Source organism: Mycobacterium sp. NPDC048908 (assembly GCF_043197955.1).
Classification (GTDB): Bacteria; Actinomycetota; Actinomycetes; order Mycobacteriales; family Mycobacteriaceae; genus Mycobacterium.
In genome coordinates, this window is record NZ_JBICUE010000006.1 from 338,725 (window position 1) to 396,395 (window position 57,671).

General features: G+C 64.7%; 50 protein-coding genes and 1 pseudogene (2 of these 51 only partly in view). 25 read left to right on the top strand and 26 right to left on the bottom strand.

Translation table 11 applies throughout. The features are described 5' to 3' along the window. Window positions 1–88 carry the end of a LuxR C-terminal-related transcriptional regulator gene (locus ACGFK1_RS18680; RefSeq protein ID WP_393432389.1) on the top strand. 2,174 nt of this gene lie to the left of the window's left edge, so 88 of the gene's 2,262 nt are visible here — the last part of the coding sequence; the start codon falls outside the window, past its left edge; it ends in the stop codon at window positions 86–88. A 17-nt stretch (window positions 89–105) separates the two neighbouring features. Here the strand turns inward: ACGFK1_RS18680 and ACGFK1_RS18685 are convergent, their stop codons facing one another. Further along, the gene (locus ACGFK1_RS18685) at window positions 106–1,875 is read right to left on the bottom strand and encodes a sigma-54-dependent Fis family transcriptional regulator (protein WP_393432149.1); all 1,770 of its coding nucleotides are present in this window, start codon (window positions 1,873–1,875) and stop codon (window positions 106–108) included. A 249-nt stretch (window positions 1,876–2,124) separates the two neighbouring features. Here ACGFK1_RS18685 and ACGFK1_RS18690 point away from each other — a divergent pair, with 249 nt between their 5' ends. Then, window positions 2,125–2,337: a hypothetical protein gene (locus ACGFK1_RS18690; RefSeq protein ID WP_393432152.1), complete on the top strand. Its 213-nt coding sequence runs from the start codon at window positions 2,125–2,127 to the stop codon at window positions 2,335–2,337. 52 nt (window positions 2,338–2,389) lie between these two features. Here the strand turns inward: ACGFK1_RS18690 and ACGFK1_RS18695 are convergent, their stop codons facing one another. The 4 genes from ACGFK1_RS18695 to ACGFK1_RS18710 all read right to left on the bottom strand — a co-directional run bounded on the left by ACGFK1_RS18695 (window position 2,390) and on the right by ACGFK1_RS18710 (window position 6,803). Continuing rightward, the gene (locus tag ACGFK1_RS18695; protein ID WP_393432154.1) at window positions 2,390–3,310 is read right to left on the bottom strand and encodes an NADP-dependent oxidoreductase; all 921 of its coding nucleotides are present in this window, start codon (window positions 3,308–3,310) and stop codon (window positions 2,390–2,392) included. A gap of 56 nt (window positions 3,311–3,366) precedes the next feature. Continuing rightward, on the bottom strand, window positions 3,367–3,873 hold the full coding sequence (locus ACGFK1_RS18700) for a hydrogenase (protein ID WP_393432157.1): 507 nt from the start codon (window positions 3,871–3,873) through the stop codon (window positions 3,367–3,369). Window positions 3,874–3,971: 98 nt separating this feature from the next. Then, window positions 3,972–4,730: an SDR family oxidoreductase gene (locus ACGFK1_RS18705; RefSeq protein ID WP_393432160.1), complete on the bottom strand. Its 759-nt coding sequence runs from the start codon at window positions 4,728–4,730 to the stop codon at window positions 3,972–3,974. A gap of 342 nt (window positions 4,731–5,072) precedes the next feature. Further along, a complete protein-coding gene (locus ACGFK1_RS18710) occupies window positions 5,073–6,803 on the bottom strand; it encodes a sigma-54-dependent Fis family transcriptional regulator (protein ID WP_393432163.1) in 1,731 nt (576 codons plus the stop codon). Between the two features lie 680 nt (window positions 6,804–7,483). Here ACGFK1_RS18710 and ACGFK1_RS18715 point away from each other — a divergent pair. From ACGFK1_RS18715 to trxA, 4 genes are all read left to right on the top strand, one after another. Beyond that, a complete protein-coding gene (locus tag ACGFK1_RS18715) occupies window positions 7,484–9,946 on the top strand; it encodes a LuxR C-terminal-related transcriptional regulator (RefSeq protein WP_393432166.1) in 2,463 nt (820 codons plus the stop codon). Window positions 9,947–10,627: 681 nt separating this feature from the next. Beyond that, window positions 10,628–11,068 carry a tryptophanase gene (locus ACGFK1_RS18720; RefSeq protein WP_393432169.1) on the top strand — a complete coding sequence of 147 codons (441 nt, stop codon included), beginning with the start codon at window positions 10,628–10,630 and terminating at the stop codon, window positions 11,066–11,068. An 83-nt stretch (window positions 11,069–11,151) separates the two neighbouring features. Further along, window positions 11,152–12,117 carry an NAD(P)/FAD-dependent oxidoreductase gene (locus ACGFK1_RS18725; RefSeq protein WP_393432172.1) on the top strand — a complete coding sequence of 322 codons (966 nt, stop codon included), beginning with the start codon at window positions 11,152–11,154 and terminating at the stop codon, window positions 12,115–12,117. 5 nt (window positions 12,118–12,122) lie between these two features. Beyond that, window positions 12,123–12,452: a thioredoxin gene (gene trxA / locus ACGFK1_RS18730; protein WP_393432175.1), complete on the top strand. Its 330-nt coding sequence runs from the start codon at window positions 12,123–12,125 to the stop codon at window positions 12,450–12,452. A 90-nt stretch (window positions 12,453–12,542) separates the two neighbouring features. On the opposite strand, the gene ACGFK1_RS18735 is transcribed toward trxA, so the two are convergent. The 10 genes from ACGFK1_RS18735 to ACGFK1_RS18780 form a co-directional block, all read right to left on the bottom strand. Then, window positions 12,543–13,973 carry a hypothetical protein gene (locus tag ACGFK1_RS18735; RefSeq protein WP_393432178.1) on the bottom strand — a complete coding sequence of 477 codons (1,431 nt, stop codon included), beginning with the start codon at window positions 13,971–13,973 and terminating at the stop codon, window positions 12,543–12,545. A gap of 1 nt (window position 13,974) precedes the next feature. Continuing rightward, complete coding sequence (locus ACGFK1_RS18740; RefSeq protein ID WP_393432181.1) at window positions 13,975–15,654, bottom strand: hypothetical protein; 1,680 nt, start codon at window positions 15,652–15,654, stop codon at window positions 13,975–13,977. 9 nt (window positions 15,655–15,663) lie between these two features. Next, window positions 15,664–20,298, bottom strand: a complete 4,635-nt coding sequence (locus ACGFK1_RS18745) for a hypothetical protein (RefSeq protein ID WP_393432184.1) — start codon at window positions 20,296–20,298, stop codon at window positions 15,664–15,666. Continuing rightward, window positions 20,295–23,111 (bottom strand): hypothetical protein, encoded by a 2,817-nt coding sequence (locus ACGFK1_RS18750; RefSeq protein WP_393432187.1) that lies wholly within the window; start codon window positions 23,109–23,111, stop codon window positions 20,295–20,297. The genes ACGFK1_RS18745 and ACGFK1_RS18750 overlap by 4 nt, the downstream gene beginning before the upstream one ends. Continuing rightward, window positions 23,108–26,056: a DUF6603 domain-containing protein gene (locus ACGFK1_RS18755; protein ID WP_393432189.1), complete on the bottom strand. Its 2,949-nt coding sequence runs from the start codon at window positions 26,054–26,056 to the stop codon at window positions 23,108–23,110. Before ACGFK1_RS18755 ends, ACGFK1_RS18750 begins: the two co-directional genes overlap by 4 nt. 47 nt (window positions 26,057–26,103) lie before the next feature. Beyond that, window positions 26,104–26,649 carry a peptidoglycan DD-metalloendopeptidase family protein gene (locus ACGFK1_RS18760; protein ID WP_393432192.1) on the bottom strand — a complete coding sequence of 182 codons (546 nt, stop codon included), beginning with the start codon at window positions 26,647–26,649 and terminating at the stop codon, window positions 26,104–26,106. Between the two features lie 10 nt (window positions 26,650–26,659). Further along, window positions 26,660–28,012, bottom strand: a complete 1,353-nt coding sequence (locus ACGFK1_RS18765) for a hemopexin repeat-containing protein (RefSeq protein ID WP_393432195.1) — start codon at window positions 28,010–28,012, stop codon at window positions 26,660–26,662. A gap of 408 nt (window positions 28,013–28,420) precedes the next feature. Beyond that, complete coding sequence (locus tag ACGFK1_RS18770) at window positions 28,421–29,692, bottom strand: serine/threonine protein kinase (RefSeq protein ID WP_393432198.1); 1,272 nt, start codon at window positions 29,690–29,692, stop codon at window positions 28,421–28,423. Between the two features lie 17 nt (window positions 29,693–29,709). Next, window positions 29,710–31,242: a S8 family peptidase gene (locus ACGFK1_RS18775; RefSeq protein WP_393432201.1), complete on the bottom strand. Its 1,533-nt coding sequence runs from the start codon at window positions 31,240–31,242 to the stop codon at window positions 29,710–29,712. Window positions 31,243–31,456: 214 nt separating this feature from the next. Then, window positions 31,457–32,218, bottom strand: a complete 762-nt coding sequence (locus ACGFK1_RS18780) for a hypothetical protein (protein WP_393432204.1) — start codon at window positions 32,216–32,218, stop codon at window positions 31,457–31,459. Window positions 32,219–32,730: 512 nt separating this feature from the next. Between ACGFK1_RS18780 and ACGFK1_RS18785 the strand changes: the two genes are divergently transcribed. From ACGFK1_RS18785 to ACGFK1_RS18835, 11 genes are all read left to right on the top strand, one after another. Continuing rightward, window positions 32,731–33,078: a hypothetical protein gene (locus tag ACGFK1_RS18785; RefSeq protein ID WP_393432207.1), complete on the top strand. Its 348-nt coding sequence runs from the start codon at window positions 32,731–32,733 to the stop codon at window positions 33,076–33,078. A 364-nt stretch (window positions 33,079–33,442) separates the two neighbouring features. Beyond that, window positions 33,443–34,219: an SDR family NAD(P)-dependent oxidoreductase gene (locus ACGFK1_RS18790; protein WP_393432210.1), complete on the top strand. Its 777-nt coding sequence runs from the start codon at window positions 33,443–33,445 to the stop codon at window positions 34,217–34,219. Between the two features lie 57 nt (window positions 34,220–34,276). Further along, window positions 34,277–34,771 (top strand): peptide-methionine (R)-S-oxide reductase MsrB, encoded by a 495-nt coding sequence (msrB, locus tag ACGFK1_RS18795; RefSeq protein ID WP_393432213.1) that lies wholly within the window; start codon window positions 34,277–34,279, stop codon window positions 34,769–34,771. Beyond that, window positions 34,768–35,295, top strand: a complete 528-nt coding sequence (gene msrA, locus ACGFK1_RS18800; protein WP_393432216.1) for a peptide-methionine (S)-S-oxide reductase MsrA — start codon at window positions 34,768–34,770, stop codon at window positions 35,293–35,295. Before msrB ends, msrA begins: the two co-directional genes overlap by 4 nt. A gap of 169 nt (window positions 35,296–35,464) precedes the next feature. Beyond that, window positions 35,465–36,601: a transaldolase gene (gene tal, locus ACGFK1_RS18805; RefSeq protein WP_393432219.1), complete on the top strand. Its 1,137-nt coding sequence runs from the start codon at window positions 35,465–35,467 to the stop codon at window positions 36,599–36,601. Continuing rightward, a complete protein-coding gene (ctaD, locus tag ACGFK1_RS18810; protein ID WP_393432222.1) occupies window positions 36,598–38,313 on the top strand; it encodes a cytochrome c oxidase subunit I in 1,716 nt (571 codons plus the stop codon). Before tal ends, ctaD begins: the two co-directional genes overlap by 4 nt. Then, window positions 38,310–38,867, top strand: a complete 558-nt coding sequence (locus ACGFK1_RS18815; RefSeq protein WP_393432225.1) for a DUF421 domain-containing protein — start codon at window positions 38,310–38,312, stop codon at window positions 38,865–38,867. Before ctaD ends, ACGFK1_RS18815 begins: the two co-directional genes overlap by 4 nt. A 320-nt stretch (window positions 38,868–39,187) precedes the next feature. Beyond that, window positions 39,188–39,787 (top strand): sulfite oxidase-like oxidoreductase, encoded by a 600-nt coding sequence (locus ACGFK1_RS18820; RefSeq protein WP_393432228.1) that lies wholly within the window; start codon window positions 39,188–39,190, stop codon window positions 39,785–39,787. A gap of 3 nt (window positions 39,788–39,790) precedes the next feature. Next, the gene (locus tag ACGFK1_RS18825) at window positions 39,791–40,531 is read left to right on the top strand and encodes a ferredoxin reductase (protein WP_393432231.1); all 741 of its coding nucleotides are present in this window, start codon (window positions 39,791–39,793) and stop codon (window positions 40,529–40,531) included. Between the two features lie 17 nt (window positions 40,532–40,548). Beyond that, window positions 40,549–40,821 carry a DUF6510 family protein gene (locus tag ACGFK1_RS18830; RefSeq protein ID WP_393432234.1) on the top strand — a complete coding sequence of 91 codons (273 nt, stop codon included), beginning with the start codon at window positions 40,549–40,551 and terminating at the stop codon, window positions 40,819–40,821. Continuing rightward, window positions 40,794–41,471: an RraA family protein gene (locus ACGFK1_RS18835; RefSeq protein ID WP_393432237.1), complete on the top strand. Its 678-nt coding sequence runs from the start codon at window positions 40,794–40,796 to the stop codon at window positions 41,469–41,471. The genes ACGFK1_RS18830 and ACGFK1_RS18835 overlap by 28 nt, the downstream gene beginning before the upstream one ends. An 8-nt stretch (window positions 41,472–41,479) precedes the next feature. Here ACGFK1_RS18835 and ACGFK1_RS18840 read toward each other — a convergent pair whose 3' ends face one another. Next, the gene (locus tag ACGFK1_RS18840) at window positions 41,480–42,868 is read right to left on the bottom strand and encodes an NAD(P)/FAD-dependent oxidoreductase (RefSeq protein WP_393432392.1); all 1,389 of its coding nucleotides are present in this window, start codon (window positions 42,866–42,868) and stop codon (window positions 41,480–41,482) included. Between the two features lie 449 nt (window positions 42,869–43,317). On the opposite strand from ACGFK1_RS18840, the gene ACGFK1_RS18845 reads away from it, so the two are divergent. From ACGFK1_RS18845 to ACGFK1_RS18860, 4 genes are all read left to right on the top strand, one after another. After that, window positions 43,318–45,234 (top strand): transketolase, encoded by a 1,917-nt coding sequence (locus tag ACGFK1_RS18845; RefSeq protein ID WP_393432240.1) that lies wholly within the window; start codon window positions 43,318–43,320, stop codon window positions 45,232–45,234. 179 nt (window positions 45,235–45,413) lie between these two features. Next, window positions 45,414–46,652 (top strand): thiolase family protein, encoded by a 1,239-nt coding sequence (locus ACGFK1_RS18850; RefSeq protein ID WP_393432243.1) that lies wholly within the window; start codon window positions 45,414–45,416, stop codon window positions 46,650–46,652. Between the two features lie 67 nt (window positions 46,653–46,719). Then, window positions 46,720–48,189, top strand: coding sequence for an ATP-binding protein (locus ACGFK1_RS18855; RefSeq protein ID WP_393432246.1), 1,470 nt, complete (start codon window positions 46,720–46,722; stop codon window positions 48,187–48,189). A gap of 34 nt (window positions 48,190–48,223) precedes the next feature. Then, entirely contained in the window at window positions 48,224–48,775 is a 552-nt protein-coding gene (locus ACGFK1_RS18860) for a carboxymuconolactone decarboxylase family protein (RefSeq protein WP_393432249.1), read from the top strand. A 29-nt stretch (window positions 48,776–48,804) separates the two neighbouring features. Here ACGFK1_RS18860 and usfY read toward each other — a convergent pair whose 3' ends face one another. The 4 genes from usfY to ACGFK1_RS18880 all read right to left on the bottom strand — a co-directional run bounded on the left by usfY (window position 48,805) and on the right by ACGFK1_RS18880 (window position 51,011). Further along, on the bottom strand, window positions 48,805–49,107 hold the full coding sequence (usfY, locus tag ACGFK1_RS18865; protein ID WP_393432251.1) for a protein UsfY: 303 nt from the start codon (window positions 49,105–49,107) through the stop codon (window positions 48,805–48,807). After that, window positions 49,091–49,591, bottom strand: coding sequence for a hypothetical protein (locus tag ACGFK1_RS18870; RefSeq protein WP_393432254.1), 501 nt, complete (start codon window positions 49,589–49,591; stop codon window positions 49,091–49,093). Before ACGFK1_RS18870 ends, usfY begins: the two co-directional genes overlap by 17 nt. Further along, the gene (locus ACGFK1_RS18875) at window positions 49,552–49,962 is read right to left on the bottom strand and encodes a sigma factor (RefSeq protein ID WP_393432256.1); all 411 of its coding nucleotides are present in this window, start codon (window positions 49,960–49,962) and stop codon (window positions 49,552–49,554) included. The genes ACGFK1_RS18870 and ACGFK1_RS18875 overlap by 40 nt, the downstream gene beginning before the upstream one ends. Window positions 49,963–50,090: 128 nt before the next feature. Further along, window positions 50,091–51,011 carry an NADP-dependent oxidoreductase gene (locus ACGFK1_RS18880; protein WP_393432259.1) on the bottom strand — a complete coding sequence of 307 codons (921 nt, stop codon included), beginning with the start codon at window positions 51,009–51,011 and terminating at the stop codon, window positions 50,091–50,093. A 360-nt stretch (window positions 51,012–51,371) separates the two neighbouring features. On the opposite strand from ACGFK1_RS18880, the gene ACGFK1_RS18885 reads away from it, so the two are divergent. Together ACGFK1_RS18885 and ACGFK1_RS18890 are read left to right on the top strand one after the other, a co-directional pair. Further along, entirely contained in the window at window positions 51,372–51,800 is a 429-nt protein-coding gene (locus ACGFK1_RS18885) for a TetR family transcriptional regulator C-terminal domain-containing protein (RefSeq protein ID WP_393432262.1), read from the top strand. Window positions 51,801–51,938: 138 nt separating this feature from the next. Beyond that, the gene (locus ACGFK1_RS18890; RefSeq protein ID WP_393432265.1) at window positions 51,939–52,271 is read left to right on the top strand and encodes a hypothetical protein; all 333 of its coding nucleotides are present in this window, start codon (window positions 51,939–51,941) and stop codon (window positions 52,269–52,271) included. 24 nt (window positions 52,272–52,295) lie between these two features. On the opposite strand, the gene trpC is transcribed toward ACGFK1_RS18890, so the two are convergent. The 4 genes from trpC to ACGFK1_RS18910 form a co-directional block, all read right to left on the bottom strand. Then, window positions 52,296–53,090 (bottom strand): indole-3-glycerol phosphate synthase TrpC, encoded by a 795-nt coding sequence (trpC, locus tag ACGFK1_RS18895; protein ID WP_393432267.1) that lies wholly within the window; start codon window positions 53,088–53,090, stop codon window positions 52,296–52,298. Window positions 53,091–53,318: 228 nt separating this feature from the next. Then, window positions 53,319–53,996: a hypothetical protein gene (locus ACGFK1_RS18900; RefSeq protein ID WP_393432270.1), complete on the bottom strand. Its 678-nt coding sequence runs from the start codon at window positions 53,994–53,996 to the stop codon at window positions 53,319–53,321. A gap of 8 nt (window positions 53,997–54,004) precedes the next feature. Further along, window positions 54,005–54,661: an MspA family porin gene (locus ACGFK1_RS18905; protein WP_393432394.1), complete on the bottom strand. Its 657-nt coding sequence runs from the start codon at window positions 54,659–54,661 to the stop codon at window positions 54,005–54,007. Between the two features lie 28 nt (window positions 54,662–54,689). Next, the gene (locus tag ACGFK1_RS18910; RefSeq protein ID WP_393432273.1) at window positions 54,690–55,376 is read right to left on the bottom strand and encodes an MspA family porin; all 687 of its coding nucleotides are present in this window, start codon (window positions 55,374–55,376) and stop codon (window positions 54,690–54,692) included. Between the two features lie 417 nt (window positions 55,377–55,793). Here ACGFK1_RS18910 and ACGFK1_RS18915 point away from each other — a divergent pair, with 417 nt between their 5' ends. Together ACGFK1_RS18915 and ACGFK1_RS18920 are read left to right on the top strand one after the other, a co-directional pair. Further along, complete coding sequence (locus tag ACGFK1_RS18915) at window positions 55,794–56,309, top strand: hypothetical protein (protein ID WP_393432276.1); 516 nt, start codon at window positions 55,794–55,796, stop codon at window positions 56,307–56,309. Between the two features lie 46 nt (window positions 56,310–56,355). After that, window positions 56,356–57,000 carry a sensor domain-containing protein gene (locus ACGFK1_RS18920; protein ID WP_393432278.1) on the top strand — a complete coding sequence of 215 codons (645 nt, stop codon included), beginning with the start codon at window positions 56,356–56,358 and terminating at the stop codon, window positions 56,998–57,000. A gap of 243 nt (window positions 57,001–57,243) precedes the next feature. Here ACGFK1_RS18920 and ACGFK1_RS18925 read toward each other — a convergent pair. Both ACGFK1_RS18925 and ACGFK1_RS18930 read right to left on the bottom strand, forming a co-directional pair. Beyond that, window positions 57,244–57,452 (bottom strand): annotated as a pseudogene (locus ACGFK1_RS18925) (hypothetical protein); the annotation flags it as partial. A 23-nt stretch (window positions 57,453–57,475) separates the two neighbouring features. Further along, on the bottom strand, window positions 57,476–57,671 hold the final stretch of the coding sequence (locus ACGFK1_RS18930; RefSeq protein ID WP_393432281.1) for a PE-PPE domain-containing protein. 1,094 nt of this gene lie beyond the right edge of the window; only the last 196 of its 1,290 coding nucleotides appear in the window; its start codon lies beyond the right edge, outside the window; its stop codon occupies window positions 57,476–57,478.

Sequence of the window (57,671 nt, forward strand, 5' to 3'; positions counted from 1 at the left end):
GACTCACCAGCGCGCCCTGTATCGGAAACTGTGCGTCGAGAACCGCAACGCGGCGATCACCCGTGCCCGCGAACTCGGCCTGCTCTGACCCTCGCACGAGGCGGATCAGGCGATGCCGTAGTCCCGCATTTTGCGGTAGATCGTTGCGCGCGACATCCCCAACGCTATCGCCGCCTGTAGCTTGTTATTGGAGTTCTCCGCCAAGCTTCGGACGATGGCGTCTCGCTCGAGCGCCTCGATCTGGGTGAGTATGCGCTTGGTCAGCGATCGGCACTCGGGCGGCAGCTTGTCGGCACCGATGACGCCTGAACGTTGTCGCCCAACGGTTTCGGCGAGGACTCGCCGCAACTGCGCAACGTTACCGGGCCATGGCAGCTTACTCAGTTGCCGCATCGCATCCGCGTCGAAACGCACGTCAGCACCGGAAGTCAACTCGCGCAACAGGAACGGCACCAGGGCCTCGATGTCTTCGATTCGGTGCCGCAGCGCGGGCACTGTCACAGTGTGGGTGAACGTTGACAGCAGCATGTCGATCGCCGGAGAAGGGGTCGAGGAACTCATCGTAGCGGCGATCCAGCCGTGACTCGCGCGCAGATGCAACACCGAAATGACCGCCGCGAGCGTCCGTTGGTCGATGCAGTCCACATCAGCTAGAACGAGCGCAAAGTCATCGGTGTCCGCTTGGGCCACCACTTCGGCGACGAAAAGCGCTGGAGTAGAAAATGTTTCTGCACGCAGTACCCGCACCGTCTTGCCCGGGTGCACGTACTGGGCGACCGCCTGCGCAAGCTTGGCCCGTCCGGAGCCCTTCTCGCCTTCGACCAGTATCCATTGTCTGTCCCGGCAACATCGCTCTACTTCTGCACAGCTGCGCCGCCATGAGCTGCTACGTCCGACGAGGCCCGGAACGTGGGGCGGCGCGACCGATTGTCGCAGCACCGCACGGCGCGGTGGCACTTCGAGCGACAGTTGCACGTGGAAAACGACATTCGTCCTGCCACCGCGAATCTCGGCATGGTCGGCGACGGAGACGTTGGCGGTCGTTCCGCTCGGGAGCACCGTCGGCGGATGTCGCGACGCGGTGATGTGGAGCAGATCTGAGGCGTGTTCCAACAGGGCGATTTGATCATTGGTGTCGAGTGCTTGGCGCAGGTAACGATTCATCAGCAACACGTCACCGCCCATAGCCAGTACACCGAGCGGGAACCGGCGCGCGTGGTGTTGGTAGGCCTGAAGAAGCGCGATCTCGCTTGCGTGGGCCGACTCTCTCATCCGGTCCTCGATCTGGCTTCCCAGGCTCTTGACCAACGGCAACAGGACTGGATTCGATCGGCTGGCCCAGCAAGTGAGATCCACAATGCCGACAAGCTGCTGAGTTATCGGGTCACAAATCGGCGCTCCGGCACAGGCGAGATCACCCAGCGGTTCGACGAAATGCTCGCCACCGCGAATGAACACGGGCCGCCCGGTCTGGAGGGCGGTACCGATGCCGTTGGTGCCGGCAAATTCCTCCGAGTAGCTGTACCCGGGGGCAAGGCTCACCGAGTCCAGTGCGTTCATCAAACCCGGTTCGGAGGCCGAGCGCTCTATCACTACACCGTCGGCCGACGTGAGTATGACCGTCATCGCCTCGGTCGTCACATCCTGCGTGGCCTCGAGTAGCACGGGCTCCGCGGCGTGAGCTAATCGCGACTCGGTGTCCGGCTGCCTGACATAGGGCGAATCGAGCCGGTCGGGATGAACCCGCATGGCCTGGGACCGACGCCAGGAGTCCAGCACGTTTGGCGACAATGTCTCCGGCTCCAGGGACCCCTCGGACAAGAACCGTTCGCGAATCCGGCGAACGTCAGTGTGGACGTCGGCCCGCAAGCTCATCGACGCATGCACCTCGTTCCCGATCGAGCGGTGCAGCCGCCCCTCAATGCCGGTGTCTCAGTTTGAGACCAGTAACCCTCCCCGAATTGAGACGTTCAGCATACGCCCGCGGCGGTGTGATGGATCACGCCGGCTAATGCATCGGATCGGATCTCCACAGTGACCGATTACGGCGTCGGCCCACCTCAGCGCGGATTCCCGATGCAACCGGCAACAACAACGACGTGATCCAGCGAAAGGCGTGCGACAGTGACCATCTATCAGTTGACCGATCGCTTGCACGGCCGTACCGTGCGCGTCCAGGCAGATCACATCGCGACCACTGTGGCCGCATGGCTGGCCGAATTAGACGCGTGCAGTCCGTTGGTCGAGTTGCTCAGCCGAGCGGTGCGCGATCGCGACTGGCCGGCAATACACGGCATAGCGGACTACCTGTCGGTGGAGATCCAGCAATCAGCATGACGTCGGGTTGTCGACCAAGCGTTTGATACCGCGGATGCTCCCGCCGCACGTCCTAGTCTTCGATCACCCGCAGGATGGTTTTGCCCGGGGTGCGTTTGTCCGGCGCGAACGCCGCCGCGGCTTGCGCCAGTGGCAGCACGGCGCCAACCACCGGCTTGAGACGTCCATCACGTACCCGCGCGGCGAGGTCGGCGAGACGAGCGCGATCGGCTTCGACAACGAAGAACACGGCGCGCCCCTCGCGCGGTTGCGTCTTCGGCGGCTCGACAACCGTCACGAGGGTGCCGCCGGCGCGCACCATTGCGGTCGAACGGGCCAGGATGTCACCGCCGATCACGTCGAACACGACATCGACTTCACCTGCGTCCTCTAGTTTTTCGGTGTCCAGATCGAGGAAGGTGTGCACACCCAACGTGAGCGCCCTGTCACGGTCTGCGGTACGGCCGGTGCCGATGACGCGCGCACCCGCCTCTCGCGCGAGCTGTACCGCGATCGACCCGACCGCACCCGCCGCGCCGTGGATCAAAACCGTTTCTCCGGCGCTCAGGTGGCCGTGGTCGAACAAGCCCTGCCAGGCGGTCAAACCGGAGATGGGCAGTGCGGCGGCGACCGTGTGGTCGATGTCCATGGGCAGGGGCGCGAGGTTGCGGGCTTCGACCGCGATGTACTCGGCCAGCGAGCCGTTGCGGGACCAGTCGGTCAATCCGAAAACGCGTTGTCCACTACTCAATCCTGTTGTGCCGTAGCCCAACTCGACGACGACCCCGGACACGTCGTGGCCAGGCACACTCGGGGTGCGGTCACGGCCGGCGCGATCGGTCCAGGTGTCCGGCCAGTTGAGCTCGGTTGGTATGAAACCCGCCGCGTGTACCCGCACGATGACATCGTTAGTGGCTGCCTCGGGCTCCGGCAGGTCGGTCAGCGACATGCCGGCGACACCGGCGTCACGATCTGAAACAGTGATGGCTTGCATGAGGTTCCTCCTGATGTGCGTGGTTGTCGGACGGTGTTCCGGTGCGCTCTTCGCGGTTAATTCGTGGTCAGCTGATGCTCATCGGCTGTCGTCGATTTGGTCGTCGACACCGATGTTCGCGTCGCGGCGTCGGTGGCCGGTGTTGACCGCCGCCGCCCAAGCCCCCACAGCATCAGCACCACGGCGAGGAGGATCGAGTACGAAACACTGCGAAAGCCCGCCGCCGCAACCCTTTCCTGCCATGGTCTCCCGTGATGGCCTTGCGACAAGATCGGGTTGGCCGCAGCGGTACCCGCCGCGGCGCCGAACGTGGTGAACAGCCAGTTGCCATAGGTGCCGTATAGCGCCGACCAGCGCGCCACCTTCTCCACGCGTGGCGGCAATTCGACGTGGCCCCAAATCGCAGCGACGGCGATCAGGAAGGTTCCGTTCATCACGCCCTCCAGATGCGCGGAAAGCGCCATGCGCATGTTGGTGAAGCGCCGTTCCATCAGGCCGGTCACCAACCCGATCAAGAACAACAGCATGCCGTGCCACATCAAATCGCGGTCGGCCGTTCGCATGAGGAATGTCCTTTCACAGCGCGCAGTCTGTCCTGCGTCTGGAGTCGTGGCGTCAGCACTAGGCGCAAGACCGTGGTGGACGCCTTGGTTTGTTGATCTCAACGATGGCTGCTGGAGTGTCTCTCGAGCCAGTCGGAGTATCGAGTCGAGAAGAACGTGGCATTCGCGTCCGGCGCGAGGGTGCGATCGTCGATCACCGCGCCGAAGTATGGCGCCTCGGGATCCGCTATGACCCGACGTTGGTCCCCGTGAGCGGCAAGGCCTCTGCGGACGAAATCATCCATTGCGATTCCTTCGGGGCCGGCGATCTCCGTTACTCCGTTTATTGGGTTCCCGACCGCGGCGCGTGCAACGGCAGTTGCGACGTCGTCGGCGGCGATGGGGCGGAACGACGCCGGTGGCAGTCTGACGATGTCACCATCTGTAGCGGAATCCGCTAAGCCAATCGCGAATTCATAGAATGGGGTTGCTCGCACGATCGAATAGGGTCGCCCCGCTTCCTTGATCAGGTTTTCCTGAGCAGCCTTCGCGGTGTTGTACCCGCTATCTGGCATGTTCTGCGAACCCACTACGGACAACGCGACGTGATGCTTGACTCCCGCATCTCTCTCCGCAGCGAGGACATTCGCGGTTGTCGTGGTGAAGAAGTGCATCACCGGTTCATCGTCGAACAATGGTGATTCGGCAACGTCGACGACAACGTCTGCACCGGCAATTGCGTTGGCGAGGCCTTCACCGGTGAGTGAATCGACGCCTGATCGGCGGGAGGCCGCGATCACGTCTTGTCCCTGTGCGCCGAGCTTTTCCACTACTTTTGCGCCGATCAGACCACGACCGCCAATGACTACGATCTTCATCGTGGAACCTTCCAGAGTTACGTGTGATTGTTTACTTCAGTGTCATGCCTTCCATCGCCGATCGAATCCCTGAGAGTCAGTAGTTCGAATGATGGTCGACGCCGCCATGCACCAGAAGTGTGCCGCAAGTGTGGGACGGAGGCGGTGCCGGGAAGTGGCGATGGGATCTCACATCGTCGGCTCCAATCCATCCTCCGCACACCGTCTGGTGATCACCATCCCCGGGCAACAGGGTCAGCGTCATCACCCGGCGAACGGATTCACCCGGGTGATTTACGAAGTCTTTCCGCGCTTCGGACGTTCATTAGCAGCCACATGGTTTGGGCGATGCACCTGGGATCCTCACGTGATGCCGTAGTCGTTCATTCTGCGGTAGATGGTGGCCCGCGACATTCCGAGGGCGCGGGCCGCCTCTTGCTTGTTGCCGCCGTTGTCTTGCAGGCTGCGGACGATCGCGTCGCGCTCCAGGGATTCCATTGCGGTCAGCTTGCGTCGGGTGACGGAGCGGCACTCCGGTGGCAACTTGTCGGCGCCTATGATGCCCGATCGTTGCCGGGCAACGGTTTCCGTCAGAACCTGCCGAAGCTGCGGAATGTTGCCCGGCCACGGCAGCTTGCTGAGTTGGCGCATCGCGTCCGGCGCCAGTCCCACGTCGGCTCCCCGGGTGATTTCACCCAGCAAGCGGGGCACGAGCTCCGCGAGGTCGTCAATCCTGTGTCGCAGCGCCGGCACTGTAACGGTACGGGGAAACAGTCGCAGCAGTTTCTCGATTGGTGCCGAAGAAGACGCGCCACTGCTCGTCGCGGCGATCCATCCACGGCCGGCGCGAACGGCGAGCATCGAGGTGATCGCTGCGAGGGTGTCCTTCTCGATGTCGTCGATATCGGCGAGCACCACTGCGAAATCGTCGCCGCCCGACTCGGATGCCAGCCGGGCAACAAGATGCGCACCGCTTGGGAAGGTATCGGCGCGTATCACACTGACGGGGCGGCCAGCTTGCGCATGCTGAGCCACCGCCTGTGCCATACGTGCCCGCCCGGATCCTTTCTCGCCGACGAGCATCACCCAGTGCCGGTCGCGCCAGCACTGCTGCACCTGTCGGCAGCAGCGCAGCCAGGCGCTGTTGCGACCTACCAACCCTGGGACGTAGTCGGGTAGCGAATGGCCGATTCGACGCGGCCGAGAGCCGGTCGAGGCGGAAAGATCAACCTGGAGAACTATGTTGGTGCGGCCGCGACGCAGCGTCGACCGCTCGGCAGCGGTGATTTTGGCGATGCGGCCGCTCGGCAGCATCGCCATCGCGGTGTCCGGCAGCGCGCAGGTAAGCAGATCCGAGGCGTGTTCGAGCAGCGCGGTCTGGTCGTCACCGCTGAGCGCCTGACGCAAATAGGGGTTCATCAACACCGCATCGCCGCCGATGGCAAGCACTCCGCTGGAAGACCGTCGTTCGTGCCGCGAATAGGCCGCCAACAGTGCGGTCTCCCCCTCATGGGCCACCGCCCGCATGCGATCCTCGATGTGGCGACTGGCACTGGTGGCCAGCGCAAACAACAGTGGATCGGATTGGTCGGTCAGACAACTCAGATTCACGGCGCCGATGACGCTGCCCGTTATCGGATCACGGATCGGCGACCCTGCGCACGCGAAACCGGTGAACATCCCTACGTAGTGCTCACCGCCACGGATGAATGCGGGGCGGCCAGTCTCCAGGGTGGTGCCTATCCCGTTGGTGCCCGCGACCTCTTCGGCCAAGCTGTAACCGGGTGCCAGGCTGATCGCGTCCAACGCGTTGAGGATGGACACTTCTGCGGCGCTGCGTTGAAGCACCACGCCGTTGGTCGATGTGAGGACAACGCTGACAGCCTGCGCGGCCAGGTCATCGGTGACGCGCTGCAGTACTGGCGCGGCCGCCCGGACCAATGGGGACGCGGTGTTCGGTTCACGCACGTAGGGGAGTTCGACCCGGTCGGGATGAACGTGCAGAACCTGGGACCGGCGCCAAGAGTCCAGGACGCTGGGCTGAAGGATGTCCTCATCGATTGAGCGCATTCCGTCGAGGGACCCGACGGTCAAGAACCGTTCCCTGGCCCGCTCAACTTCGCTCGTGCGGCCGGCCTGCGCCCTCATCCTCCATCTACCTCGACCTCGGATCGCCGTCACCTGGCCGAGACCGCGACCACACTCAATCTACGCGCGCGGCGGTGGCGTTGATCAGACGAATCGCAACATTCGCCAGCAACCAACCCGGTGGCAATGCTCGCCGATCACCACAACCACGCGGGCAAGCACACCCACCCTCTGGTGGGTGTGCGGGAGGACGTCCACTGCCTTCGCCGGGCTCGCACTGGGTATCACGGCGACTGCTTGTACGCCGACCCGGCCCTAAAGATCACCCACTGGACGATGGTGATGGTGGTGTCCCCCTGTCAACGTTGTCACTGAACGTTTGATCGGCGGCAACCTCTACGCAAGACGGGAACCGGCGCCAAAGAACGAAGGACACAGGCGAAGGAGCACTCCAGTGAGCACGGTATTGGGAATTCTGATGATGATGCCGGTGGTGTTCGGCGTGGGCGGATACGCGTTGGTGTCCCGACGCTCTTGAACATGCGATAGCGGGACACCGTCAGCGTGCCGACCGGCGTCTCACTTTGAGACGCGCATTCACGTCATTTTGAGACGCTCAAGATCCGCGCGCAGCGCTGTGATCGGTCGCAGAAGTCATGCATCGATGGACGAAAAGGAGAACCACGATGAGCGGACGCAGTGTTGGCGCGGACCCCGAGAAAATCGTCGAGCCATCGGCGGGACCCGACTCCGGCCGCGGCTCAACCGGCCACTGCCGGCGCAAGCCCGAGGTACTTCTGGCGACGGCACCCGAGCCACTCGAGTCTCTGCCACCGCTATACGGAACCATCCACGGCGGATCCCCGCGAGACGGCGGACGTCGCGAGACGACGGCGCTGGCTGAAATTCTGTCAGCCGATCCGAGCGCCGAGCGGGCGGTGTTGTTGGCTACCAAGTTGCATGTGCCGACTTTGGCGGGCGGGCTCGTTGATCGGGCTGCGTTGTTGGAGGCGTTGTCGGTGGGACGTCGCCATAAGTTGACGTTGTTGAGTGCGCCTGCGGGGTGGGGTAAGACGACGTTGTTGGCGCAGTGGGCTCTGAGTGCGGGTGAGGGTGGGGTGTTGGGTTGGTTGTCGCTTGATCGTTCTGACAATGACCCGGTGTGGTTTTGGATGTATGTGGTTGCTGCGTTGCAGCGGGTCTGTCCTGGGGTCGGGGTCCGTGCGGTGGAGTTGTTGGCGGTGGGTGCTGATCCGGTGCAGGTGGTGTTGCCGACGCTGTTGAATGATGTGGCCACGGTCGCCGGTCCGATGGTGTTGGTGCTTGATGATTTTCACTTGGTGGCCAATCCGGTGGTTCATGAGCAGTTGGCGTTCGTCGTCGACCGGATGCCGGTGAATTTTCATCTGGTGGTGGCGACTCGGTCGGATCCGGTGTTGCCGTTGGCGCGGTTGCGGGCCTGTGGTGATCTGGTCGAATTGCGAAGCGATGATTTCCGTTTCGGGCCTGCCGAGACAGAACGTCTGCTCAAGGAGGTGCTCGGGCTCGACTTGGCGAAGGCCGATGTGCACCTGTTGCATCAACGCACCGAGGGATGGGTGGCGGGGCTGTATCTTGCTGGTCTTTCGCTTGCCGGGGATGCTGATGCCGCGGCGTCGATCGAGACGTTCGCTGGTGACAACCGTCATATCGTGGACTATCTGATGGCTGAGGTGCTCGATAATCAGCCGCCGCGAGTGCGCAGTTTCCTGCTGGCCACATCGGTGTTGGGTCGGCTCAGCGGCCCGTTGTGTGACGCGGTGTTGCAAACCGCGGGTTCGGCTTCGGTGTTGGAGAAGATCGAGCGGGAGAACCTGTTCGTGGTGCCGTTGGATATGTCACGACGCTGGTATCGGTATCACCATTTGTTCGGCGAGTTGCTGCGCGCGGAGTTGCAGCGCAGCGACCCCGGTCGTGCCGCTGATCTGCACCAGCGGGCTGGGGTGTGGTTCGAGGGTGAGGGTTTGATCGATGAGGCCATACGCCATTTGGTCGCTGCCGATGAGCTCGCGCGCTGTGCCGATGTGATCGCCGACAACTGGGTCGACGAATTCAACAGCGGCGGGCTGTCAACGGTGTCGGGCTGGCTTGATCTGCTTGCCGAGGAGCTTGTCCGGGGGGATCGGCGGCTGAGCGGGGCGCGGGCATGGATCGCGTTGAACGTGGGCCAATTCGACGACGCGCGCCGGTGGATCGAGGCGATCGACACCGGCACCCCAGATGAGGATGGCGGGCTGGCTGCCCAACTGGTCGCGCTGCGGGCGGTCTATGCGTTCAAGACCGGTGACGTCACCACGACGCTGGAAATGGCTCGCCGCGCGATGACTCTGGACTTCAAAGACGCCGCGCAGGCCCGCTCGGCGGCGTGCTGCATCTACGGCTCCGCGCTGTACTTCGCCGGCCGTACCGGCGAGGCCCAAGCCACCTTCCAACGGGCCGCGCAGCTGGCCAAGAAAATAGGAGATCGCCGTCGCCGAATCTATGCGATGGCCTATCTGGCGTTGATCGCCGCCGAATCCGGTCAACTCGCCGATGCCGAGCAGCACATCCGCCGAACTGCTGGCGTCGGTACATATCTGGCGGGCGGTGAGCAGTTCGTCAATGCGATCGTGTCGCTCGCGGCGGCCATCATTCTCGATGAGCGTGGCCACAGGGCTGCCGCGGCCGACGCGGCCGAGCTGGCCGTCAGCTTGGCCCGCAAGGGCGCCGGGATGCTGGAACTCGCAAAGGCGCTCGTGATCAGAGCCGATATCGCCGAGCGCCTCGGTGATCACGCAACCGAAGCAGCAAGCCGGAATGAGGCCAGCGCGCTGCTCCGAGGTTGTACGGACACGGATATCGCGCAAACCGCGCTCACTTCCGCCCGGCGCAGCACGTGCGTTGCGGTACGGCGCCGGGACCAGGAAGACGCGGTCACCGAGGAGCTCACCGCCAAAGAGCATGAGATTCTTCGCCTGCTGGCGACCAGGCTCTCACGCCGTGAGATCGGCCAGCGGCTGTATGTCTCACTGAACACGGTCAAAACCCACCAGCGCGCCCTCTATCGCAAACTGTGCGTCGAGGACCGCGCCGCGGCCGTCACCCGCGCCCGCGGGCTCGGGCTCCTCTAGCGGGCCGCCAACATTGCGCTCAAGCCAGATGGCCGCCGGAGCAACCGTTCAGCGTAATCACCCGGGTGAACGGGCGTGAGGGTGATGACCAGTCACCCCGCTCGACGCAAACCTGATGAAGAGTTGATGTTTGACCAGCACATGGTGGCCCATCATCGCTCCAGTCTGGGAAGGAACCAGGACATGCATTCAGACGTCGACGCAAGATGCCTGGCACCGCCGCGAATATCACATAGGACTGCGCTGCGCAGTCCGTCCGCCGTTGTCCGCGCTGTGACCGGCGACGGCGATCTCGCTCCCCAGTGTCAGCTGGGGTTCCTGGACAACGGATACCGCTGTGCGGTGCGGGCGGCGGCGTATGTGGAATTCCACATGGTCGGGCACTGTCAGCGGTTCGATTGTGACGCGGACGGTAACGCGTGCGGTTTCGTGTGTGCTGATCACCTGGACGCATTGGATCACACGGCGGAATGCACAGTGGCCGAGATGCAGCCCACGGGGCTGCGGCGGCTGTCCAGGCGCTCCGCTCGATGCCCGAGTTGTGGCAAGACGCTTCTCAGCGCATCCGACATCCTACAAGCAGTGGTGACACTCTGATGGTGCACAGTCGCGCAGGTCTTTTCGCTGTTGTCGAGAGCTACTCGCCGCCCAGCGCCAACCGAATTCAAAGTGCGATCCGAGATGACTGGCCGCGTTGACGCCATCCGGCGCACCGAGAGCCCGGCCGGTGCGTCGCCGCGAAACGCGGTGGACTCGTCAACGACATCGGATGCCAACATGGCGTGGTTGCTGGCCATCGCCGCGGATGCGTGTTTGACGGGTCACGAACGGATGATGACGTTCGTCGAATTAGGAAGCGGAGAAGGCAATCTCGCGATTCAGCGGATCCTCAACGCCGTCATGTCAAGCGGGATGGCGTTGCCGGTGGCAATCATCGACAGGCTGGCTCGATGGCTGGACGGGTACGTCGGGAGCTCAGACGAGCCGCAACTACGCGCGATACTTGCCGAGATTCAGGCGCGGCAGTTTCAGCCGGTGCCATTTCGCATTCGACAGGCGCGGGGCGCGCACACCCCTGGGAGCGTGTACAGCGCAAACGCCGTCTGTCGAAAGCACGCATGAACGGGCCACTGCAGTGCGCTCCGGTAATCGGCCGTCGCGATGACGCCCTCGGGCTCGGGTCGCCGACTCGGTGCGAGCCGAACATGTTGCGGGCAAGCCAGTTCCGTGAGGTCATCATCGTGGGTTCGGGTGCCGCCGCCTGCACGGCGGCGATCTATACCGCACGGGCAGGACTCGACACCTTGGTCGTCGAAGGCAACGTGCCCGGCGGTGCGCTGATGGCCGCGGGACAGGTGGACAATTACCCCGGATTTTCCACGCCGGTGCGCGGACCCAGCCTCGCTCATGCCATGCGCGCCCAAGCCTGCCGATTCGGTGCCGATTTTCACGGCGGCGACGTCGACGGGTTCGCACTGGAAGGTGGGGTCAAATCGGTCGCAGTCAACGATGACGTGTTTCACGCTACTGCGGTGATTCTGGCGATGGGTTCCGTGAATCGGTCACTATGCGTCCCAGGGGAGCGTCAGTTGCGGGGCCGTGGAGTCAGCGTCAGCGCCAAGCGGGACGGTGACCGGTTCGCGGGCCGCGAGGTTGCCGTTGTCGGCGGCGGGGATGCCGCGGCGGAGGAGGCCCTGTATCTTGCGACGCTCGCCCGCCGAGTGACGGTCATTCACCATCAACCTCGATTGCGGGCATCGACCGGCACGGTTGCCCGACTGCGTGCCCAACCCAATGTTGTTGTCCTGCAAAGCACCCAAGTACTCGAGATCAGGGGCCAACACCATGTCACCGGGTTGCGGGTACGCAATGGTGACACGGTGTGCGACATTGACCTCGATGCGGTATTCGTGGCCATCGGTCAGACTCCCAACTCCAGTTCGCTGGCGGAACTCATTGACCTCGACGCCCGCGGCTACGTCATCACCCGCGACAAGAGCACCCATACCCACGTCGATGGGGTGTTCGCCGCCGGCGACCTGATCGACCGGCGGTACCGCCAAGGTGTCACCGCGGCCGCCAGCGGATGTCGGGCCGCACTGGACGTGCAACGCTGGCTTACTCAATCATTCTCCACCACAACCAATGTCACCTTCCGGAAGGACAACTGACGACAATGACCCAATCCCTACCGATCACAGTCACCGATGCCTCGTTCATGGCCGATGTCCTCGACAGTCCCAAACCAGTATTGGTGGACTTCTGGGCGCAGTGGTGTGGACCGTGCCGTGCCGTGGCGCCGGTGCTCGAACAAATCGCCGCCGAGAACGTCGGCCGCCTTACCGTGGCCAAGCTCGACGTTGACGCGAATCCCCTCACCGCTGGCAAGTACCAGGTGGTGTCGATCCCCACCATGATCGTCTTCAAGGGAGGCGCCCCGGTTGCGCGTCTGGTGGGCGCGCGCGGAAAGTCCGCCCTCGTCGCCGAACTCAGCGACTATCTCTGAAAGCCGCGCCCGTAGCTGGTGGCGCCGCCTCGGATGAGGAGCCGGCACGGGGAAGTGTTGTATGGCAACATAAGTGGACAGGCTCGCAGATCACAAGCCCACCGAGTTGATCGTGACCCGGACCGGATCCACCAGCAGTTGCAGCGTGCCCGGCGGCGGGTCGATCGACTCCACCTGCCGGTCATCGTACGCGGGGTTGTTCTGGTCCCAGGTGATGTCGACCAGTAGCCCGAGCGATGCCGCGCTGGGGTGAACCATGCCCATGTCGTCGCCCTGCATGATCTCCTGGAAGTTGGGCCAGTCCGGAATGATCGCCGACAGCCGACCGATCCGTTTCCTGATCTCTTCGAAGCGCGCGTCATTACGGATCGATCCGATGTAGTACCGCACGTCCTCGACACTCAGCACTCCGTCACCATCGAAGTCAGCTACAGCGTGGCTGGACCACAGTTCCGGTCTCGGCCCATCCGGCGCGGCTACCGGTGCCGCCAAATCGTCCTCTGTGTACATCCGGCCCAGCATGTAACACAACCAAAGTCCGGCTTCGTCCGTCTCGGACGGAAGCCCCAGCGACTTCAGGTGCGTCGCGATCACCGGCAGTTGCTCGGCGCCGGCATCGAGATACTCCTGCGGCGTTTTCGCCCACCCGGCGGCGGTCAGCTGCTCGGCGTTCAGTTGCAGCAAGCCGTATCGCCCCGCCGGATGGTATGCGGTGGTGCGCAAACCGCTCTCCGCATACAGCACGCGGAGCAACACATCGGTATCGGTGCCGGCGTCGTGTGCCGCTGAATTGATCGCCGTCAGCAGCGCGCGGTCGAACTCCGGGGCGGGCCGCCGTGCGCGCCACGCATCGGGATCGGTGAACATCGTGAACATCGGGTCGAAACCGGGCGGCCCGGTGACGTCGGTGCGCGCGCCCTTGACCGTGCCGTCGGTTGTCAGGTTGTCCAGGTCGAAGACCCGGTAGGACCCTGCCGTATCCGGTGTCCTGACGTACAGTTTGCCGCGGTCGATGCCCATCGTGGTGCCGTCGGCGGGCAGGCCGGTGCGCTGTCCGTTCGGCAGCGTGAAAACCGGGTCGGCCCAGTTCTGTTCGACAATGAACTGGCGCGTGATCGTGTTGAGGATCTTCCAGGCCGACTTGTCCCAGATCCGGTACTCGCGCCAGCCTTCTGCTTTGAACGTCGTCCCGAAACTCGCCGGATACTCGAGCACTTTGCCGGTCGCCAGATCGAGCCGCACGTTGCGATCGATGTCCATCTGCATGCCATCGAGAAAAAGCCGAATGCCGATGTCGAATACCGCCTCGTTGACCGCCGTCTGCTGCACGGCCGTGATCGAACCGACCTTGAGGTTGCCGAAACCGGGATAGCGGTCGCGATTGAGCCCGATGGACAGCAACGCCGGGAATACTTCACCGATGTCGGCCGGTCCGGTCCAGACGGGATTGCCGTCGACGAGGTCGACACGTGCCACCGAACTCATGGAGTTGAAAAACCATGTGGTTGAACCCATCGCCATATCAGGCCTCCGTCACCGTGTCGAAGCGCAGTCCGCTGGCCGACTCGCCCGCACCCGTGCCCTTACGTCGAGTGGTCCAGACGTGCACCGATCCGTCGTGCCAACGAGCGCGCTGGTGTGATCGGATGACGTCGACGCCGGAGCGGGGCACTTCCTCCTCGTGCAACCAGAAGTGGTTCTGTCCCCGGGCGGCTTCGAGAATCCCGCCGAGTGGGAGCACGGTGCTGACCTCATCGACGGCGTCGTCACCCGCTTCGCGCCGGGACAGCGGGACCAGGCGCAACCGCACCGCTTCTCGTCCCGCATCGATGTGTTCGGGGGCAAGGGGATACCAGAAATGGGGAACGAAGGAGTCGACGTGGTAGGTGGGTATGTTGCCGGGCGCCGTGGTGGCAGGACGGGTCATGGCGTCGTACCGGTCGTATGGCACACCTGCGTCGTCCTCGATGCGCTGTTCGATCGCCCAGGCGAGATTGGCCATTTCGTCGCGTGCGATCAGCACGTGCTCGATCGGCGCGCTCTGCAGCGAACCGGGCAAGGCGGGGGCCAACAGGAACCAGGGACTGGCGCCGCTGTGCTCGCGCGGATCCGACAAACCGAACAGATTGAAGTTCGGATCCTCGGCTCCGGCCGGTCCGACCGTCTCCGTCAAGCCGAAGACGTTGGTCATCACGAACTTTGTTATCTGGCACAGTGTTCCGATCGGCATCCGCAGCGGCACCACGTACCAGTCGTTGCCGTAAACCGTCGCGTAGCCGACCATGAGCAGCCGGCCGAGGTCCTGGGGCGCGGCGTCCACGGCGCCGAGGTCGATCTTGGCATCTTCCATCTCCCAGAACCGCGACGACGGCATCGCCCCGTAGCTCGCGGGAGCCGGGATACCGCTGAGTTGTAACTGAACGGGATCGGGGCCGGGCCCGGCCGCTTCTTCGGGCGCGACGACGTCCATGCACCACCAGTCCAGCGTGCCGCCGTCGTACTCGGTGGCGCGTAGTTCGAGCGCTGGCAAACCTGTTGCACGAGTGGCGAAGCCATGCTCCAGTCGGTGGTCATTCCAGGCGGCGGGCATCCGCTCACTGGCGGCAAGGACCGCCGGCACCCGGGCGTTCCACCAACTGAGCCAGTCGATGGCCACTTCCCGCGCGGCCGCCAGATGGCCCGCGGTCAATCCGAGGGCCGCCACTTCGGCGGCGCTGGTCGCGGGATCGAGCAACCGTCGCAGCCCGTCGGCGATACGGGCCCCGTCACCGATTCGGCCGCGCAGCAACCGGTTCAGCCCGCTCGGTGCGCGTTCGGGTACGGTTTCGGGGAATGCATACCGGGCCGCCCACGAAGCCGGGTCCAGCTCGGCGGCGGCCAATTGGCGCGTGAGCCGCACGCCACCGTCGCGGCGCAGCCGTGGATCCGATGCCGGATCGGACCGTTCCTCTTCGACCATGCGTTCCAGCGGTGCAGCCGAGGGGTCGTACGGTCGCCACTCGCCGTCGGCGCCGTCGCGCCACTGATCCAGCCGGTGGGAATCGATGTCGACATGGACCATGGCGATGGATCCGGCGTCTTCACCGCGGAACTCGCCGAACTGCCATTGCCTGCACAGGAACCACAACGGGTCGTGGACGCGTGCGGCGACGCCGTCGTCGACTCCAGGGTCGCGGGGAAGAGGTTCGAATCGGATCTGCATTGACACTCCTCAGCCCGGCAGGTTGACCGTGAACTCGCCACCCTCGAAAGTCGGTGGCATCATCGCGCGCAACTCGGGCAAGTCGGTCAGGTCCATTCCGCGCACCTGGGCGAGTTCGAACGCTTCCTCCACGGCGGCATGGATGTCCTCGACATGCCAGCCGCGGCTGCGGTCCGGGGGGACCGCGAGCAGGATCGCCTGCGGCGCTCGTGCATCCGGCCGGGCTGTGTGGAAAGCGACGCCCGCCACCTCGTCGGCGCTCCCGGGTTCGCGACCTTCTCGAGGTAGCGCCTCCGACCACGAGTCGAACACCAGACCCGTCATCGACGTTGCGCTGATTTCGCCGTCGACGGCCAACACCGCCGATGCCCGCGCGGCGCAGCGGCTCACCGCGATCCACGGTGGACTCGCGGTGGCGGGCGCCTGGGTGACGACGAATCCGGTTGGCGCCCGGCCCGCTTCCAGCTCAGAAGCCGTCAGCGCATCGTCGGCCAACCTGACCGCGGGCCGCACGCGACCGATGTCGCGGATCCAGTCGGCGAGACCGTCACCGGTGGCTGCGGCAGGCAGGTGCTGTGGTGACAACAATGCGTCGATGCCGCTATCGGCCAGCCGTAGGCGCGGCAGAACGGGGACGCCGGCGCCGGTGAGCGCGGTGACCGGCGCGGTCACCTTGCTGATCCATTCCAGGGTGCTCGTCGAGTCCCTGTCGTTGCCGGATGGCGGGGCCGGACGCGGCGCCTGCAGCTTGGCATCGGTGACGGCCGCGACGAGCTTGGCGGCAATGCGGGTCAGCTGATCGCCGTCGGACAGATCGGTGTCAGCCGGTACCGACAGACCGCATCCCATGAGCTGCCGTGTCGCAGTCCCGACGTCGTCCGCGTCGGCCTGTTGCTGCCCGAGTACCGCGGTCGCCTGCTGGACACGGGTGGCCCATGCGTCGAGGCGGCCCGCCAGCTCGCCGAGATCGGCGACCGCCCACGGATCGGTGACGGGATCGAAGTGCGATGCGAGAAGTGGTGTGCTGGTGGCGATCACGGTCCGCAGCGACTCCGCCAGCGTGACCAGCTCGCCGTACCGGCCAGCCCCTTCGTCGGTGAACTCGACAGCGCCCGCGGCGGCGAGCAGTTGCCGAGCGAAGGTCGACTGGCTACCAGACTCGACCGTCCGCACCGTCGCCAGCGCGCCGTTGTGAAGTGTGGCCAGGGATGCGGTCGACTCCGAGCCATCGGCCCGGCGGCAGGCGAACACCCACCCGGCGGGCGGCCCCAGCCGGGTTCGGCACCAATTCTCCAGCGCCGGTTCGAGTTCGGCCAGTCCGTTGTCCGCGTCCCATCCGCTACCCGCGTCGAGGATGTCGGTGAGCACCGCGCCGAAGGCGTATGCGACGGTGTCCGCGCTGCGCGGTGTCGAGATCACGGCGAAGTCGTCGGGCAGCAGGCCGCGGCTGGCGACATCGGCGGCCAGTCCAGCGCGTAACGGGTTGCCGCCGACGATGTGATGCACACTCTCAGCCAGCAGCAGATCACCGACCGCATCGAAGGTGTCGACCAGATCGGCGACAAGCTCGCGCACCGCAGGCAACAGCTGCGCCCCGACCGGCACAGTCGGCACACCCGCATCGAAGCTCGGCCAGTCACGGCTCAGCGCCAAGCCGTCTACGACATGACGGGCAGCGACGGCGGCCTGAACCGCACCGGCATCCTCGGCTTCCGGATTCACCTGCGCCGCAATTGGATACCGCGTGCGAAACGCCGGGATCAGGTGATCCATCGAGCGGTCGTGCAATGCCCGCTCGAAGCGGTAACCGAGCAGATAGTCCAGCGATTGGCCCTGTTTGATGCCCTCGAGCGTGCGCAACGCCTTGCGCACTCGACCCGAATTCAGGTTGACCGCGAACGCTGTCGGGTCCGAATGCGCCAAACACCCTGACCGCAGCACGGCCGCAGTGGTGGCGTGTTGCATCGACGGGGTGACCAGGTAGCCGTCCCGTGTAGGACGGTTACCTGGTGACAGTGGTGCGAGGTCGGCCACCCATCCGTACGCACCCGTGCGCAACCCGGTCGGGTGGTCTGCGCGCACATGGGCCAGCCGCGCGGTGGCCAGCGAAGTGGCCCAGGCATCGACGCGGTGCGACGCGGTGTCGAGGCATTCGCACAATGCACGTTCGAGATCTGCAAGCCGTTGCACCGCAATCGTTTCGAGCTCAACGGCCGCCGCGGTGGATAGCGCCAGCGCCTCCGCCGCCGGCCGCGCTTCGTGATCGGCGGGCATGCGCGACGGGAACCCGTAAAGCAGTGAAAGCCACCACAAGCTGCGAAACAGCGGAAAAGCGAGCTGGTAGAACAGGCCGCTGGTGGCCGGATCCAGTTGACTCGCAGAGGCGTTGACGGCCTTCATCTTCTCGATGAGTTCCGGCGGCCACTCCGCTTGCCCGCCTTCGGGGACGCCGGCTAGCCATGTCTGCGTGTCGTTGACCACCTCGGCATAGAGATGCAGTGGACGGGTAGCGACGAACTCGAGCAGTTCTGGTGTCGGGTCGATCGCCGCGGTGAAATCAAAGCCGGCAGGTGCTGTCCCGATCGGCCCGCGCGCCGAGAACATCATGTCCATGTCGGCCATCGCGATGCCGACCGTAGCCGGCGGGTGCGCCCTGCGGTTGACGAAATCGGACTTCGTGTCGGAGATGTAGCGCACCCGCGTCGAGGCCGGGCGCCGACTCAACAAGTCGAGAATCGTGGCGTCCTGGTCGCGGCCGGCGCCGACCTGGGCGGCCCGCAGCACGTTTTCCTTGTAATACGACAAGACTGACGACATCACGTAGGTGATCGCCTCGTTGACGTCGTCACCGCGCCATAGGTCGATCGGTGTGATCGGAAGAATTCCGTACGGTTGCCTGCCGACCCTCAATGCGGGCAGTGGCCCGCGACTGCGAACGAAAGATGTGAAGTGGTCGGCGAGGAACCCGATATCGGTGGGCGCCTTCCAAAGGCTCGATCCCACCGGAAGCCAGTCCACCGAGAGATTGCCGAGCAAGCCGGCCATGAACTGGTGCGCGGGGGCGGCGAGATCGTCGGGATCGGAGAGGCCGCCGTCGATGAGAGCCAGGGCCTTTGTGGCGTCGACGCCGAGCGCGGACGCCACACGCTGCGCGGCCGAGGCCGGGCCGACAGCCGCCAATGCGCCACGCGCGGTGTCCGCGTCATCGGGTGATCGCCGCTTTGGCAGCGATCGCCACCCGGACCGACTGCCCGGGGTGTTGTTGGTCGGCGTGCCCGCGGCCAGCACCGACAGCCCATCGGTGTAGTCGTGCGCGACGAGCAACTCCTCGACGCTACGCGCGGCGGTCTCGGGGTCCGCCGATCCGACGCCCACCGCGGTCAGCAGATCGTAGTGCAGGTTGGGGTCGCCGAGTGGCACCCGCACCGCCATACCCACGGCGACCGCATCGTCGAAGTCGACCAACCATCTGCTGCCGCGCTGCCAGGGCACCGCCCCCGTCGCAGGATCATCGTCTCCGTCGTCCTGCTCGATTGCCGGTGGTGTAAATCCTGCGGGCAACTCTGCGGGCACAGGCGCACCGTCCACCCGCCACATCAATCGCCCTTCGCGGTAGGCGGAAAAGGTGAAGTGGTGCGGCATCATTCGGGCCAGCGGGGCCCGGGTCCAAGTGCTGTCCTTGGCGTCAGCGCCGCGGCCGCCTGGGCGCAGGCATTCAACGGCCCACAACCCACGCGACGGTCCGACCGAGGCCGTCACCGCCGCCCATGCGGCGGACCTGGCGGCCTCGTCGGCGCCGGGCGCGCCGGCCACGCTCCAATACCGTTCGCCGGCAGCACGTTCGGCGGCGGTGAGCGCGGTCTCATGGCTGTCGATGTGGATGTCGTCCGGATACACCCGGATCAACAATTCGGCCCCGCCCGACGCCGATGGTCGAAACAGTGTCTCGAGCCGTACCGGCAGCAACATCAGAGGCAGTTCACCGCCACCGTCAGGCCACAGCGGATCGGCGGCAGCGTCGGTATCCCACGCCGCGTCGACGTCCTCCACATGATGCTCGGCGTCTTCGGCTCGATTGGCGGCCCATGTCTTCGCATTCTCCGCGGCGGTTCGCGCCTCGACGAACGGTTGACCGAACACCGAGGCGGCGAAGTCGTCGCGCATCGTCTGAGTGCGCGTCCATAGATCGTCGGCAATAGCTTCGGTGTTGTACCGTTCCCGCCACGCCGCCTCCCGCTGGCGGCGGGCTTCCCGAACGACCCGGCGCCGCTCGGGCATTCCAGAAAACAGGGTGACCGAGGGCTTCAGTAACGCCGTGAAGTCGGTGACCTGCTGGTCGTACCGCTCATTGAAGCCGTCCAGGATCGCCTGCTTGAGCAATTCGGTATCCACGTCTTCGGCACGACGCGGCGACGGGTTGCCGGGGGACTGTTCGTAGAACCCGACGATCACGTCGATGAACACCGGCTGCCGCAACGCGTGGCCGCGAAGCAACCGCAGCAGCGCGGTCGCGAAGGCGGGGTACTCCGTGAACTCGGGGTTGCCCAGCCACTCCAGCAGGTCGTCCCTCGCGACACTGAAATCTATGCCGACCGCAGTGAGAGCGTCGAGCAGCGCTTCGGCCGTTGCGGCCGGTCCCGTCATGAGTGAACCACCAGTTCTGAGGCGTGGATCAGCATTCGAAACGGCTTCTGCAGCGTGATTCTGGCGATGTCGGTAGCGTCGCGGTTCCACTGCTTGTCGCCGGGTTGTTCAGGCGCGGCGACGGCCGCGTCGGCGCGGGCGAATGACCGGGCGCCGTCGGGATGGGCGGCCAGGATCCGGTTCCAGGTGAGATCGTCCCACGAGGTGAAAGCAGGGTCCACGGCGGCGCCATCGCCGATGTCGAAACCGAACCGCACGCGTGTCGAATTCTCCTGGAACGCGAAGAACCATCCGGGCTTGGCGGGGGTGGGCAACGCCCGTAAGTCGTCAGGCGGGACCGCGAAGGCGTACGCCATGGTCTGGTCATCGATCGGCAGCGCGAACAGCGGCGCCCGCCAGGATGCAGGGTCGGAGTTGGTGGCGGGTTGATCGCCGCCGGCGTCCATCAGCGCGGGGGCCGCCGCGACCACCATCGACGGGAACCGGCGCACCACGGTACCGCGCACCAATAACACCGCAATGTTGTTCTCGCCCAACACCAAATGGCTGCCCAGCGGACCAGTCCAGGTGTAGATCTCGTCGATGTCCGGCTGCACGCCCGATGTGGGCCAGAACCGACGGAACGGCGTGCCGCGCATATCCGTGGGGTACTCCCGCCACAGGAGTTCACGGTTGAACTCATGCGCCAAGCCAACCAGGAACGCTTCGATGAAGGCGTTGTTCACACCTAGCAGAGTGACCGACTCCGCGGGGAAGTCGGCTATGCCGGGTAGGAACCAGTTCGGAGCAAAGTCGCGCAGCGCCAACGCCATTGGCGCTGGGAACGACGGATGGTCCATCATGGGCACCAGCGAAGTCGCCGGCCCCATCCGTTCTGGCACCCCGATCTGGGCGGCGACGGCGCGCGCGACACGGTCACCGGGAGCCAGCGCGGCTACCAGGTTGCCGCGCAGGGCCGCCACGTCGAGCTGCACCCCGATATTTGTCACCGCAGCACCCGCTCCGCTGGGCCTGACGAACTGCGCTCGCGCCGTCGCGACGCCTGCGGTGACAGCGTTGAGCTGTGGGACCACTTGCGCGCGCAGCTGTGTGACGTCGCCGATGCGCATCGCCTCGGTGTCGAGCCCGGTAGCGGACAGCTTGGCGGTAAGGGCGTCCGCGGCGCTGTGCAGGCCGTTGACGCGGGCCACGTCGGACATCGCTTGCAGCCGAAGCAGGTCGCTCACCGCCGACACCGAGCGTTGAGCCGTCACCGCGGCCGCAGTTGCGGGGCTGACGGCCGCTGCAGGGGGCGCCGCGTCGGGCACGACGAACGACGGAGCGGGACGCGCAGCCGGCACCGTGACGGCGCCGGAGATGGCCCGTTCGATCACCGACCGCGACTGCACCGACGCCGCTCTGGCGATGTGCCCGCTGGGGCGCATCATTCGGGCGAACGCGGTCGAACCTGCGGCCGTCGGCATGACGCTGACCTCGATCGCGGTCGCCAGCGGCGGAGCCTGCGCACCCCAGGGGCGAACGCGAGGGGCGGCCGGTGCGGCAAACGAAACGGCTTCTCCCAGAGTGAGGTTGGCGACGTGCTTGCCGTGCAACGCCGCTGTAACACTTTCGGCCAGCTGCCCGAGGGCCCGCCTGCGGTTCGCCTCCCGAATTGCGCCGACCTGCTCCCAGGCCCTGGCCATCAACGACTCCTGGTTCAGACGAACGTATGCGGCGCCAAGCCCGGCGGCGATCCTGGTCGGGATGGCCGTGTTCAGCGCCTGCAGCCATGGAGGGACGCCAGCACCGTCGGGGTCGAGTTCGTCGACAACGACGTGACGGCCCCCGTAGATCGGTGGAGTGATCGCGGCCGGCTCGTCGCCCTCCTGTTCGTCGAGCGTTCCGGCGCCCGCATTGCACTGCGCGACGATGCGGGCGGTGAAGTCCGCGGTCACCGCGGCCGCGAAGTCGGGTTGCACTTCGCCGTCCGTGTCGAGCTGCCCGAGGGCACCGGGCACCGGGTACGGGGCGGGTCGCGGCGCACCGTCCAGCGGATTGTCAGTCGCCCAGGGCCTTTCGACATCGACGAACACCGTGCCCAGGTTCGCTACCCGGTCCTCGGGTGCCGGGCCGAGCCGTCGCACCAGATATTCGAAATCGCCGAGCAGACCGGTCCCGAACTCCCACCAGTAGTACACCGGCACGTTGACGAGCTCGGCCTGGCCGTTCTGCCAAGCAGGCGAATAGGACTGTGTGGCAACGGAGTACGTGAACGAGGGCACGATACAAGCCCGGTATCGGGTCGATTCCCGCAAGCGGCGCGGACACAGCAGCCGGGCCACCTGCTCGGCGGGATCGTCGGCGCGCTGCACGTGCGCCCAACCCCAGGAGTCGACCAGATCGGGCAGCTGGTCGGCGCCGACGCTCAGCGTCGGGACCGGATCGCCCGCAACCAGCCGGCTGGTCGCCATCTCGACCACCACCAGCACGATCCATGGCCGCAGTCGGCCTGCACTGGCCTTGGCCGGGGTGAACAGCCACGGCAATTCGACAGGTCTGAGGTCGACCGAGGCCAGGTAGTTGTCCTCGACATCGGCGGCGCCCGCGGGTGGGTCGGTGCGCACCACCGCACGGGCGTCGAGGCTCGCGACGGCGTCGGGGCCCAGCATCGACATCGGCGCCGGGACCGTCAACGCGGTGGCGTGGCCGGACGGGTCGACCAGCGAGATCCCGGGTGTGAAGTCTGCGGCGGGCAGTCGGCCCGGCGCATCCTCGGCGACGATCGCCTGGCCGACGGCCGTCTGCGCCCACGACGAGAACCGGATGGTGCTCATGTGCCGGTGACCTCCCACGCCTCGGCCACGTCGACTCGTCGGCGCGGATCTGCCAGTCGCGCGGCGGCCGCCGCCTGGTACGCCTCGGTAGCACTCCGCGACGGCGGCGCGACGTCGGTCGCCGCGGACAGCGACCACGTGTTGATGACGGCATACGTCGGCGCGTCGGACACCGTCACCACGTCGCGGTCACTGCGCCACCAACGTGGGTGGTCCAACCCTGCACCCGCAGCCATCTCGACAGCCTCGACCAGGGCGCCGATTTCGACTGCGATTGAGTCGGTGGTGCTGAAATGCCGTGAGATGACCTTGGTCTCGTAGTCGAAGTCGGTGCCGCGCTCCTCGCCCATAACCACCTCGCTGGCGACCAGTTTCAGCCCGGCCCGGAAGGTTTCGAACGCGGGGCGCGCGATCTGGGCATCGTCGGTCATGGTCAAGAACGACGCCGGGGCGAACTGCTCGCGCTCCTCTCCGCTGACCGGCGCCGGCCGGCCTTCACCCAATACTGGACTGGACACGTCCCATCGCTGCGGCGTGATCGGTACGCGGTTGAAGCGATCGATGTCGACCCCCAACGGAACGACCTTCTGCCGCACCGACAATGATCCGCGCGGGTGCAGCGCGCTGCCATCGGCGAGTGCGGAGCCCGCCGACCCGGTGATCTGAACCGGGAGGGCGGCGGGATCAGGCGCACATGCGTGCCAAGCTTGCGGCTCGAGCAGCGTCGCCGTCAGAATTGCGCCCACGTCCGGCGCTGCGGTCACGGCGGGGTTCGAGCCGCCCCAGGACTCGTCGAAGTCGAAGGAGGCATCGAACCCGAAGAGCTCGACACTGCCGCGGCCGACAGCCCGCCAACGCCCTGGCCCTTCCAGCGACAGTCGCAGCGCGACCCCCACCAGGGTCTCGCCGAGAACCTCCACGGCGATGGCTGCCGAGATCTCAGCAATGAAATGGAACGGCGAGAATTGGATCAGCACGTCGAAGCCGAGGTGACCGCGTAGCCCGCAGCCGGCGACCTCGGCGACCAGTTCGGCCACGGCGCCGAACTGAAGGGTGTTCGACGTCAACGCGACGTATGCGCTGCAACGTAACTGGAGGAACGGTCCCGACGACAGCGTCATCGCGACGCGGTTGAGCGCCGGCACCCCACGCGGCCGGTTGAACTGCGGGTGGAACCCGCCCGCGGACACGACGACGTTGGCCTCGGAGCCGCCCTGGACGAGGACGAACATGTCGCCGGTGATGGGGATGCCCGCGATTGACGAATCGGTCAGGCTGGCCACGAACTGCAGGCTTGGCACCGAGGGGTCGATCTGACCGAAGAAGGTGATCTGCAACTTGATCAAGGGCAGCTCGGGATCGGGCACCGCGAGCAATACTTTGCCGAGAACCGACAGCCGGACGGGATCGGGCAGTTCGACGATCAGTGCCACCGATCCGGTCAGAAGTCGTCCCCCCCAACTGATTTGGAACATCGGGCCGACGATCACCGAGCCGGGTGACGGCGGGAACACCCGGTCGAGCATCGGCACAACGTCGCGCGCGGCTTTGGCCGGATCCGCCGGGAACAGCATCGATGCGGCCGTACCGTCCTGCACCGCTCGCGTCAACGCGTCGCGATCGATGCGTCTGCTGACCCCGACAATGCCGCCGACGCCGGTGATGGCGAAACCGAATCCGATCTGGATTCCCGGCGGTGGGAAGACCGCGCCCAGCAGCACCAGGAACGCCCCGGTGCGCAAGTCGAGAGTTCCCAGAGCGGTAACGGACATCGGTGTCATCTGCACAGACAGCTGGCCGGTGTAGCCGTCGCCTACACGAGACAACTGTCCGGCTCCGTTGACGATCGGCAGGGCCAGCGCCGCGCCTGCGCCCGTCGGAGTGTGCGGCACCAGTTCCTCGGGGTCGAATGCCAGTGCCGCGCCGCCTAATCGGAACGGGACCTCGAAACCGTTGCCCTGCACGTCGAGGTGGATCGGTACCGCCGGCAGATCAAGCGCGATCGCACAAGTGACTCGGACCCGGACGCTCGGGGGCTGCTCGAGCTTGGGTATCAGCTCCACGTCGAGGGGGCCCGCGGTGAGCCCGGGCTCCGAAGCGCCGGTCGGAAGCCGCACGGAGAGCGTGGGGCTGCCCGCGATGGTGATTCCCGCCGAGCTGGACAGCGACAGCTCCACGTCGAGGGGAGTCGGCTCGAGCATCGGCACGATCGTTGACAGCTCCCCCGGCGCGATACGTACCTGACCGCCGATGATCTGCACGGCGCCGGTGAGTGTCGGAGTCGCGCCGTTGAGACCGAGCACGGCGGTCAGCACGGTGTCGCCGAAGTCGATGCCGGGCTCCGACCCCTGGCGGGCCCCCTTGCGGAACAAGACCAGCTGAATCGAGTCACCGTTGGAACCGCGAGTCACCGCGGCTGGGCCGGTTTCGGGCAGCCGGACCTCGAACACATCCGAAACGTGTCCGCCAATGGCCATCGACCACGTGTCGTCGAGTGCTCGGGGGTCAGACTTCGCCACGTCGCCCTTGGCAAGGACGTCGATGCGCGGCGAATTCGCGGTCATCGTGACCGCAAGAGCCGCGGCGAAGCCGCCGTCAGCCGCATTTATCCGCACCGCGCAGGCGATCCCTCTATCCGCGGTATGGGTTAGCGGGTCCGGGTCCCAGCCGAACAGGCCCGCTTTGGCGTGCGGACCGGCAAACTGCGACAAACTGTGCAGCGCCGAGACCACTTTCGCGGTCACCGGATTGGCGTTACCGCCACCGCCATCGACGATCGGCGCGAGGAGATGGTCTTCGAATCCGCAACCCGCCCATTCAGGCCCCGACGGCCCGAGCGCAGGAAGTCCTGCGGTGTCAGCAAGCTCGCTCAGCGCATCAGACAGCAGCGCCGTCAAGCTACTGCGCAACAACCTGAGCAGTGCGGTGCCGTTGTCCTCAGCCACGCCGCCTCCAACCTCAGTGCGTCAATGTCGCGTCGGTCTGATCCCAGCTAGCTGACCCACGGCGGTGTGCCGTCTTGATTGAAGTTGACGGTCGCGGTGTCTCTCACGGTCAGGTTCTGCATCAGCGTGTACAGACTGTCGACACCGTGGTAGTTGGCTGGCACCAACGCGCCGACAATCTCGACGATGGCCATGTGGACATGTGGTGTGATGCCGACGAACTCGAATACCGACCCCAGCACGTCGCCACGGGAAATCTGCGTACCAACCGCGAGGCCTTCCGGTACCTCGCTGATGTGCGTGTAGAACGCGCCCATCCCGTCGTTGATCGACCGCATGAACAGTTGCGCGCCGTAGCCTCTGCCGTTGGCCTCCGTGCCATCCGCCTCTGGCCTGTGCGGGTTGTACTTCGTGATGTGAGCGTCGAACGCCGCGAAGACGGTGGTACCCGGATCGGCGCCGAGGTCCATGCCGAAACGGTTGTACCAGTCCGTCTGCGCGGCGTGCCCGCCCTCGGCCGGGCCGCCGAGACCAGCCGTGAACCCGCCGATGTCGTAGACACCGTTCATGTCGATCGAGAATCCAGTTGCCACGAGTCGCCTCCTACGCCAGCGCCGCGCGCACTGCAGCCGGCACCCGGGGGTCGTCACGGCTCCACTCGTCGCCGGGGACCCAGCCCTCCATGTCCTTCACCGCATCCTGCACCGAACTCATCTGCGCATCGCTGAGCGTGCTGATCACCGTCTCCTGCGAAACGCCGGCGGCTGAAGCGGCTTTCGCCCCATAGACATCAGGCTTGTTGTGGCCGTCCTCTGCGGGCGCCCAACGGTGAAACGCCTCGGTGATGCCGAGATCGCGGTACCGGCCGGCGGGCCACTGCTTGACACCCCGGGTTTTGGCGGGGTAGCCCCCTTCCAACAGCACCCGTCTGATCGCGTCGCGGCCGGCTTGCTCCGTCGGGAACACCAGGAAGCTGTGCCAGTTGAACTTGTTCATGTACTGGCCCCAGTTGGTGCCGTTCTTACCGCCAGTGATGTTGCCGGGATTGTTGTCCAGCCACGCGAAGGTCCCCGCGAACCCCGTCATGTGTGGCTGCCCACGCCGAAGCGTTCCGTCGGCGTGCACGACGAAGTTAAAGATCTCCTTGCCGTGTCCGCCGTAGTCGGTGTTGTCGGCGGGATCCAGATGGTTGCCATCGAGGCCTTCGAACCAGTCGAAGCGTGGAATATCCTGTGCGACAGAGACCTTCCCGTTCCAGTACCACACGTGATCGCCTGGCACCAGGCCTGTGATGGAGGTGCTGCCACCGCCGCCGCCGGCCCCGCTGAGCTTGAGCCATGCGGCGTCAACGCCGCTGGCAAGACCGGCGTCGGAGAATCCGGGCCAGTAGTCCGCGATTGGCAGCGGGTATCCCTCAGCAACTCCGCTTCCGACAACATACCGGACGTATTGGTCGCCTCTGAAGAAATAAGCGTTGCCATTGTCCCACATCACGACGCAGTCGATGTTGTCTCCGAATCCCGCTTCCGCCAAGCCGGGCCAGTTGCCCGCGATGAGTCCGGACGCGGTGGGATCCACTGTGTCGCTTACGATGTCGTACTCGATGTATCTGTCGCCGCGGAAGAAGTACCCCTTCCCATTTCCCCAGTTCACCGCTGCTTGGATGGTGTCGCCGAATCCGTTCTCGGCGAAGCCGCCCCAGTTGCCGGCGATCGGCCTCGCCTCGCTGTCGACCTTGTTGCTCGCCTGGTCGATTCTTAGATAGTCCGACCCGAGGAACAGATAGAGCTTCCCGTTGCCCAGATCGAATGCACTGTCAAACCCGCCCGCAAAAGCGGTGGCCTCGATGCCTGCCCAGCCGCTCGTGATCGGTTTGGGATATCCCGCATCGATCTTGTCGGCCGCGGTGTCGTACCTCGAATACGATCCGCTGCCAATGAAGTAGGCCTTAGCCATGACGAACCCCCCGAACGTCGCTACCTGCCTGGCCCTGATCGGCCATGTCCATTACAGCCGGATCTGCGCTGAAATGAAGCAGAAACGGAAAAGGAAAAGACGAATTCGTCGTTTGACTACTCGTCTGACGATGACCGCCGACCATGTCGGTCTGACCTCGAGCCCACGACGGCTCCGGTGACGACGGTGTCCGGCATTCGCGCAGAGAGCTCTGGGCGGCGATTTTCGATGCGGCCGAACTGCACCCGTCTCCGACTGCGTGGCTGGGAAATCACCGGAACGCCGAAGGTTCGGTAGTCGACGAAGCCGTTCAGGGCCGACGGAATGGGGGACGGGTCAGTGTTGCCGACGCGCCCCGCCACCGAAGTTCGGAACCGCATCGGATCCTCCTGACCGTGCAGGTACCTGTCAGCGCGTGGCTTTAGCGGCTTCGGCTATGGCCCAAAGGATTTGGGGGTGGCGGATGTCGCTGTGCGCACCGCTGAATGCCGACTGGTTGGCTGCGACGACTCCATTGCTGTCGAGCGCGTAGAAACGGCCCGCCGCGAAGTCATAGGGGTGGCCCGCCGCGGCGAGTGGGACGACGGAGGCGGCAGGATCATTCTGGTATCCGTCATGACCCATGGCGCCCCACCTGTAGGCGAGCTCCTGGGCGGCCTGGGCATCTTCACGGGCCAGCATGCTCGCCGCGGGGTACCACCAGCCAACGGCGCGGTCGGCACTGCTGAACGTGGCGAGCAATGGACCATCGACTTTCGCGGCCAGGCCCGCCAACGCCCCGCCCCGTGTCCGGTCAAACGGCAACGTGGAGGAGAACGCGAAGTGAGAAAACGCCCCTTGGATCAGTGTGAGCGATTTGACCGGGCTGGTGGTGCCCGTGGCGTCAACCGGTAGGCCCGCTAGCGCATACGACACCAGTCGTGCCCCAAAACTATGGCCTATCAGATGGATTCGCGGCCCTCCCGTAGGCCCGGTCAGCGTAGCCAGTAGCGGACCCAAGCCATGCTGGCCCACAACGCCCGCGCGGTTCTTCATCTCGTAGTAGCTCATCGTGCGCAGAACCTCCCGCGCGCCCGACCACAATCCGCCGAACACGTCACCCACCCCTTGGGCGCCGTCGACCGTCACCGGCGCCATCGCGGCAGCGTGACCGAGCACGGTGACGGTGTCGGAGGTGATCAACGCCGCCTCGCCGGCGTCCTCATCGCCTTGGGGTGGCGTGGTCACCAAACCGGCAGCCAGGCTGTGGAACTCGGTCAGCTTGTCGGCGTCCTGTGGCTTGTCGTCGAGCAACTTACCGAGTGTGTCGAGCTTGTGGTGCTGGTCTGGAAACGCCGGGGCGAGCGCCGCGGCCAGCTCAGATCCCGTCGATGGCACCTGCGGCGCAGTGGCCGGATCGTCGTCAGGAAACAACAACGACGGCCAGATCACGCCGACGGCCGCGCTGGTGGACTTGCGCGCAGCGAGCTGATCGGCGAGCAGGGAGAACATCGACTCGTACAGGTCACGCGCGGACGCGACGCCGTTGTTCCACCCGTGTGACAACACGAAGAGATCCGAGACGCCGCCGCTGGCGATCGCCGCAGGCAGGCCGCCGTCACCGTGGCCGTGGGCGGTGTCCAATGTGCCGTCGGCGTTGAAATGCACTTCGTAGTACGGCATTCCGTTGATCGTGGTCATGGTCGTTTCTTCCCTTCTTAGGTACTGGTCAACGCGCGCATCAGATTGACGACACCGGCGCCCTGAAAAAACGGATGTCGCCCGATGTCGGTGGCTGAGTCGATGAATATCTTCTTCACTTGCTGTGGCTGGCCGATGAATTCGTTGCGGGCCGACAGGAACGCTGCAATGACCCCTGACACATGCGCGGCGGCCATCGACGTGCCGCTCTGTTCCATGTACGCGGCAACGTCGTTCGGTAATGGCTTGGCTTCCAGTGGACCGATGCCCTGGGCCTTCTTGCCGGTGGCGGCCGATGTGATGCGTTCCCCGGGCGCCACCAGGTCGGGTTTGAGTCGGCCGTCGAGCGTGGGGCCCTTTGACGAATTGAAGGTCACGCCGTAGGTGTGTGGTTTGTAGCGATGCACCGAGCCGACGGTGATGGCGGACAACGAGTTGCCCGGATCGGTGATCGTGGATAGCTGCCCGTACACGTCGGTCGTCCTGCCGGCAACGTCCGCGCCGACGAATCCGCCGACGACCCCTGCACCGATGTTGCCGGCGCTGACCACCGCAACGACGCCCGTGCCCACCAGCAAGTCCAGTTCCTTACACAACGGGCTTTGTCCTGCAGCATAATCCGTCGGCTGCCAGGCACATCCCAGCGATAAGTTGACTCCGTGGATTCGCAGGTCGCGCCCACCGCTGTTGAGGGTCCGCACGTAATCCAGCGCGTCGATGACAGCGCTTTGCAGACTCTTGCCGTTCTCATCGAGGACTCTCAGGCTGACCAGGTTGGCGTTGGGTGCCACACCTGACAGCGACGTGCCTGCGGCAAGGTCGCGCGCGACCCATCGCGGAAGACCGTCCATCGTTGGTTCGTTGGTGGCCAGCCGCAGGGTCGCCTTGGTTCGCGGCGCCTGTCCCGCGATGATGCCCGCGACATGAGTGCCGTGACCGAACGGGTCGGTCAACGCGGACGCCTGATCACCGCCGACGTCGCCGATCGTGAAGTCGCGATGCAGTTTGTTGACTGCGCTCGACGTCAAGGTCTTGTTGGCGAAAAAGTGCGGGTGCTTGTGGTCCACCCCCGAATCGAGTACGGCCCACACCACTCCGGTGCCCCCGCAATTGAAGGTGCGCGATGCCGCGTCGGCCTGAACGGTGGTCAACGAGCGATCCAGATGTGCTTCGACGACCAGGTCCGGCCACATTCGGAAGATCAGGGTGATGGCGCGGTCGGCCAACGCGGCGCTGTGTCTCGCGCCGCCGTTGATCAAGCGATCGATCTCGGCGGGCGTCAGCGCGCATCGCATGTAATGACGGCCGACGGGAACCGGGGTGCGCCCCGACATAGCAGTCTTGCCGAACACCCGACTGAACAGCAGAAGGAAACTGTCTCGTACCTCGGCGGGATCATCGCCGGGACCGACGCGCAGTTCAATCAGTACTGCGCGTTGGTCACCGTCGGCGAGGACGGCGGCTTGAGCCTCCGCAGGGATCGTCGGCGCCAACAGCACCGGGCTGACGAGCGGAGCTCGGGCAGCTGGCGGCGGCTCGCTGGTCGTCACTGGTGTCCCCCCGCGTCGGTGTGGTGATCGCGCGCCAGCGCCCCGGTGACCGGCCAGGCTGACGAGCTCCCCCAGGAGCTATCGCGATCTGCACCTAGTGTCGGGCAACGGCACCATTCACACATGCGTAATGCGGTACTCGTTTGCGCTCCGGCGCCGACATCGCCTGAGATGCGCTGGCCGTCCGAAAGCCCACCTACATGCCCCAGACTCGCTAGTGGTCGACGAGGCGAAGTCCGGCAAGTGTGTTCATGACGAGCTGGGTTTTGTTCTCCTCGCGGTCGGCGATCTGCACCCCGTCGGCGCGAACTGCGGCTTGCAGCTGCCGCTGTTTCTGGCCGACGCGCGATTCGAAATCCTCGGCGTTCTCCTCGTCTTTCTGCTTGACCCGGATCGAAAGCTCCAACAGATCCAAGTCGCCGACGGTCCACCGCTCGATGCAGACCTTCTCGACATTGCCGATCGTTCGGTCGGCCCACTTGGTGGCGGCGATAGGCCCAAGTGCGATGAGTCGATCCAGACACACGGTGGGATGCACACACTGTTCAACGAACTCACGCTGATCGCGGCTCAGTACGGTGGCAGGCTCGGCGTCTTGACCTACCGCAGCCAGCAAGGCGCCCTGCCCGTGTTTGCCGACCGCCGACGCGGCGACAGAGTGCCTGCTGCCCGCCCAGTCACCTTCGATCCGGTACTCGAATTCTTCACCCTCGATACCGTGCTGCCACCGGCCGACAAGATTGCGCTCGTCGCACGGTCGTAATTTGACGGTGAGGTCGTCTGGTTCGTCGCCGCTGCGGAACCTGATGATGACGCCGCGGGCCAACAGCGGCAGATCGCCGCGCAGCACGCCGTCATGGTCATCGGCGAACCAGATCTGACGCTTTATCGTTTCTCCTCCGTCGATGCGTAGCGCCGCGAGCGCATCCGCCACCGCTCCCTCGACATTGACCTTGACCTCGACCGCTCTGCGCATCGGATCCCCCTGTCTGATCGTTGTGCACGCCCGCTGACTCATCGCCGGCGGATAAGTCCTCAGTGTCGGCCTCGCGGCGACGACCGACATGAGTAATCCGCTACCTCACCGCCAATGTCTGCGAAGTGGACGCGTCACCCACGAGTGCACGGTCCCGCCGACCGCGAACTGTTCGCGCGCACAAGATCCTCGGAGAGGACGACGGCGCTCCACCCAGCAAAGAGCCCGGTCAACGCGCCGATCGCCGGAAACGATGCGACATCACCCGGGTGAATCGACAACGCGGGTGATGACAATTCATCGGCACTCTCGAAAGGGTAGGCCCATGGCAGCATCGACGTGCGACCGGCGATATGTCGAAACTTCGCGGTCGCAGTGAAGCCTCGACCAGATCGCCCCGCCGCAGCGCAGCGATGGCTCGGCAGGACGGTTTGCGTTGTAGCCGCGCGCCCGGCAGACGTCTGTGACGAGTCGGACCTGGCGGATCAACCATACGAGGCAGGAGAGAACAAATGGGCATCAACACCTTTCGTGAGGTCGTCGAGATCCTCGACGCCGCAGTCAATGGTCCACAGACCGAGGTCGGCCCCCCACACCACGCCTTCTGGCGCAACGTCACTCGGGATGAGTTCGTCGCCACGAAGCTGCTCGGACAACCGATCGTGAAGTCCGGTGACGGCGCCAACTCGAATTTGATCTTGTCGTTGAAGGGCGAGCCGCCCTTCGGCTCCGGTCCGGATGCGGAGTTTCCCCGCATGCCAGTTGGTTTCGACCCAGTGCCAGACGAGTCCATACGTGCGATTGAGCTATGGATCAACGACGGCTGCCCCGATGTGTCGGACGTCGCCGAAAGTGCTTAACCGGTGAAACGCGAGTTGGTGCGTTAGCATTCGATCTTCGTCATCGCCGCGGTGGTTGTGGTTTCGGTCACCGCGATACTCCTGTGCTACAGGACATTTCCGGCGCTCTGGGCGCCTCCGCTGGCGTGCCTTTTGGCGCGGCACAACTGCATCGCGCCACATCACGTCACATCGAGAACGGTGCGCTCGATTCGCCCTCACCCGGGTGATAGGCGCCAAAGGGTGAAGACAGCTCACCCCGAAGCAAACCAGGCTTGGTTCCCGAAAGACCTGCGCGGCCGTCGCAATTGTTCCGGCCGCACACGGCCAAAGGTCCGATCCGGCGGCGTGACAGGTGAACAAATCACGGGAAGGAAGCGCAGGGATGGGTTCGGAGTTCGACGGTAAGAAAGTCGTTGTCGTCGGCGGTAGTGCGGGCATGGGACGCCAGGCCGCGCTCGACGTCATCGATCGAGGTGGTAGCGCAGTGATCATCGGGCGCTCCAAGAGTCGTGTCGACGAGACCGTGGCCGAGTTGACCAACCGGCAGGGTCGTGCCTGGGGGATCGCTGCCGAGCTGACCGACCGGTCCGCCGTCACCGACGTGCAACGCGAACTATCGGAAAACCACAGCGACGCAACGCTGCTGGTCAACGCGGCCGGCTTCTTCATCCCGAAGCCGTTCATGGAATACGACTCCGAGGCGTACGACTCCTACCTGGATCTGAACTACGCGCTGTTCTTCCTCACTCAGACCGTTGTCGCAGGCATGGTCGCCGGAGGCAAGGGCGGATCAATCGTCAACATCGGCTCTATGTGGGCGCATCAGGCCATCGGTGCGACACCGTCGACGGGCTACTCCATGCAGAAGGCCGGCTTGCACGCGCTCACTCACAACCTGGCCATCGAGCTGGCAGGTCATCAGATTCGCGTCAACGCCGTCGCGCCCGCAGTGGTGAAAACACCTCTGTACGAACGGTTCGTCCCCAAGGAGCAGATCGACGACACGCTGGCGACGTTCGCACCGCTTCATCCCCTCGGCCGCGTCGGTACCCCGGTGGATGTGGCCAACGCCATCACTTTCCTGCTCTCCGAACAATCAAGCTGGATCACCGGCGCGATTCTCAACGTCGATGGCGGCATCATGGCCGGCCGCAACTAGCCCACCGGCCTATCCCAGCGCAATCAAAATTTGCACTCAACACCAGGAGCACCTCTGATGCACGACTATCACAAGAATCCGGAAGCGATCGCCGGGCTGCGCCCTGAGCAGTACTACGTCACTCAGGAGAGCGGCACCGAGCGGCCCTTCACCGGCGAATATCTCGACAACCACGAGCCAGGCATCTACGTCGACGTGGTATCGGGTGAGCCGCTGTTCGCTTCGCTCGACAAGTTCGACAGCGGCACCGGCTGGCCGAGCTTCACCAAACCGATCGACGGCGACAACATCGTCGAAAAGGCCGACCACCGCCACATCATGGAGCGCACCGAGGTCCGCTCGCGCCACGGCGACAGCCACCTGGGACACGTCTTCGCCGACGGACCCCTGGAGAGGGGCGGCTTGCGTTACTGCATCAACTCCGCCGCGCTGCGCTTTATTCACCGCGACAACCTCCAGGCCGAGGGTTACGGGGATTACCTGAGCCTGTTCGACACCGCCGCCAAGGCCGGGCAGCACACCGATTCTCAGCTCACGGAGCCGCGCCGATGAGCACCGCAACGGCGATTCTGGCGGGCGGCTGCTTCTGGGGCGTCCAGGACCTCGTGCGCCTGCTGCCCGGTGTGGAATCGACCCGGGTCGGTTACACGGGCGGCGAGAACGAGCACCCCACCTACCGCAACCACCCCGGGCACGCCGAGGCGATCGAGATCACCTACGATCCCGCCAAGACGGATTACCGCACCCTGCTCGAGTTCTTCTTCCAGATCCACGACCCGTCGACCAAGAATCGCCAAGGCAACGACGTCGGCACCAGCTACCGATCCGCGATCTTCTACCTCGACGACGATCAGAAGCGCATCGCGTGCGAAACCATCGCCGAGGTCGAGGCTTCGGGCCTGTGGCCCGGCCCGGTAGTCACCGAGGTGACCCCGGCCGGTCCCTTCTGGGAGGCCGAACCAGAGCATCAGGATTACCTGCAGCGCTACCCGGGCGGGTATACGTGCCACTACATCCGGCCGCAATGGAAGCTGCCTGACCGCAGCGGATCTGAAAGCGCGGAGCACCGTCGGTGAGTCGGACCCGTGTGAATGACCGCCATCACGCGCGGTGTCAGGTTCTGTCGGCGCGCGATCGGCAGATGCTCACCGCAGCGTACTCACCGGTCATCGCCTACGGCGCCACGCTGATTGCCGCGCGAATTTCCCGAAGGCGTCGTCACCAACACGTGCAGGCGGCTGTCAGATGACACAAAACGCCGTTCTCAGCGCGCTGTCCGCGGCGGGCGTGTCGGTCTGGTTGGACGACCTGTCCCGTGACCGCATCACATCGGGAAATCTGCAGCATCTGATCGACACCAGAAGCGTGGTGGGCGTCACCGCAAACCCGTCGATTTTCGAGCGGGCAATCTCAGGGAGCCAGTCTTACACGCGGCAGCTCACCGAATTGGCCCGGCAGGGTGCCGACCCGGAATTCGCGATCTTCACCGTCATCACCGACGACGTGCGGTCGGCCTGCGACATCCTGCGGCCGCAGTGGGAGGCATCCGGTGGTGTCGATGGGCGGGTATCGATCGAGGTCGATCCGCGGCTTGCGAACGATCCCGAGGCGACGGTCCGCCAGGCCGCCGCGCTGTGGAAGATCATCGACCGCCCGAACCTCTTCATCAAGATTCCTGCCACATCGGCGGGGATGCAGGCCATCACCGCCGCGCTGGCCGAAGGCATTTCAGTCAACGTGACGCTCATCTTCTCCGTCGAGCGTCATCGACAGGTGATGGATGCCTATCTGGCCGGGCTGGAAGCCGCGCAACTCGCCGGTCGGAATCTCGCCGAAATCCACTCGGTGGCTTCGTTGTTCGTCTCCCGGGTCGACACCGAAGTCGATCGGCGTCTCGAAACGATCGGCACCGATCGCGCCTTGGGGTTGCGCGGCAAGGCGGCCATCGCCAATGCCCGCCTGGCATATGCGGCCTACCAGGACGTGTTCGAATCAGGACCGCGTTACGCCCGACTCAGCAGCGCCGGCGCCCACGTGCAGCGTCCGCTTTGGGCATCCACCGGAGTGAAGAACCCCGACTATCCCGACACCATGTACGTCACCGAGCTGATCGCACCGCACACCGTCAGCACCATTCCGGAAGACACTCTGGAAGCCGTCGCCGACCACGGCGCCGTGGCCGACTCCATCATCGGCACGGCCGATAGGTCCCGAACGGTGCTCGATCAGATCAGTGCAGCCGGTGTCGACCTCGCCGACGTCTTCTCGGTGCTCGAAAACGACGGCGTCGCCAAGTTCACCGCCTCTTGGCGCCAACTCCTCGACGCCTATCCCAGTTCAACGACCGAAACCGAGCGTGGCGGGGGAGGGCCGGGTCGTTGACCACCCAGGCATCCGCTGTCGGTGAACTGCAGGCGCGGCGTCCCTTTCCCGCCCGGCAGGGTCCCAAGGGCACGCTGCTCTACAAGCTGATAACGACCACCGATCACAAGGTGATCGGCATGATGTACGTCGTTGTCTGCTTCGCGTTCTTCTTCATCGGCGGTTTGATGGCTCTGTTCATCCGTACCGAACTGGCGGCGCCCGGTCTGCAATTCCTGTCCAATGAACAGTACAACCAGCTGTTCACCATGCATGGCACGGTGATGCTGCTGTTCTACGCCACACCGGTCGTGTTCGGGTTCGCCAATCTGGTGTTGCCGCTTCAGATCGGTGCGCCCGACGTAGCGTTCCCGCGACTGAATGCGTTGTCGTTCTGGCTGTTTCTGCTCGGCGCGTTGATCGCCTTGGGAGGCTTCGCCGCCCCGGGCGGCCCCGCTGATTTCGGCTGGACCGCCTACACGCCGCTCTCGAACGCCATCCACACGCCGGGCGCCGGCGGCGATCTGTGGATCATGGGCTTGATCGTCGGCGGCCTGGGCACCATTCTGGGCGCGGTCAATATGATCACCACCGTGGTGTGCATGCGCGCGCCGGGCATGACGATGTTCCGGTTGCCGATCTTCACCTGGAACATCCTGGTGACCAGCGTGATCGTGCTGGTCGCATTCCCGTTGTTGACCTCGGCGCTGTTCGGATTGGCCGCTGACCGCCACCTGGGCGCGCACATCTTCGACCCGGCCAACGGCGGCACCCTGTTGTGGGAGCACTTGTTCTGGTTCTTCGGGCACCCGGAGGTGTACATCATCGCGTTGCCGTTCTTCGGCATCGTCACCGAGATCATCCCGGTGTTCTCGCGTAAGCCGCTCTTCGGCTACATCGGAATGGTCTATGCGACAACCTCGATCGCTGCATTGTCAATCGCGGTGTGGGCACATCACCTCTACGCCACCGGTGCGGTGCTGCTCCCGTTCTTCTCGTTCATGACGTTCCTGATCGCAGTGCCCACGGGCATCAAGTTCTTCAACTGGATCGGCACGATGTGGAAGGGCCAGCTGACGTTCGAGACACCGATGCTGTTCTCGATCGGCTTTCTTGTCACGTTCCTGCTTGGCGGCCTTTCGGGCGTCCTGCTTGCCTCGCCGCCCATCGACTTTCACGTCACCGACTCCTACTTCGTGGTGGCGCACTTCCATTACGTGCTGTTCGGCACCATCGTGTTCGCCACCTACGGTGGGGTGTACTTTTGGTTTCCCAAAATGACCGGCCGGCTGCTGGATGAGCGGCTGGGCAAGCTGCACTTCTGGTTGACCTTGATCGGCTTCCACGGCACGTTCCTGGTGCACCATTGGCTCGGCGCCGCGGGTATGCCGCGCCGCTACGCTGATTACCTGCCCACCGACGGATTCACCACCTTGAACGTGGTATCGACGATCGGCGCCTTCATCCTCGGTGCCTCGGTACTGCCGTTCGTGTGGAATGTATTCAAGAGCTGGCGCTACGGGGAACCGGTCATGGTCGACGATCCGTGGGGCTACGGCAACTCGCTCGAGTGGGCCACCAGTTGCCCGCCGCCGCGGCACAACTTCACTGAGTTGCCCCGAATCCGTTCGGCGCGTCCGGCATTCGAACTGCACTATCCACACATGGTTGACCGGATACGCGACGAGGCGCACGTGCATCGCACCCGTCACCGATCGGTGGCGGCACCGTGAACCGGCTAGTGCATGCCCTGATCGGCGATCTGCCCACCGTGGCGGACGTAGCTATCAAAACCTCCGCGTTATTCGTGACCGCGGCGATTTTATTCCGCTTCACCCAACGACGTACCTTGGCGGAATTCGCACCATTCGACTGGATCGCCGCCGTCGCCGCCGGAGCCATCGTCGGACGTGCCGCCACCGCGACCGACACCGCGTGGCTGCAGGCGACCACCGCACTGCTGTGCGTACTTGGCGCCCACGCGGTCATCGCCCGACTGCGCTTGATTCCCGCAATGTGCAGGTTCGTCGATCCGCCGCTGATGGTCTTGATCAAAGACGGTGAGGTGAACCGACGCACGCTACGCCGCTGCGGCCTGACCACCGCGGATTTAGAGGCGGTGCTGCGCGAACACGGGCATCTCGACGCCGACGGTATCCATCTCGCCATTCTCGAAGCAAAAGGTGCCATCTCTGTGGTAGGAGCTGAGCCCGCCTCGAGAATCCGAACAGGCGCTACGAGACCTTGTCCGAGTCACCCCTGCCCCGATCGATTGGAGACATCGTGATGCACAACTGGGATGCCGCCCGCCTGGTACGTGTGGTCGCTGGCGCAGCGGTGCTGGCTGGGTTGGCCGCTTCGATCGCCAGCTGTAGTGGAAAAGGTTCGGAGGCGCCGTCGACCACTGAACCACCGACGACGACAACGGCGACCACACAAGCTCCGCCTCCCGCCGCGCCGCCGCCTGCACCGACCGAGAAGAGCATCAATCCCACCGGAGGGAACCGGTTCACGCCGACGGTCCACGCACCATCGGCTCCGACAGCTATCCCGGGCAACAAAGAGAACACGGGATAGGGCGCTGATCATCACCAACAGGGAGCACTAATGACTACTGTCAACAAAGGCTTTCATGGCCGCCGCGCAGAAGTGGATCGCGAACTGCCACCCGGTCAACATCTGACCCCGGATTTCCCGGTGCTGCAGGCAGGACCGACTCCGCGCATCGACCTCGACGCCTGGCGGTTCACCATCCGCGACGAGCGCGGTGGCGAACACGTATGGACGTGGAACCAGTTGAAGCAATTGCCCAAGGAGCAGCCCACTGTCGACATACATTGCGTCACCACTTGGTCCAAGCTGGACACCAAATGGGAAGGCGTCTCAATCGACACACTGTTCGAATCGGTAGACACCACAGCCGAATTCGCACTGGTCGGCTCTTACGGCGGCTACACCACCAACATCCCTGTTGCAGACCTCCTCGGTGGCAAAGCCTGGATCGTCTACGGTTATCAGGGCGAACCGCTGCCGCCGGTGCATGGTGGCCCAGCGCGGCTGTTGGTGCCCCATCTGTATTTCTGGAAATCCGCGAAGTGGGTGCGATCCATTGAGTTGCGCGAGACGGACATACCCGGATTCTGGGAAGGTCTTGGCTACCACAGCTACGGCGATCCGTGGCGAGAGCAACGCTATGCCGGGGATTGACCGGTGGCTGATGGTCTGACACCGAAGTTGCGGTGGCTGGTGGCGCGGGTGGTGGCGTCCGAACCCGAAACCGATACCGCCCAGACCATCGCACTGGAGGTGCCGGGTTGGCGCGGCCACGCGGCCGGTCAACACATCGACCTCAAGCTGACCGCCGAGGACGGTTACACCGCACAGCGTAGTTATTCGCTGAGCAGGCCGGCCGACGGTGAGCGAATAGAACTCACGGTGCAGCGGCTCCCTGACGGAGAAGTCTCGCCCTACCTCACCGGGCTTCAACCCGGTGAAGAGATCGAGCTTCGCGGACCCATCGGTGGTTGGTTCGTCTGGCGGCCGGCCCAGCGGGGCCGGATACTGCTGGTCGCCGGCGGATCCGGCATCGTGCCGTTGATGGCGATGCTGCGACAGCGGACAGCGGACGGTGATGCAGAGTTTCGGCTCGTCTACTCGGTGCGCAGTCCGGCTGACGTCTTCTACGCACAAGAATTGGCGCAACTCGAGCGAGATTGTGACTGGCTGACGACAACCGTGATCTACACCCGAGTGGCCACGCCGCAGACGGCCAGGCCGCCAGGGCGGATCGGCGGCAGTGATCTCACGGTGCCGGGTTTCAGCGTCGGCGGCGACGTACACGTGTATGTCTGCGGTCCAACGGGATTCGTGGAATCGGTGACCGCGACGCTGGTCGGACAAGGATATCGGCCATCAGCCATCCGGACCGAGCGGTTCGGCCCGAACGGCTAGTCGAGGAAGAAGGAATGATGACAGAGCCCACACATGTCGACGGCAACGCCGCAGCAGGTGATTTCGCGGAGATACTGGGATTCGACGTCACCACCGCGATGCTGATCTGCGCCGGCTGTGCTCACGACGTAGCCTTCGCCGAAAGCCACGTTTATTCTCGCGGCCCTGGCATCGTGGCCCGCTGCCCGGGTTGTGACAACGTCCTGGCCCGGCTGTCACGAACGCCCACCGATGTGTGGCTCGACCTGAGCGGTGCCCGCTCGTGGCGGATCCCCGTGCCGGCCGGCTGATGGAGTCCCTCGACACGCTTGCCAGTCGCGTGCGCACCGCCGACATCGTGGACGCGATCGGGCGACTGCATCGGCATCGCTGTCATCTCCTCGACCTGGTGAGCCCCACTCCCGGTCGCAGACTCTTCGGGCCTGCAGTGACCATCGCGTTCTTCCCCGCATGCCGGTCGGCAATGCCGCCGGAGCAGCACACGTTTTCGAAGCTGTTCTATCAAGCCATCGAACACGGCGCCAAGGGGCGCGTGCTGGTCTTGGCCAGCAACGGCTACACTGACGCGTCGTTGGCCGGAGGAACGAAGTTGTCGCGGGCTGAAAACCATCGGCTCGCAGGCGTTCTCGCCGACGGCAGGCTGCGCGACTTCGCCGAACTCGAACACTACGATCTCGCGATCTACTGCAGGGGTGAAACCACACGGTGGGGCGGTGACACGGTCACCCCCTACGAGGCGAACCGCCCGGTGGTCATCGACGGTGTAGCGATTCATCCCGGCGACTTCATATTCGCCGATGCCTCCGGCGCTGTGGTCATCCCGGCCTGCGACGTGCTGACTGTGCTGCACACGGCCAACCAGGTAGTCGAGGCGGACGCGGAGTCCATCGTAACGATCAGAAATGAATCCCCGAATACGTTGGCAGACAACGAGATGTGACTGATCTCTCAATCGGTTCTCGGCGACGATGCCGTCCCTTTGGCGGACGCTTTCTGGTACCGCATGTCATCGGCGTACATTTGCTCGTCGCTGGGGCGCATCTCCAGGGATGCCGGCATGAACTCCTCGCTGGCGGAGAATCGAGCCAGCGCGGATTGGGCCAAACCGATCGATACCAATGGCCGGGCGAACAGAGTGTTGGTGACGTACCCCAGCGCAACGGCCCACCTGTTGGCGTTACGGGGGATGGCGTAAAGGTGATAGAGCCGGGTAACGAGTTTCGCGGCGAAACCGGATAGTTGAACGTTGAGCGGGTTCGCGACAGCGAATCCGGGACCCAGGTCGACAACGGTTCCTAGATCGCGGTGTCGATAGTTGCGGGCCTTGCCGTAACCCAGACTGGCGGCGACGTTTCGCGCGAGGACTTTGCCCTGCCGGTTGGCGTGTTGTGCAGTCGGCGGCGTTATCGTTCCGGGGTTGGTGGCGTCGGGCACGGCCGCGGCGTCACCGCCGGCGTACACGCCGTCGAAACCGGGCACCTGCAAATCCGGTCCGACCTTGAGTCTGCCTTTCTCAGTCGGCAGCCCCGTCGCTGCGATGAGAGGGCTCGCGACCACGCCGGCTACCCATGCGACGGTGTATGTGCCGACGCGGGTCCCATCGCTGAGAACAACATGATCGACCGCGACCCGGGAAAGGGTGACACCGGTGATGATCTCCACACCACGCTCTCTCAACACCCGCTCGGCTCGTGCGGCCAACCCGGGGCCCAGTTCGGGCATCAGCCGTCCCGAGCGTTCGACGAGTATCAACCTGACGTCCTCGGGCTCGAATCCGAAGTCGCGCGCCGCCACTGTGGCCATTGCCGATAACTGTGCGATGAGTTCTGTTCCGGAATAAGAAGATCCAACGACCACGATGGTCCTGCGCGCATTCGCGCGTTCCCGGTTGCTGTCGATGCGCGCTAGTTCGAACTGCTCGATGATGTGGTCGCGTAGGTAGAGCGCCTGGGCTATCGACTTCAGGCCGCGCGCGTGCTCGGCCAGTCCAGGGATGTCGAACAGCCGACTGATCGAGCCGGGGGTCAGGACGAGCCGATCCCAGGAAAGCTCGTGGGAGGTGTTTTCCTGGTCTCGGCACTGCAGTGAACGTGCAGACAAGTCCACCGAATCGACATAGGCCCTGAACAACTGCACACCCGGCAGTTTGTCGATCAAAGGCACAGTCGCAAAACGGGGGTCGATTGCTCCACCGGCGACGTCGGGTAGAAGGGGCGTGTACAGCAGGTAATCGACGGGCGATATCAGGGTCACAGTCGCGTCGGAGCGGTGCCGCTGTAGCAGCTTGGTGAGCTGGCGTGCGCATTCGAATCCGGCGAATCCGCTACCCACGATCAGAATTGAAGGTGGCTGCCCCACGGCATCTCCGCCGTGGCGGTTCTTGACCAAACCGGCACGTGTCTGGGCTCTAGGCATGTGATCTCCCTTGGTCGCGGTGCCCCGGAGGGCGCTGTGGCGCGAGAGCATTCGCACCGGGTGAACGTCCGGTGGTGAATGGCGCCCGGTCTGTGGGGTGGGCGCGTTCGGCTGCGTCGTGGACAGCGGTGCCTCTGTCGGTTGAGCCTGTCGTCACGTGGGGTGAGTGGTCATCACCCATTCATCAGGATCGCCCGGGTGATCTCTCCCAAAAGTGTCTTCTGCTCTGGTTTTCGCACTCGATGCTGGCTCGGCGCTTGTGAGCAGTCCCGCAGGACTCACCCGGATGATCACACAGTCAGGGTGATGACCAGTCACCCTGCTGGGCGGCACTCTCATCAAAGGCATGACCGAATCGAGGGGACCTACCGTTGACTGAACTCACCGATCGATCAATCGACACGACAATGGTCGGCCGACTGGCTACCCAGCTGCGCGCCGACGCGATCCGCGCCAGCACCGCCGCCGGTTCGGGGCATCCGACCTCCAGCATGTCGGCCGCCGATTTGATGGCCGTTCTGCTCGCGAGCCACCTGCGCTACGACTGGGATCAGCCGGACCACCGGGACAACGATCACTTCATCTTGTCCAAAGGGCACGCATCCCCGTTGCTGTATGCCATGTTAAAGGCGGCAGGCGTCATCACCGATACCGAACTGATGACCGGCTACCGCCGCTTCGGCTCGCGCCTGCAAGGTCACCCGACACCCATCCTGCCGTGGGTCGACGTCGCCAGCGGGTCCTTGGGTCAGGGAATCGCCAACGGCGTCGGTGTCGCGCTAGCTGGAAAGTTCCTCGACGAGTCTCCGTTCCGCGTGTGGGTGTTGTGCGGTGACAGCGAAACCGCCGAAGGATCGGTCTGGGAGGCGCTGGACAAGGCCGGGCACTACGCATTGGCGAACTTCACCGTCATCGTCGACGTGAACCGGCTCGGTCAACGCGGACCCACCGAGTTGGGCTGGGACTTGGAGACCTACGCGCGACGCGCGGAAGCCTTCGGCTGCCAGGCCATCACCGTCGACGGGCACAATCTCGAGGACATCGACCGCGCGTTCAGCGCGGCGCGCGACTCCGCGACTCCCACGGTGATCTTCGCGAAAACCATCAAGGGGCGCGGATTCAGCGAAATCGAAGATCAAGAGGGCTGGCACGGTAAAGCCCTACCGCCCGAGATGGCGCAACGCGCACTGGCCGAACTCGGCAGCATCGAAGACGTGACCGTCACCGGGCTCAAACCGGCGGTGCGCGAGTGCCGCGCAACACCGGAACGGGGCGTGGCGACCGAAACCGCCGCCTCACGTCGACCGCATTACACACCCGGGGACAAGGTGGCGACCCGAGCAGCGTATGGGGCCGCGTTGGCTGCGCTTGGCGCGGCCAATCCCCGGATTGTGGCGATGGACGGCGAAGTCAGCAACTCCACCGGGGCTGGCGAATTTGCCCGCCAGTGCCCTGAGCGTTATTTCGAAATGTTCATTGCCGAACAGCAACTCGTTGCGTCGGCCGTCGGACTGAGTGTCCGGCAGTACATTCCGTTCGCGTCGACTTTTGCCGCGTTCTTGACTCGGGCGCACGACTTCATCCGCATGGCGGCCGTCTCCCGCGCGAACATCTGCTTGGTCGGGTCTCACGCGGGCGTCGAGATCGGCGCTGACGGGCCATCCCAGATGGCATTGGAAGACCTGGCGATGATGCGGTCCATTCACGGTGCGACCGTCCTCTATCCGAGCGACGCGACGAGCGCCGCCGCCCTGGTCGACCTCATGGCCCACGCTGAGGGCATCCGCTACATGAGGACCACGCGCGGCGCCTATCCCGTTCTCTACGGGCCGGCCGCGGAGTTCACCGTCGGCGGCTCCCACACGCTGCGACGCAGCGCCGACGACCAGGTCACACTGATCGGTGCCGGCGTCACTGTTCACCAATGCCTGGCCGCGGCCGAATCGCTGGACCGCAGCGGAATCGCCGCCCGCGTCATCGACGTGTACTCCATCAAACCGATTGATCGGGACACGCTGGTTGGCGCCGTGCGTGATACGAGTGGACGTTTGGTCATCGCCGAGGACCACCATGCCGAGGGCGGACTCGGTTCGGCCGTTCTCGAAGCCCTCGTCGGAAAAGACACACCCCCGATTCGGCTGGCGCACTTGGCCGTGCGCATCATGCCAGGATCGGGAACACCCAGTGAGTTGCTCGCTGCTGCTGCAATCGACGCGGCGAGTATCGACAGTGCCGCGCGAGACCTGCTGGACGGCACGCCCGGTCACGTCGGCCACCGAACCGTTTAGCCTGCGCCGCCGAGTTGCGGCGCTTCTACGTGGGTTCCTCACCCCGGGTGAAGTGCACGATCGGATGAAGACAACTCACCCCGTGTGCGCCGATAGTGGTCGCTGTCGGTGGTGGTCTCGCCAATGGCGCGGACGCATGATCTTGCCAACGCAACACCACTGCAGGACAGGAGAACACGATGGCTGATGCCTACCTGCTCGGGGGCGTGCGGACACCGTTCGCCCGGTATGGCGGATCTCTGTCCCACCTGCGCCTCGACGACCTGCTCGGGCTGGCTCTGGTGGGGGCCTGCGAACGCGTCGGTGTCGATCGCGACCAGATCGAAGACATCATCGCCGGATGTGTGAATCCCGCGCACGAGGGGATGGGAGATCTCGCCCGTTGGGCGGCGCTTGCGGCCGGCTTCCCTGACAGCGCGGCGGGGGCCACTGTCAATCGATTCTGTGGGTCGTCACTGAGCGCCATGGCCATGATCGCGCATGCGATCAAAGCCGGCGACCTCGGTGTCGGGATCGCCTGCGGCGCAGAGTCGATGTCACGCTCAGGATTTGCGTACATGAAGGGCGAGGCCCCGTTCAGTCCGCGCGGGCCGCAATTGCTGCTCGACACCATGTGGTCCGGTTCCGGCGGCCCCCCCAACCCGGTGTTGCTGAGTCGCAATGCCTACATCGGCATGATCGAAACCGCGCAGAACGTCGCCGATCGGTATCAACTCAGTCGCGAAGAGATCGATGCGTTCGCGCTACGTTCCCAACAGCACGCCCGTGCCGCCCGCGACTCGGGCAGGCTCGCCAAAGAAATCATGCCCGTGACCATCCCGGCCACTCGAAAAGCGCCACTTCGCACCGTAAGCCACGACGAATTCATCCGCGACGACACCACTCTCGAGCTGCTGGCCGCCCTGCCCGCCCAGCCAGGGACCACTCAGATGACCGCCGGGAACTCCACCCCCCTGTCCGACGGCGCGGCCGCACTGGTCCTGGCTTCCGCCGCGCGGGCCGACGAACTGGGCATCCCCCCGCTGGCTCGGGTGGTGTCCTCGGCTGTCTACGGTAACGATCCGTTACTGATGGGCATCGCCCCGGCCTGGGCGCTACCGCTGGCGCTACGACGCGCGGGTCTGACGCCCCAACAGATCGACGTATGGGAGATCCACGAGGCCTTCAGCGCGCAAGCCCTCGGCGTACTGCGGGAGCTGCCGAACCAACTCGACGGATTCCAGGTCCCCGACGATAAGCTCACCCCCAACGGGGGCGCCGTGGCGATCGGACATCCATTCGGTGCCACCGGCGTGCGCTACGCGCTGACCCTGGCGACCGAACTGCGCGAACGGAATCTGCGTTACGGCGCCATCGGTGTGTGCATCGGCTCCGGCCAGGGCGTGGCAATGGTTCTGGAAAACCCGCAAGCCGCTTGACCGAGATCCGCAGCCCATCGCAGGAAGCCGAGTCGGCGGCGCCGCTGGCCGAGCAGGGGATAGGGAGGTGACCCGAGAGGTGGCGCACCACCGGCCCGAACAGCCATGCAGCGCAGACGATCTGCGCACACTGTTCTTGTTCGAGAAGCTCACAGACGATCAGCTCGCGCAACTGTGCACCAACGCCCGCATCGAGGTTTTCGAAACGGGTCCGGTGGTGGAGGAAGGCGAGGACGCGCTGCTGTTCCTCGTGCTCATGGACGGTGAAATCGTGATATCGAAGCTGTCTGGGGACCGAGACATCGAAGCAGGACGCACCTCACACCGAGGAACGTACTGCGGTGCGGTGGCGTCGTGTCTGGAAGAGCCACCCCGGACGTATCCGTTCTCGGTGCGCGCGACCACGCGATCGCGGTTCGTGGTGCTCGACGCGCACGCCTTTGGCGGCTTCGTACGCGAGCATTTCGCGATGGCCGTTCACATGCTGCAAGGCCTGTGGGGCGATCACGAAGGCATCCACCGCACCGTGGATCACCATAACCGGATACGCGCCGCAGGCACCATTGCCGCCGGACTTGCCCATGGTTTGAACAACCCGGCGTCGGCGACTGTGCGTGCCGCGGCCGATTTACGTTCGCGTGTCAACAGATTGGCCCTGAATCAGGTTCCCAGCGATACCGCACGCACGGTGCTCGCAGCGGTGATCGAAGAGATCCAGTGCCGCCACGCCCAACAATCCCGAATGCCGGCGGGCGAGCGTCGTTCGCCGCTTGAGAATTCGCGGCTCGAAGACGAGATCTGCGACTGGCTCGATGATCACGACGTCTCGAACCCGTGGAGCATCGCGCCGACTCTCACCGCCGCCGGAATGGATGCCACACGCTTGGATGCGGTGGTCAACACGCTTGACTGCATGCGCGCCCCAGATTCCGCCGAGCTGGCACTCAGCTGGCTGGCCAACGTCATCGATGCCCAACACCTCATCAATGACATCGCGGAGGCCGGCGAACGGATCTCCGAACTGGTCGACGCCAGCAGGCAGTTCTCGCACATGGACGGCTCCGCCTTCGACGTAGTCGATCTACACCTGCTTCTCGACAGCACCATCGACGTCCTGGCGCCCAGGCTGGGCACCGACATCGCGGTCGTGCGTGAATACGACGTGCTGCTACCCGGATTACCCTGCTATCCCAGTGAATTGGCGCAGGCCTTCAGCCACATTCTGTCGAACGGCATCGATGCGATGCGCGGCGGCGACACCGACGGTAGGACACTCACACTGCGCACCGGAATGACCGACAATGCCGTCTTCGTCGAGATCACCGACACTGGGCCGGGTATCGATTCGAGCATCTGCGAGTACATTTTCGACCCGTTTTTCACCACCAAACCGGTCGGTGAGGGCGCAGGGCTCGGGCTCAACATCGCATGGCGCATCGTTGTGAACCGGCACGGCGGGACGCTGTCTGTGAACTCGGCACCGGGGAACACCCGATTCACCATCACGCTGCGCCCAGCACATGTCGAGGCATGCTGATGCGCCGAGATCCCACTCCCGGAAAGGACGATCCGTGGCCCGCTTGAAGTTTCCCCACTCGATCGACGACGCGCCTGAGGCCAGCCGACCGGCGCTCAGAGCAGTCGACCAGCAACTGGGATTCACTCCTAATTCCTTCAAGTTGATGTCGCTGAGTCCCTCAGCGCTGACTGGCGTCGTAGCGCTGCAGGGCGCACTCGCGAGGACAACCGACGCCCGGACACGCGATGTCGTCGCGCTGGCGGTCTCGCAGGCTAACGGCTGCAAGTACTGCCTTTCGGCCCACAGCCACACCGCGGCTCAGTTCAACCATGCCACCGCGGAGGAAATCGCGCTCGCACGCCAAGGCCGCTCGGCTGACCCCAAGCGGCAGGCGGCGGGAATCTTCGCCCGACGCGTGATCGAGGAGCGCGGCAAAGTCACCGACGCCGACCTCGAGGCGGTTCGCAACGCAGGCTACAACGACAAGCAGATCGTCGAACTGGTCGCCCTGGCAGCACAATTCCTGCTGACCAATTTCATGAACAACGTTGCCGACACCGATATCGACTTCCCGCCAGCACCCGACGATCCCACGATTGCGTGAGCCCCGTCCGGGCAGCGGCTTGCACTCAGTTAGGAACGCCGCGAGCTACGTGGGTGCGTGGCGGCCCATTGCGCCTCGGTCCGGGCCAAGCGGCGGTTCTCGATGACGAACCACAGCGTTCCGGCGATCGCCCCGAGAACGGCGATGAGCACCGTGCTGGACAGCCACTCGAAGTGTCGATAGGCGGCAGCTGATGCCGTGCCGATCAACCCGAGCGTCGACACCGCCAGCAGAATCAGGCCAGGCCAGAAAAAGTTGTCTTTCAGCACGATTCCGGCGTGCGGTTGAGTGGTCCTAGAGTGATCGGTCGGATCGTCATGCGTGTCGCCCATCACGCCCCCTCCGTCGTCGGGCTGAATAATGGATCTCCAATGACCGCGCCGGGGTCCCGTCGCGGGCGAGCAACTCGGGTAGCGTGATCGCCCCTACCGTTGTGACGAGCCACACCACGGTTGTTGCGGCGATCCAGGATGCGACGCCGTCGATTGCGAGTCCGTGTGTCACAAGCGACGCCAGCGCCAGACTGACGATCGTCAGTACCAGGCCGGTGCCGCCAAGCAGCATCGACGCATACGCATGAGGCAACTTCAAAATCGACAACGACAGGATCGCCTGCGTCGTCGCAAAGATCCCGACGGCGACGAGGAACCCGGCCACCGACAGTGAAACTCCAGGCACCGTCCATGCCGCGACCAACAGTCCGACCGCCCAGGACGCCAGAAGCATCACCGCTCGCAGCAGGACGTGCTTGGTGGCAATTACGCCGGAAGAAATCGTCAACGTGTTGCTCCAGCCGGTGTCGGGCAGCGCAGCCACTGCATCACTTTGGACGAGCGTCCCGCTCGGCCCGAATATCTGCTCTGGCCGGCCCCATGCCCGATGAGGTAGTCGCTTGGGCAGTGATGCGCACGGCGCAGACAGTTGACATAGGTGGTGGTCATGATCAGATAGAGCCACCCTCGCAGGTTGGTGCCCTCGGCAAACGTGTCGAACGTGGCAAAGGCGCGCAACATCGTCTCCTGCACGAGGTCTTCTGCGACCACAGGGTTGCTGGTCAGTCTGCTGGCACGGTCGGACAGCTGACTCAGATACGGGAGTGCATCGTCGATGAACCGAGCCGTCAGGTCGGCGTCTCGCGAAGCCAGCAGTGAATTGCTGTCTGCCGGGTCGTCACGTGATGGTGCCATGGGCACATCTTTGCGACGGTTGGGGTGAATTGTCATCGTCCTGGTCGCCGATTCACCCCGGGTGATTCTTGCGAAACGGCCAAGACTCCAGTTGGACCAATGCGGTGTCATCACGCCACGCTGCGCTATCAGTCTTCGATGACCCGCAGGATGGTGTTGCCTGGAGTGCGTTTGTCGGGGGCGAACGCGGCCGCGGCCTGCGCCAGAGGCAGCACGGCGCCCACCACCGGCTTGAGGCGACCATCCCGTACCCGCGCGGCAAGGTCGGCGAGACGAGCGCGATCGGCCTCGATGATGAAGAAGAGCGCCCGCCCTTCGCGCGGTTGCGTCTTGGGCGGCTCGACAACCGTCACGAGGGTGCCGCCGGCGCGCACCATGGCGGTCGAGCGGGCCAGGATGTCGCCGCCGATCACATCGAATACCACGTCGACTTCGCCTGCGTCCTCCAGTTTTTGAGTCTCCAGATCGAGGAAGGTGTGCGCACCCAGCGTGATCGCGCGGTCGCGGTCTGCGGTACGGCCGGTGCCGATGACGCGCGCACCGGCCTCTCGAGCGAGCTGTACCGCGATCGAGCCAACTCCGCCCGCGGCGCCGTGGACCAGGACTGTTTGTCCTGCGGTGAGGTGGCCGTGGTCGAAGAGGCCCTGCCAGGAAGCTAATCCGGAGATGGGCAGTGCGGCGGCCACGGTGTGGTCGATGTCGATGGGCAGTGGCGCGAGGTTGCGCGCCTCGACCGCGGTGTACTCGGCCAGGGAGCCGTTGCGGGCCCAGTCGACCAGTCCGAACACACGTTGGCCAACACTCAAACCTGTTGTGCCATAGCCTAACTCGACGACGTCGCCCGACAGCTGGTGGCCGGGCACGCTGGGTGTGCGGTCACGCCCCACTCGGTCGACAAAGGTATGTGGCCACTCGAGCTCCCCTGGCGTGAAACCCGCCGCGTGTACCCGCACAACGACCTCATTGTCGGCCGGGTGGGGGTAGGGCAGGTCTGTCAGCGACATGCCGGCGACACCGGCGTCAAGATATGAAACCGTGATGGCTCGCATTGCCAAGTCTCCTGAATTCGATTCGTTGCCCGAGGGAGCTCGGACGACGGTCACCAACAGCGATCACCTTCTGTGCGCACAAGGTGAGTTGTCCTCATCCGGCGGTGCATTTCACCCGGGTGAAGGTCGAGGCCCTACTGAACCGGTGATAAGGCTCGCACTGGGATGACGCGCCATTAGCGCGGACCTTATGGTCCGTATGATATCGGCTAGGGCTCATGCATTGATCCGGCTGGCGCAGGCATGACCAGTCAGATGCGCGCCATCACTCGTTGCACGGTAAAAACGCGCGAAAGGACCGAGGAGTCCGCTGTTTGTTAGCCTCGATTTGACGGCTCATGTTTCGATAAGGAAGACCGCGTGCATTCCGTCTTTGATGGCCGGGCCCAAGCATTGCTCTTCGTTCAGCGCCAACAGCTGGCGCGTGTCATCACCGTGGCCGACCTCGACACTTGGCGCGACAATCTGGTCACAACGCAGCGCAGCGGCGCTCTTGGTTGCGTCTTGGGTAGCATGGTCGCTCGGCTGACCGATGACGATGAACGGCTCCGCATGCAAGCGACGGGCTACTTTGCCGAATGGCGCCGCCTGGTCGTCACAACACTGCTGCGTTTACAAGCCGACGGTCAGCTGCGACGCGACGCCGATCTCGACGAGTTGGCCACAGGTCTGGTCGCCGCCCTCTATGGTGGCCACGTCCGAGCCCAAGCGAGCCGCAACGCCGAGCACATGGCCACGGCAATCGACATGGCCATTGCGCGCATCCGATTCTTCGCCGACCACCCCTGATCAGCTGCCGCCGTGGCCGCTTTATTCCCTCATGGACTATATGGTCCGTGTCGACTACACTGGCACGTCGACGTCGCGATTGCGATATCGTACGGCGTCGATCACCGGGTAAAGCGCGGCCACTGGAACGGGCTGCGCGTGAGCGTCAGGAGCAGCATCATCGACGGCGACTACGACGACGCGAGGCCCGACGGCACACTGGGGCCCAGCGAGTCTCTGGACTCTGACGACGTGCGCAACGACGATGGTGACATCGTGGTCGACGCGCCAACGCGCTGGATCCCGGCCGAGGACCATCTGACGCTGAATCAGCGGCTGGCCGCCGAGGAACCCGAGTTCGGCTACACCGAGGAATCGCCCTTGCTACCCCGGCGGCACCGGGGTCAGATCAGCGGCAGCCCGAACGATGGTTCGTCGTTCTTTGCGGTGGCGCGAGAAGAGCTTGACGACAACGAAGAGGACGTCGGCTGACCCCCGCCTGGCGCTGCGTCGAGCCTATGTAGCCGAGGCGTTCGCGGTCTCACTGAAGTCGCGGACAGCTGTCCGAGGGTCGCCCGACCGGACTAATGCCTCTCCGACCAGCACTACGTCGGCGCCCCAGCCGCGATATTCCGCCACATCCTGAGGGCCCGCCACGCCCGATTCCGCCACTCGCACAGCATGTTCCGGAATCAGCGGTGCGAGCTCGGCGAAAACAGAGCGGTCTACCTCCAGAGTGGTCAGATCTCTCGCATTGATGCCGAGAAGTTCCGCACCAGAATCGACTGCACGGCCGACTTCTTCGGCGGTGTGCGACTCGACGAGAGCGGTGAGGCCCAACTCGGTGCACTGCCCCAACAAATCGGCCAGCTGAGTGTCGCTGAGCGACACGACCATCAACAGGGCGAGATCGGCGCCATGGGCGCGTGCTTCCCACAGTTGATACGGGTCGACAATGAAATCTTTACGCAGGATCGGAATGTCGACGTGGGAGCGCACCGCATCGAGGTCGGCCAGCGATCCGCCGAAGCGACGCCGCTCGGTGAGCACGCTGATAGCGGCCGCGCCACCCGCCGCGTACTGGGTCGCCAGCCACCCGGGATCGGGGATCTCGGAGAGCGCGCCCTTACTCGGACTCTTGCGCTTCACCTCGGCGATGATCGACACCCCTGGTGAGCGAAACCCGGGCAGCGGATCGAGCGCGGGGGCTTTGTCGGCCACCCGCGATCGCAACTCCGTGGCCGACACCTGGCGCTTGCGGTCCTCAAGATCTTCGCGAACCCCGTCGAGAATCCCGTCCAGAACACTCACTGTGTTTTCTCCTCGCTAGGCGGGCTTGAAGTCTGAAGCGGCCGCCCGCTCGTCATGCTACCAATGCCGTAGCGCGGCTTCGGCACGTGCGGCGTCGATCTGCTTTGAAACGACCTCCGGTGCAACGGGTTTAGCGTTGCTGCGGTGCCGCCAGGTAGACCAAAGAACGGGGCCACACCCCATGCGGATGTGGCCCCGTTCTGATCAGATCCGTTCGAATCGAGCGCCTCAGCCGGGTGGCGGAGGCAGCGGCGCTGGTGCGTCTGGTGGCGGTGGGGGATCAGGCTGGAACTGCACCAAACCTGGCGGAACGTTGGTGCCCGGCGGCGGCGCTGTACCGGGTAGTGGTTCACCGAGTTGCTCCTGAGGCATCTGGCCGAGCAATCCACCCTTCAGCATTCCCGCGCGGTACATGTCGATGTACCGGCCGAACCATTGCCTACGGTTGACATCAGCATTCTCATCCCCGGGAGCCACGCCGAACTCCTCGCACTTGCCCGGGGCCGACGGCGCCAAGCATTGCTGCACGCCATAGGCGTTGTTGAACACATTGAGGTTCGGCACGACGCCCGGATTGCCGCCCGGTGCGGAGGGAATCGGGTTCTGGCCAAGGACGGTGGTCGAGTCGATGCCGGTAACCGCCGGTGCGCCAAGTGCGGAAGGGTTGGGGTCCTGCCCGGTCTGCGTGAGCACACCAAGGCCGGTCGGCCCGAGCGGAGCGCCGCCCATCATGGGCACCGTCTGGCCGGGAGGCGGTGGTGGCGGTCCGGGATCACCTGGCGCTGGCGCAGGGTCCGGCGGGGGGTCGGCGGCGGCGGTCGCCGCGAAGGAGACCGCCGCACCCACCGTGATGAAGCCGGCCGCCGCGATGTTGGCGACTGTTAATCTTTTTCGGTTCGAGGCCATGGCAGAGGTCAGACGGCCTTGGTGACGCCGTAGTACGCCGCCACGTCGTCGGTGTCTGTGGTCGAGCTTGTCAGCGTCGCGTAGGACCGGATGAACGACTGGCCGACGCAGCCGTCGACCTTGACGTGCGTGTCCTTCAGAGTGACGCGGACGGGCGCGGCCTTGAACGTCTTCTTGTCGACGGTGACGGTGGACACCGTGCCCGGCTTCGGGTGGATCTCGATGGTGCCGGAGATCGGAAAGGTGACGCCGGTGGGGATGAGGCCACCGGTGATCGACGAACCCGAGGTGCTGATGCCGGCCTGGCCGATGAGACGGACCTGGCCGAGTTCGATGCCGCAACCGATCTGGTAGCCGGCTTCCAACGTGCCGCCGCTGAGGCTGGTCTTGCCGCCGCCGGTGACGGTGCCGGTGAACGTGCCACCGACCAGGTATTCGCGCGACGAGACCGCCGTTGTCAACGGTGCTACCGGCAATTGGGTCTCGTCCTTGGCGACCACGGTCAGCACCCAGCCGTCCGGGGACGTCACCACGGTGGGGGGCGAGGACTCGACCACGCCGGTGTCCGGCGGTGGGCCGTCATCGCCGGGGTCGGCGGAAGCGATCGGTGCGGCACCGAGCGGGATCAGCGAGCAGGCGGCCAATGCGACAAAACGATTCACGATTGTTTTCTTCCTTCGAGTTCGACTGGGATTAAACGGCCTTGGTGACGCCGAGGTAGGTGATGACGTCGTCGGTGTTGTCGGTCGAGCTCGTCAGCGTTGCGTACGAGCGGATGAAGGACTGGCCGGCGCACTGGTCCGTCTTGATCCGCACGCCGGTGATCGTGATGCGGGTCGAGGTGCCCTTGAACGACTTCTTGTCGATGGCCACAGTCGTCACGGTGCCGGGCTTCAGGTACACCTTGGCTTGCAGGCTGACACCGAACGCGCCAGTCCCGTTGCCTGTGAAGGGAATCCCGATGCCAGGGGTGAAGCTGGCGCCGGGGTTGACCTCCGTTTCATCGGAGATGATGCCGCAGCCGATCTGCTCTCCTGCCTCCATCGATCCGCCGGCCAGCTTTGTCTTGCCGCCGCCGCTGATCTTGCCGGTGAAGGTGCCTGCCACCAGGTACTCGCGCGACGAGATTGCCGTAGTCAGTGGGGCGACCGGCAACTGAGTCTCGTTGCTTCCCACCACCTCGAGGTGCCAGCCGTCGGGGGTATCGAGCACTCCTGGCGGGCCCGACGGGACAGCGCCTTCGGGCGGCAGTGGGTTGGTGGCATTCACAGGCACCGCGGGGTCCGGTGGGGGAGGCGGGTCGGCGTGCGCGAGGGGCGCGACGGCCGCGACCGGTATCGCGACGCAGACGGATGCCAACATGGCAAAGCGATTCAACATGGTTGGGATAGCGCCTCTCGTGGTCTGAACACAACGGATCTGTAACGGAAGTGTCGCGAGGGAGCCTCTAATGGTGGGGTTTCCAAACGGTGAACGGACCTGGAACAAATCGCGCCGCGTTTCCGTCTAACAAGCGTCTGCAGCCTGCGGTCTTCCCCCTACCACAGAGAGCTGTAATGCCGTTCACAGGCGGATGAAAGCCGATGGACTGCAATTAGATAAGGCGTATTCGTCGCTAATTCACCATCCGGACACCTGACCCGCCGACCGTTGGTTTCGTTATGTATTGCCCTCGAGACTGGACGAGGCTCGTCGGCGTGGTTTGGCCGGTCGTTGTAACGCGTCCCAGCGCGTCAACGCAAACCCAGCGGCCCTTCGAGACCGAACTCACTGGAGGAAACATTGAAGGCATCGCATGTGCGCGAGCGAACCGTTGTCGCGTCGATGGTCGCGCTCGGAATCGGGCTTGCGTTGGCTCCGGCGGCCGCGGCCGACGACGCAGTAAATGATCAGTCGTCGCCTGGACCGGTGGTGGTGACCGCGGTGGACCCGTCGGATGGTGCGACCGAGCCTGCGGTGTCCGCGTGCGGGACCTTCGCTCAGGTGTTGGACGACTCGTCGAACTACTACGGAGACTTCGCCGACTCGTTCGAAGGGTCGAACTATGCGGATCCGGCTGTCGACAGCAGCAATGCGACGGGCAGGACAGCCCTTCGGCAGGCGGCGGCCGTGGCGATGCAGGCGGCGGGCACACCTGGACTGGATCCGTCGATCGCGAATCCGATGCGGGTTTGGTCGTTGGGGGCCAGCAAGCTGTTGGTCAAAATGGGACTGCGGATTCCGGGCGACAGTCTCAACAGCACGGCGAACGAGATGAACAATCAGGCAGAGCTGGTCCAGCAAGCCTGTGCCGCCGCGGGGACGCACGCGTAGCGACGTGAAACGCGGTGTGTTTGGAGCGCTCTGTGCGCTCAGTGTCATGTTGACCGCCTGCGGCGGAGGGGCGGCGTCGGGCGCATCCGCGCCGCCTAAGTCGGTGCCCGATACGGTTTTGACCGCATCGCTGCTCACCGCAGACGAGTTGAACACGGTGATGGGTGCAAGCGGGATGACGCCGCACACGCCCGTTGCGCAGATGACTGACAACCGCAATCTGCTGCCCAACCTCAACTGTCTTGGTGTCTGGCAGGTCAATCAGTCGTCGATCTACGAGTCGAGCAACTGGAAGTCAGTGCGCCAGCAATTGGTTCGCGCACCGGACAGCGAGCAGTGGAATTTCCTGGTTGTGCAATCGATCGTGTCGTACCGCACCGCCGACGCGGCCCGTAAGTTCCTCATCGAGTCGGCCGACCGATGGTCGAAGTGCACGAATCACACCCTCAACATTCAACTCAACGGGCAGACCTTGCCGAAGTGGGTGAGTGGCGAGCTCACCAAGACCGACACAGAGCTTGCGATCCCATACACCCGAGGAACAGGGGACCAGACCAGGTCCTGCCAGCATTCCTTGTCGTTGGTGGCGAATTTGATCCTCGACGTGCAGGCGTGCAGACCGCAGCAGCAAGCCGCGGTCGGTGACGCCGTTGCCGTCGCTGGCAAGATCACGACGAAGCTTCCTCACTGAGGTCTGGTGCGGCTCGCTGCAGCGGGTTAGTTGCGTGCTGCGGCTGTGGAATTCTCGGCCGTCGATTGCCGAGGTCGTAAGCAGCCTGGGTGAGCATTTCAAATTGCCTGGCTCTCAGCCACTTTGTCGCTGCGAGCCGGCCACATCAACATGTGGGTTGTGCTATTGGCACCGTCGCTGCGGGCAGCCCTCGCAGGCATGAGTTGCGCTACGCCCGAAGGCTTTTCGGTCAAGGCGTGCTAGTTAGTTGGTGCTTGGTGGTGGGTGGGTTGGTAGGGGTCGTACCACCACCAGTCGGCGCGTTCACCGATCGGCCCGGTCCATGGCGGAACATCGGGTTGGGCTCCGGTGGGTGGGCGCGCCAGTGAGGCCGAGGTCAGTGGGTGGCCGTCGCTGTCAGTGACGATTAATCGGTCGGCGGGTCCGGTGAGGGTGACGCCGCCGCGGTGGTGATACGCGTCTGGGGATAACTGCCCTACGATTTGTCGGGTTTTTTGTCCTTGTCGTGTTTTGGCCGGTTTTCACTGTCACCCGAGGCGTCGCTGTCAGCGGGCTCGCTCTTGGTCGGCTTGCCAACGGCGACAGTGGGATTCGCCTCGGGTGAGGCGTCGTCGTCAGTGGTTGACCCGGGCACGGCTTTCTCGCTGTCGCGCACCACGTTGCGCTTGGGG

Coding starts and splice junctions, on each gene's coding strand:
- ACGFK1_RS18910 (WP_393432273.1), bottom strand. CDS start 55,376: ATGTTGAATCGCTTTGCCATGTTGGCATCCGTCTGCGTCGCGATACCG.
- ACGFK1_RS18875 (WP_393432256.1), bottom strand. CDS start 49,962: ATGGCACCATCACGTGACGACCCGGCAGACAGCAATTCACTGCTGGCT.
- ACGFK1_RS18695 (WP_393432154.1), bottom strand. CDS start 3,310: ATGCAAGCCATCACTGTTTCAGATCGTGACGCCGGTGTCGCCGGCATG.
- ACGFK1_RS18900 (WP_393432270.1), bottom strand. CDS start 53,996: ATGGCCTCGAACCGAAAAAGATTAACAGTCGCCAACATCGCGGCGGCC.
- usfY (WP_393432251.1), bottom strand. CDS start 49,107: ATGGGCGACACGCATGACGATCCGACCGATCACTCTAGGACCACTCAA.
- msrA (WP_393432216.1), top strand. CDS start 34,768: ATGAGCACCGCAACGGCGATTCTGGCGGGCGGCTGCTTCTGGGGCGTC.
- ACGFK1_RS18790 (WP_393432210.1), top strand. CDS start 33,443: ATGGGTTCGGAGTTCGACGGTAAGAAAGTCGTTGTCGTCGGCGGTAGT.
- ACGFK1_RS18685 (WP_393432149.1), bottom strand. CDS start 1,875: ATGAGCTTGCGGGCCGACGTCCACACTGACGTTCGCCGGATTCGCGAA.
- ACGFK1_RS18700 (WP_393432157.1), bottom strand. CDS start 3,873: ATGCGAACGGCCGACCGCGATTTGATGTGGCACGGCATGCTGTTGTTC.
- ACGFK1_RS18880 (WP_393432259.1), bottom strand. CDS start 51,011: ATGCGAGCCATCACGGTTTCATATCTTGACGCCGGTGTCGCCGGCATG.
- ACGFK1_RS18735 (WP_393432178.1), bottom strand. CDS start 13,973: ATGGCGATGGGTTCAACCACATGGTTTTTCAACTCCATGAGTTCGGTG.
- ACGFK1_RS18780 (WP_393432204.1), bottom strand. CDS start 32,218: ATGCGCAGAGCGGTCGAGGTCAAGGTCAATGTCGAGGGAGCGGTGGCG.
- ACGFK1_RS18740 (WP_393432181.1), bottom strand. CDS start 15,654: ATGCAGATCCGATTCGAACCTCTTCCCCGCGACCCTGGAGTCGACGAC.
- msrB (WP_393432213.1), top strand. CDS start 34,277: ATGCACGACTATCACAAGAATCCGGAAGCGATCGCCGGGCTGCGCCCT.
- ACGFK1_RS18745 (WP_393432184.1), bottom strand. CDS start 20,298: ATGACGGGACCGGCCGCAACGGCCGAAGCGCTGCTCGACGCTCTCACT.
- ACGFK1_RS18830 (WP_393432234.1), top strand. CDS start 40,549: ATGACAGAGCCCACACATGTCGACGGCAACGCCGCAGCAGGTGATTTC.
- trxA (WP_393432175.1), top strand. CDS start 12,123: ATGACCCAATCCCTACCGATCACAGTCACCGATGCCTCGTTCATGGCC.
- ACGFK1_RS18750 (WP_393432187.1), bottom strand. CDS start 23,111: ATGAGCACCATCCGGTTCTCGTCGTGGGCGCAGACGGCCGTCGGCCAG.
- tal (WP_393432219.1), top strand. CDS start 35,465: ATGACACAAAACGCCGTTCTCAGCGCGCTGTCCGCGGCGGGCGTGTCG.
- ACGFK1_RS18850 (WP_393432243.1), top strand. CDS start 45,414: ATGGCTGATGCCTACCTGCTCGGGGGCGTGCGGACACCGTTCGCCCGG.
- ACGFK1_RS18725 (WP_393432172.1), top strand. CDS start 11,152: ATGTTGCGGGCAAGCCAGTTCCGTGAGGTCATCATCGTGGGTTCGGGT.
- ACGFK1_RS18705 (WP_393432160.1), bottom strand. CDS start 4,730: ATGAAGATCGTAGTCATTGGCGGTCGTGGTCTGATCGGCGCAAAAGTA.
- ACGFK1_RS18785 (WP_393432207.1), top strand. CDS start 32,731: ATGGGCATCAACACCTTTCGTGAGGTCGTCGAGATCCTCGACGCCGCA.
- ACGFK1_RS18765 (WP_393432195.1), bottom strand. CDS start 28,012: ATGGCTAAGGCCTACTTCATTGGCAGCGGATCGTATTCGAGGTACGAC.
- ACGFK1_RS18820 (WP_393432228.1), top strand. CDS start 39,188: ATGACTACTGTCAACAAAGGCTTTCATGGCCGCCGCGCAGAAGTGGAT.
- ACGFK1_RS18770 (WP_393432198.1), bottom strand. CDS start 29,692: ATGACCACGATCAACGGAATGCCGTACTACGAAGTGCATTTCAACGCC.
- ACGFK1_RS18720 (WP_393432169.1), top strand. CDS start 10,628: ATGACTGGCCGCGTTGACGCCATCCGGCGCACCGAGAGCCCGGCCGGT.
- ACGFK1_RS18715 (WP_393432166.1), top strand. CDS start 7,484: ATGAGCGGACGCAGTGTTGGCGCGGACCCCGAGAAAATCGTCGAGCCA.
- ACGFK1_RS18920 (WP_393432278.1), top strand. CDS start 56,356: ATGTTGACCGCCTGCGGCGGAGGGGCGGCGTCGGGCGCATCCGCGCCG.